Source organism: Acinetobacter sp. G11, from assembly GCF_049808495.1.
In the GTDB taxonomy this organism is placed as follows: domain Bacteria; phylum Pseudomonadota; class Gammaproteobacteria; order Pseudomonadales; family Moraxellaceae; genus Acinetobacter; species Acinetobacter kookii.
On the sequence record NZ_JBNCAT010000021.1, the window covers coordinates 1 to 49,554 of the forward strand.

The 49,554-nt window shown below is 42.0% G+C and carries 54 protein-coding genes; 22 read left to right on the top strand and 32 right to left on the bottom strand.

All coding sequences use genetic code 11. The features are described from left to right. Positions 1-419: 419 nt before the first annotated feature. The 4 genes from ACPUEY_RS09175 to ftsY all read right to left on the bottom strand — a co-directional run bounded on the left by ACPUEY_RS09175 (position 420) and on the right by ftsY (position 4,060). Positions 420-1,085 carry a DUF2057 family protein gene (locus ACPUEY_RS09175; RefSeq protein WP_425121878.1) on the bottom strand — a complete coding sequence of 222 codons (666 nt, stop codon included), beginning with the start codon at positions 1,083-1,085 and terminating at the stop codon, positions 420-422. A gap of 215 nt (positions 1,086-1,300) precedes the next feature. Then, on the bottom strand, positions 1,301-1,894 hold the full coding sequence (locus ACPUEY_RS09180; protein WP_425121879.1) for a nitroreductase family protein: 594 nt from the start codon (positions 1,892-1,894) through the stop codon (positions 1,301-1,303). Positions 1,895-2,083: 189 nt separating this feature from the next. Further along, on the bottom strand, positions 2,084-2,770 hold the full coding sequence (locus tag ACPUEY_RS09185; protein ID WP_092819493.1) for a nitroreductase family protein: 687 nt from the start codon (positions 2,768-2,770) through the stop codon (positions 2,084-2,086). Positions 2,771-2,944: 174 nt separating this feature from the next. Continuing rightward, a complete protein-coding gene (gene ftsY, locus ACPUEY_RS09190; protein WP_425121880.1) occupies positions 2,945-4,060 on the bottom strand; it encodes a signal recognition particle-docking protein FtsY in 1,116 nt (371 codons plus the stop codon). A gap of 237 nt (positions 4,061-4,297) precedes the next feature. Between ftsY and ACPUEY_RS09195 the strand changes: the two genes are divergently transcribed. Continuing rightward, a complete protein-coding gene (locus tag ACPUEY_RS09195; protein WP_425121881.1) occupies positions 4,298-5,626 on the top strand; it encodes a M16 family metallopeptidase in 1,329 nt (442 codons plus the stop codon). Positions 5,627-5,637: 11 nt separating this feature from the next. Continuing rightward, entirely contained in the window at positions 5,638-7,218 is a 1,581-nt protein-coding gene (locus ACPUEY_RS09200) for a M16 family metallopeptidase (protein ID WP_425121882.1), read from the top strand. On the opposite strand, the gene ACPUEY_RS09205 is transcribed toward ACPUEY_RS09200, so the two are convergent. Together ACPUEY_RS09205 and ACPUEY_RS09210 are read right to left on the bottom strand one after the other, a co-directional pair. Beyond that, on the bottom strand, positions 7,145-7,465 hold the full coding sequence (locus ACPUEY_RS09205) for a hypothetical protein (RefSeq protein WP_425121883.1): 321 nt from the start codon (positions 7,463-7,465) through the stop codon (positions 7,145-7,147). The two genes, ACPUEY_RS09200 and ACPUEY_RS09205, sit on opposite strands and share 74 nt — an antisense overlap. Positions 7,466-7,574: 109 nt before the next feature. Then, positions 7,575-7,934, bottom strand: a complete 360-nt coding sequence (locus ACPUEY_RS09210) for a hypothetical protein (RefSeq protein WP_092819489.1) — start codon at positions 7,932-7,934, stop codon at positions 7,575-7,577. Positions 7,935-8,159: 225 nt separating this feature from the next. Here ACPUEY_RS09210 and ACPUEY_RS09215 point away from each other — a divergent pair, with 225 nt between their 5' ends. The 3 genes from ACPUEY_RS09215 to ACPUEY_RS09225 all read left to right on the top strand — a co-directional run bounded on the left by ACPUEY_RS09215 (position 8,160) and on the right by ACPUEY_RS09225 (position 9,471). Continuing rightward, positions 8,160-8,393: a hypothetical protein gene (locus ACPUEY_RS09215; protein ID WP_086196293.1), complete on the top strand. Its 234-nt coding sequence runs from the start codon at positions 8,160-8,162 to the stop codon at positions 8,391-8,393. Between the two features lie 139 nt (positions 8,394-8,532). Next, the gene (locus tag ACPUEY_RS09220) at positions 8,533-8,907 is read left to right on the top strand and encodes a DUF2750 domain-containing protein (RefSeq protein ID WP_261181016.1); all 375 of its coding nucleotides are present in this window, start codon (positions 8,533-8,535) and stop codon (positions 8,905-8,907) included. Positions 8,908-9,039: 132 nt separating this feature from the next. Further along, entirely contained in the window at positions 9,040-9,471 is a 432-nt protein-coding gene (locus ACPUEY_RS09225) for a CBS domain-containing protein (protein WP_261181015.1), read from the top strand. Between the two features lie 96 nt (positions 9,472-9,567). On the opposite strand, the gene trpB is transcribed toward ACPUEY_RS09225, so the two are convergent. The 9 genes from trpB to ACPUEY_RS09270 form a co-directional block, all read right to left on the bottom strand. Continuing rightward, entirely contained in the window at positions 9,568-10,776 is a 1,209-nt protein-coding gene (gene trpB, locus ACPUEY_RS09230) for a tryptophan synthase subunit beta (RefSeq protein WP_425121884.1), read from the bottom strand. 57 nt (positions 10,777-10,833) lie between these two features. Further along, positions 10,834-12,021, bottom strand: coding sequence for a vWA domain-containing protein (locus ACPUEY_RS09235; RefSeq protein WP_425121885.1), 1,188 nt, complete (start codon positions 12,019-12,021; stop codon positions 10,834-10,836). Between the two features lie 13 nt (positions 12,022-12,034). Continuing rightward, positions 12,035-12,886: an AAA family ATPase gene (locus ACPUEY_RS09240; RefSeq protein WP_092819485.1), complete on the bottom strand. Its 852-nt coding sequence runs from the start codon at positions 12,884-12,886 to the stop codon at positions 12,035-12,037. A 21-nt stretch (positions 12,887-12,907) separates the two neighbouring features. Next, positions 12,908-13,291 (bottom strand): hypothetical protein, encoded by a 384-nt coding sequence (locus tag ACPUEY_RS09245; protein WP_092819484.1) that lies wholly within the window; start codon positions 13,289-13,291, stop codon positions 12,908-12,910. 22 nt (positions 13,292-13,313) lie between these two features. Beyond that, complete coding sequence (locus ACPUEY_RS09250) at positions 13,314-13,622, bottom strand: YcgL domain-containing protein (RefSeq protein ID WP_092819483.1); 309 nt, start codon at positions 13,620-13,622, stop codon at positions 13,314-13,316. A 129-nt stretch (positions 13,623-13,751) separates the two neighbouring features. Further along, a complete protein-coding gene (locus ACPUEY_RS09255) occupies positions 13,752-14,894 on the bottom strand; it encodes a ribonuclease D (protein WP_425121886.1) in 1,143 nt (380 codons plus the stop codon). Between the two features lie 226 nt (positions 14,895-15,120). Continuing rightward, positions 15,121-15,717: a recombination mediator RecR gene (recR, locus tag ACPUEY_RS09260; RefSeq protein ID WP_261181001.1), complete on the bottom strand. Its 597-nt coding sequence runs from the start codon at positions 15,715-15,717 to the stop codon at positions 15,121-15,123. Between the two features lie 12 nt (positions 15,718-15,729). After that, entirely contained in the window at positions 15,730-16,059 is a 330-nt protein-coding gene (locus tag ACPUEY_RS09265; RefSeq protein WP_425121887.1) for a YbaB/EbfC family nucleoid-associated protein, read from the bottom strand. A 40-nt stretch (positions 16,060-16,099) separates the two neighbouring features. Next, positions 16,100-17,287 (bottom strand): O-succinylhomoserine sulfhydrylase, encoded by a 1,188-nt coding sequence (locus tag ACPUEY_RS09270; RefSeq protein ID WP_300047063.1) that lies wholly within the window; start codon positions 17,285-17,287, stop codon positions 16,100-16,102. 135 nt (positions 17,288-17,422) lie between these two features. Between ACPUEY_RS09270 and ACPUEY_RS09275 the strand changes: the two genes are divergently transcribed. From ACPUEY_RS09275 to ACPUEY_RS09320, 10 genes are all read left to right on the top strand, one after another. Next, positions 17,423-18,514 (top strand): alpha/beta fold hydrolase, encoded by a 1,092-nt coding sequence (locus tag ACPUEY_RS09275; RefSeq protein WP_425121888.1) that lies wholly within the window; start codon positions 17,423-17,425, stop codon positions 18,512-18,514. 10 nt (positions 18,515-18,524) lie between these two features. Next, a complete protein-coding gene (locus ACPUEY_RS09280; RefSeq protein WP_092819478.1) occupies positions 18,525-19,397 on the top strand; it encodes an NAD(P)-dependent oxidoreductase in 873 nt (290 codons plus the stop codon). An 81-nt stretch (positions 19,398-19,478) separates the two neighbouring features. After that, on the top strand, positions 19,479-19,748 hold the full coding sequence (locus ACPUEY_RS09285; RefSeq protein WP_092819477.1) for a YARHG domain-containing protein: 270 nt from the start codon (positions 19,479-19,481) through the stop codon (positions 19,746-19,748). A 32-nt stretch (positions 19,749-19,780) separates the two neighbouring features. Beyond that, the gene (locus ACPUEY_RS09290) at positions 19,781-20,194 is read left to right on the top strand and encodes an HIT family protein (protein ID WP_425121889.1); all 414 of its coding nucleotides are present in this window, start codon (positions 19,781-19,783) and stop codon (positions 20,192-20,194) included. A 302-nt stretch (positions 20,195-20,496) separates the two neighbouring features. Further along, positions 20,497-21,615: a porin gene (locus ACPUEY_RS09295; protein ID WP_425121890.1), complete on the top strand. Its 1,119-nt coding sequence runs from the start codon at positions 20,497-20,499 to the stop codon at positions 21,613-21,615. Positions 21,616-22,075: 460 nt separating this feature from the next. Continuing rightward, on the top strand, positions 22,076-22,267 hold the full coding sequence (cydP, locus tag ACPUEY_RS09300) for a cytochrome oxidase putative small subunit CydP (protein WP_092819474.1): 192 nt from the start codon (positions 22,076-22,078) through the stop codon (positions 22,265-22,267). After that, positions 22,267-23,871, top strand: a complete 1,605-nt coding sequence (locus ACPUEY_RS09305; RefSeq protein WP_425121891.1) for a cytochrome ubiquinol oxidase subunit I — start codon at positions 22,267-22,269, stop codon at positions 23,869-23,871. The genes cydP and ACPUEY_RS09305 overlap by 1 nt, the downstream gene beginning before the upstream one ends. After that, on the top strand, positions 23,871-25,016 hold the full coding sequence (cydB, locus tag ACPUEY_RS09310; RefSeq protein ID WP_092819472.1) for a cytochrome d ubiquinol oxidase subunit II: 1,146 nt from the start codon (positions 23,871-23,873) through the stop codon (positions 25,014-25,016). The genes ACPUEY_RS09305 and cydB overlap by 1 nt, the downstream gene beginning before the upstream one ends. Before the next feature lie 24 nt (positions 25,017-25,040). Continuing rightward, positions 25,041-25,142: a cytochrome bd-I oxidase subunit CydX gene (gene cydX / locus ACPUEY_RS09315; RefSeq protein WP_002120988.1), complete on the top strand. Its 102-nt coding sequence runs from the start codon at positions 25,041-25,043 to the stop codon at positions 25,140-25,142. Positions 25,143-25,145: 3 nt separating this feature from the next. Beyond that, on the top strand, positions 25,146-25,442 hold the full coding sequence (locus ACPUEY_RS09320) for a cyd operon YbgE family protein (RefSeq protein WP_092819471.1): 297 nt from the start codon (positions 25,146-25,148) through the stop codon (positions 25,440-25,442). On the opposite strand, the gene ACPUEY_RS09325 is transcribed toward ACPUEY_RS09320, so the two are convergent. The 7 genes from ACPUEY_RS09325 to ACPUEY_RS09355 form a co-directional block, all read right to left on the bottom strand. Beyond that, entirely contained in the window at positions 25,435-26,145 is a 711-nt protein-coding gene (locus ACPUEY_RS09325; protein ID WP_425121892.1) for a DUF6988 family protein, read from the bottom strand. The genes ACPUEY_RS09320 and ACPUEY_RS09325 overlap by 8 nt on opposite strands. 61 nt (positions 26,146-26,206) lie before the next feature. Further along, on the bottom strand, positions 26,207-27,343 hold the full coding sequence (rodA, locus tag ACPUEY_RS09330) for a rod shape-determining protein RodA (protein ID WP_425121893.1): 1,137 nt from the start codon (positions 27,341-27,343) through the stop codon (positions 26,207-26,209). Positions 27,344-27,444: 101 nt separating this feature from the next. After that, positions 27,445-28,143: a 2-C-methyl-D-erythritol 4-phosphate cytidylyltransferase gene (ispD, locus tag ACPUEY_RS09335; RefSeq protein ID WP_425121894.1), complete on the bottom strand. Its 699-nt coding sequence runs from the start codon at positions 28,141-28,143 to the stop codon at positions 27,445-27,447. Continuing rightward, the gene (locus tag ACPUEY_RS09340; RefSeq protein ID WP_131273976.1) at positions 28,133-28,537 is read right to left on the bottom strand and encodes a septum formation initiator family protein; all 405 of its coding nucleotides are present in this window, start codon (positions 28,535-28,537) and stop codon (positions 28,133-28,135) included. Before ACPUEY_RS09340 ends, ispD begins: the two co-directional genes overlap by 11 nt. A 9-nt stretch (positions 28,538-28,546) precedes the next feature. Continuing rightward, on the bottom strand, positions 28,547-29,836 hold the full coding sequence (eno, locus tag ACPUEY_RS09345) for a phosphopyruvate hydratase (protein ID WP_261180988.1): 1,290 nt from the start codon (positions 29,834-29,836) through the stop codon (positions 28,547-28,549). A 60-nt stretch (positions 29,837-29,896) separates the two neighbouring features. Next, complete coding sequence (gene kdsA, locus ACPUEY_RS09350) at positions 29,897-30,754, bottom strand: 3-deoxy-8-phosphooctulonate synthase (protein ID WP_092819466.1); 858 nt, start codon at positions 30,752-30,754, stop codon at positions 29,897-29,899. Positions 30,755-30,786: 32 nt separating this feature from the next. Beyond that, a complete protein-coding gene (locus tag ACPUEY_RS09355) occupies positions 30,787-32,427 on the bottom strand; it encodes a CTP synthase (RefSeq protein ID WP_131273978.1) in 1,641 nt (546 codons plus the stop codon). Positions 32,428-32,653: 226 nt separating this feature from the next. Here ACPUEY_RS09355 and ACPUEY_RS09360 point away from each other — a divergent pair, with 226 nt between their 5' ends. The 3 genes from ACPUEY_RS09360 to ACPUEY_RS09370 all read left to right on the top strand — a co-directional run bounded on the left by ACPUEY_RS09360 (position 32,654) and on the right by ACPUEY_RS09370 (position 34,711). Next, positions 32,654-33,070, top strand: coding sequence for an internalin (locus ACPUEY_RS09360; RefSeq protein WP_425121895.1), 417 nt, complete (start codon positions 32,654-32,656; stop codon positions 33,068-33,070). A gap of 538 nt (positions 33,071-33,608) precedes the next feature. Continuing rightward, positions 33,609-34,085 carry a CinA family protein gene (locus tag ACPUEY_RS09365; protein WP_425121896.1) on the top strand — a complete coding sequence of 159 codons (477 nt, stop codon included), beginning with the start codon at positions 33,609-33,611 and terminating at the stop codon, positions 34,083-34,085. 2 nt (positions 34,086-34,087) lie between these two features. Beyond that, on the top strand, positions 34,088-34,711 hold the full coding sequence (locus tag ACPUEY_RS09370; protein ID WP_425121897.1) for an aminotransferase: 624 nt from the start codon (positions 34,088-34,090) through the stop codon (positions 34,709-34,711). Positions 34,712-34,744: 33 nt separating this feature from the next. Here the strand turns inward: ACPUEY_RS09370 and prpC are convergent, their stop codons facing one another. Both prpC and prpB read right to left on the bottom strand, forming a co-directional pair. Next, positions 34,745-35,881: a bifunctional 2-methylcitrate synthase/citrate synthase gene (gene prpC, locus ACPUEY_RS09375; protein WP_092819461.1), complete on the bottom strand. Its 1,137-nt coding sequence runs from the start codon at positions 35,879-35,881 to the stop codon at positions 34,745-34,747. A 37-nt stretch (positions 35,882-35,918) separates the two neighbouring features. Further along, a complete protein-coding gene (gene prpB / locus ACPUEY_RS09380; RefSeq protein WP_425121898.1) occupies positions 35,919-36,794 on the bottom strand; it encodes a methylisocitrate lyase in 876 nt (291 codons plus the stop codon). A 246-nt stretch (positions 36,795-37,040) separates the two neighbouring features. Between prpB and ACPUEY_RS09385 the strand changes: the two genes are divergently transcribed. The 3 genes from ACPUEY_RS09385 (at position 37,041) to ACPUEY_RS09395 (ending at position 39,294) form a co-directional block, all read left to right on the top strand. Then, on the top strand, positions 37,041-37,691 hold the full coding sequence (locus tag ACPUEY_RS09385) for a TetR/AcrR family transcriptional regulator (RefSeq protein WP_261180983.1): 651 nt from the start codon (positions 37,041-37,043) through the stop codon (positions 37,689-37,691). A 111-nt stretch (positions 37,692-37,802) separates the two neighbouring features. After that, positions 37,803-38,723 carry an ornithine carbamoyltransferase gene (gene argF / locus ACPUEY_RS09390; RefSeq protein WP_092819458.1) on the top strand — a complete coding sequence of 307 codons (921 nt, stop codon included), beginning with the start codon at positions 37,803-37,805 and terminating at the stop codon, positions 38,721-38,723. Between the two features lie 100 nt (positions 38,724-38,823). Beyond that, positions 38,824-39,294 carry a hypothetical protein gene (locus tag ACPUEY_RS09395; RefSeq protein WP_261180982.1) on the top strand — a complete coding sequence of 157 codons (471 nt, stop codon included), beginning with the start codon at positions 38,824-38,826 and terminating at the stop codon, positions 39,292-39,294. Positions 39,295-39,319: 25 nt separating this feature from the next. Here ACPUEY_RS09395 and ACPUEY_RS09400 read toward each other — a convergent pair whose 3' ends face one another. The 7 genes from ACPUEY_RS09400 to rpiA form a co-directional block, all read right to left on the bottom strand. After that, positions 39,320-39,673, bottom strand: coding sequence for a YnfA family protein (locus ACPUEY_RS09400; protein ID WP_425121899.1), 354 nt, complete (start codon positions 39,671-39,673; stop codon positions 39,320-39,322). 89 nt (positions 39,674-39,762) lie between these two features. After that, entirely contained in the window at positions 39,763-42,039 is a 2,277-nt protein-coding gene (gene clpA / locus ACPUEY_RS09405) for an ATP-dependent Clp protease ATP-binding subunit ClpA (protein WP_092819456.1), read from the bottom strand. A gap of 9 nt (positions 42,040-42,048) precedes the next feature. Beyond that, positions 42,049-42,471 (bottom strand): ATP-dependent Clp protease adapter ClpS, encoded by a 423-nt coding sequence (clpS, locus tag ACPUEY_RS09410; RefSeq protein WP_092819455.1) that lies wholly within the window; start codon positions 42,469-42,471, stop codon positions 42,049-42,051. A gap of 18 nt (positions 42,472-42,489) precedes the next feature. After that, positions 42,490-43,245, bottom strand: coding sequence for a DUF6776 family protein (locus ACPUEY_RS09415; protein ID WP_261180981.1), 756 nt, complete (start codon positions 43,243-43,245; stop codon positions 42,490-42,492). Positions 43,246-43,323: 78 nt separating this feature from the next. Beyond that, entirely contained in the window at positions 43,324-44,379 is a 1,056-nt protein-coding gene (gene argC / locus ACPUEY_RS09420) for an N-acetyl-gamma-glutamyl-phosphate reductase (RefSeq protein ID WP_425121900.1), read from the bottom strand. Between the two features lie 635 nt (positions 44,380-45,014). Continuing rightward, the gene (locus tag ACPUEY_RS09425) at positions 45,015-45,689 is read right to left on the bottom strand and encodes a M48 family metallopeptidase (protein WP_425121901.1); all 675 of its coding nucleotides are present in this window, start codon (positions 45,687-45,689) and stop codon (positions 45,015-45,017) included. A gap of 106 nt (positions 45,690-45,795) precedes the next feature. Then, positions 45,796-46,467 (bottom strand): ribose-5-phosphate isomerase RpiA, encoded by a 672-nt coding sequence (rpiA, locus tag ACPUEY_RS09430; protein ID WP_092819451.1) that lies wholly within the window; start codon positions 46,465-46,467, stop codon positions 45,796-45,798. A gap of 107 nt (positions 46,468-46,574) precedes the next feature. Between rpiA and ilvA the strand changes: the two genes are divergently transcribed. After that, positions 46,575-48,113, top strand: coding sequence for a threonine ammonia-lyase, biosynthetic (gene ilvA, locus ACPUEY_RS09435; RefSeq protein ID WP_092819450.1), 1,539 nt, complete (start codon positions 46,575-46,577; stop codon positions 48,111-48,113). Between the two features lie 38 nt (positions 48,114-48,151). Here the strand turns inward: ilvA and ACPUEY_RS09440 are convergent. Next, a protein-coding gene (locus ACPUEY_RS09440; RefSeq protein ID WP_425121902.1) for an IS3 family transposase occupies positions 48,152-49,362 on the bottom strand; the annotation gives its coding sequence in 2 pieces (ribosomal slippage) (positions 48,152-49,005 and positions 49,005-49,362; 1,212 coding nt in all). Between the last annotated feature and the right edge of the window lie 192 nt (positions 49,363-49,554).

A 49,554-nucleotide genomic window follows, 5' to 3' on the forward strand; every position in this document is an offset into this window, starting at 1 on the left:
TTGCTCAAATAAACTTCGAGTAATTTCTACCATCAATCAATGAAAATAATTTCGATCGATCAACCAGTAAAAATCCACACAAGTTGTTCTTCATAATCTCTTAATGATCTTACTTAAAACTTCGTCAGTTTTAAGTTTAACGCTCAACACAACGCTTCGTTTCGTGTGTCTCGTCGGGATGCAGCTTATTCTATAGAGTTTTTAAACCAACGCAACCCCCATTATAGAATTTTCTATAATTTCGCATTCGAGTGTTTGTTTTTTAACCCAAGAAGTTATTTTTAACATGTTTCAAGACTATTTTGCGTGTTTTTTACACATTGCAACATTCATTTTTTAGATCATTTTTCTCATTTTAATTTTGATTATTTTGCCTTAAGACAATAAAACCAGCTTTATGCTGGTTTTATTTGAATTTATTAATTAGCCTGCTCTGCCAGCCATGACATAAACTTCTGACGTTCTGCCTTATTTGCTTTTTGCCATAATTGAATCAGTTGCTGATCAGCAGTTACTCCTGAAGGTGACTCACTAGAAGGAACTGCCACCACTTTTGATTGCACTGCTGCTGGTGTATATACAGGTGCTGGCTGATTTTGCAAAGCTGTTTTCTTTTGAGTCAAATCTGTAGTTTTTGAGAATATGCCTTGTGCCAACCATGGTTTTGGCTCAGTGTTTGCACCCACCTGCTGCACCAACATCTCATTATTTTTATCAAACAATGCCACTATAGGTTGTTCAGCATATTTTTTGGCAGCTTCAAAATTTTCCGGTGCATTGACCAGCTCCAGTCGATATTCTCCACCATCTTGTAAAATGGGCGTGCGTATAGTTACTACAGATGATTTTACAATATCGTGTTCACCATTCAAATGCTCAAAATACTGAGTGTAACGCACACTAATATTGCTAGTACCTGCATCCACCTTGTATTGATTGTTCTTGGCACGGAATAATCCCGTATTAACTTCCTGATCATTCACCGCTAGAATTTTAATTTCTTCTGGTGCTGAAATCGTGACTGCTGAAAATGCAACACCACTTACCATCAATGCAGCTGCAGCAAAAGTTAATTTTAGACTCATTCCACCATCTCTTCTTTGAATATTAAAAATAAATTGCACTATGCAATTAACAAATGACAATTTTATGACAAAGCTATTTTTAATACAGCTGTATTTTCAAGACTTTGTTGAGATAAGCTTTGCAACTTAATTGATTTATTTATCTATCATTCACTTTATCAATAAAAAGAGTGCCATTTCAGCACTCTCTTAACCTCACTTAAATGAAACATACATCAGTCAAATCTTTTGAAACGAATATTATCATCAAGAAAGGTTTTTTCTCCCGCTGGGGCTTCAATTGAACCAAACACCAGTTCGGCACGTAATTTCCAGTTTTTAGGAATATCGAAGGTGGCTGCCACCTCATCATCAATAACAGGATTGTAATGCTGCAATGAGGCACCGATATGCTGCTCTGCCAATGATGACCATACTGCAAATTGGGCAATGCCGGTAGAATGCTCTGACCATGATGGAAAATGCTCAGCATATAAGGGAAATTGTTCTTGTAGCGATTTTACCACGTCTTGATCTTCAAAAAACAATACCGTGCCATAACCTGCTGCAAAACCATTAATCTTTGTATTGGTATTTTCAAATGCTTCTTCTGGCACGAGTTTACGTAATGTTTCACGTACAATATTCCAGAATTTCGCATGTGAATCACCATATAGAGTCACGACACGTGAAGTTTGTGAATTGAAAGCAGAGGGACTATTTCGTACCGCCTCTTTAATGACATTTTCTATTTGATCAGCAGTGATTGGAACGTTTTTACCAATTGCATAAATAGTACGGCGCTGTTTCATATGGGCTAAAAATGACATGATTTCACCTTTTTTAAATTTTATTAAGCATGATTGGAATAAATTGATCTTACTTTCATTTTAGGAGCATTACATGATTATAAAAGTGACATTGTGTTTTATTTATAGAACAGTTTGATAGCTGATTTTCAATAGATATAAAATAAAAAAAGCACCCCTCAAAGGTGCTTCATTGATACGATGACCTGATTAATTCAAAATTCTAAACCGTTCAGCGGTCTGAGATTCCTGTTTGATGTCTGCTTCTTGTTCAATGGAACCGAATACCAGTTGTGCCCGTAACAACCAGGATTCATCAATATGAAAATGTTCCGATACTGCCTTATCTATACTCGGATTATAATGCTGCAAACAGGCACCAATACCTGAATCCGCCAAGGCCGTCCACACTGCATATTGCGCCATACCCGACGTCTGTTCTGACCAAACGGGAAAATCATCCGCATTAAAAGGAATTTTCTTTTGCAATTTTTGAATAATGTTCTGATCTTCATAGAACAGTACCGTTCCATACCCTGCCACGCATTGATCAATTTTCATTGCTGCACCGGCAAATACATGTACAGCAACTAATTTACGTTGCACCTCTTTGACAATTTCCCAAAATTGCTGATGGGAATCCCCAAATAACACCACAATTCTTGAGCTCTGAGAATTTAATGCGGAGGGACAGCTTCGCACAGCTTCTTGAATCAATTCTGCCAAATAGGCTTGACTAAAAGGAACCTTTTTGCCGAGAACATAAATGCTGCGACGTTTTTTCAATTGATCGACAAATGTTAATTCATTTACCTCTTCAGCAGCTCTTTTTTTAAATTTTAGTTCTTTCGTAATATCTGCCGTAAGGACATGACCAATTTTCTCTAATAATGCCACAACAGTACTCCCCAATAAGAATGCTAAAGCTTTTAAGATTTTTTCATATTCTAGCGGTTTTATAAGGAGGTTCTTTAGATACGGGATTCTTGAATGTTGGTTTTTAAATCAAACAATTCTCACTAAAACAACAAACTCCGCATTTAGCGGAGTTTGTGTGAAATGCAATGCATTTTACTTTTCAGTTTCAAATAATGCTGCAACAAATGATTTTGCCGAAAATGGACGCAGATCATCAATTTTCTCGCCCACACCAATAAAGCGAATAGGCACATGGGTACGGCTAGCGATATTAAATAGCACCCCACCTTTGGCTGTTCCATCCAGCTTGGTAATGGTGAGTCCTGTCAAGCCCACGGCTTCATCAAACATTTCAACCTGATTAATTGCATTTTGACCAGTACCCGCATCTACCACCAGCATAATTTCATGCGGTGCTGTGGCATCAATTTTTTGCATCACGCGTTTTACTTTGGTCAACTCTTGCATTAAGTGACCTTTGTTATGCAAACGGCCTGCTGTATCTGCAATCAGGACATCCACGCCTTTGGCACGTGCACTTTCGAAGGCATCAAAAATAACGGATGCACTGTCTGCACCATGACCCTGGGCAACCACTGCAATATTGTTGCGTTCGCCCCAAATTTGTAACTGTTCTGTTGCTGCCGCACGGAAGGTATCGCCCGCAGCCAGCATGACTTTTTTGCCTTCGCCTTGCAAACGTTTTGCCAACTTGCCAATTGTGGTGGTTTTACCCACGCCATTGACACCGACCACCAAAATCACAAATGGTTTTTTATTGGGATCAATATGTAAAGGTTTAACACGCGGAGCCAGCAATGCGACCAATTCTTCTTGCAACGCTTTATACAGCGAATGTGAATAAATCAGATCACCACGTGCAGTACGTTCAGTTAAATTGGCAATAATGGTTTTGGTTGCATCGACACCAATATCTGCAACCAGTAATTGCTCTTCCACCTCTTCCAGCAATTCATCATCGATTTCTTTACCACCAATGAGAATGTTGACCATACCGTCGGCAAGGTTTTTACGGGTTTTGGTTAACCCTTCTTTCATGCGGCTAAAAAAGCCACCTTTAGGCGTATGGTCTTGCTCTATTTCTGTTTGCTCTGTTTCTGTGGCTACAGGCGCAGAAACAGCAACTTGTTCATTTTGAGTTTCAACAATAGGGATATTTACCGTGGGTAAATTCGGTAAAGTGACATCGTCATCCCCGATATCAGCATCAATCAAAAATTTATTTTGCCCATTAGATTGCTGTTGCATGCCGAATCCTTGAAAAGCATAGCGTTAAAAAACAGGGATTCTAGCATAGTTTTGTCCTGCGTTTTCCAATAGACACTGAACACACCAAAAACCAACAACTTAACCTTTGCTTTCAGGCAGCAGTTTCTGAAAAATGATCATAAATATAATTTATGACTGGGGGTAAATCTTGTGCTCAAAAGCAGCTACCCACTTTTTTTAAAACCGTCTTTTTTTAAAAATCATATTTTAACGCTCATGCTGGCTTTATTGATGCTTCAAAGTGGCTGGGTACATGCAGAAACTCGCAGTAAATTGGCACGCACGACCTTTGAAACTACGCTCAAAAACGGTCTAAAAGTGATTATTCGGGAAGATCACCGTTCTCCCATGGTCATGACGCAAATCTGGTACCGGGTGGGCAGTAGTGATGAATCGGGGAATTTATTAGGCATTTCACATGTACTGGAACATATGATGTTTAAGGGTACGCAAAAAGTTCCCAATGATGAATTTACCCGCTTAAGCCGTATGTATGGCGGACGCATCAATGCCTCAACTTTTACCAATTACACCAATTATTACCAGCTCTACCCTAAAACCTATTTGCCCATGGCTTTAGAACTTGAAGCAGACCGGATGAGTAACCTGCTGTTACGCCAGCAGGATTTTGATCCTGAAATTAAGGTGGTGATGGAAGAACGGCGCTTACGCACAGATGACAATCCCAGGGCCCTGGCTTTCGAACGATTCAAATGGATCACCTATCCAACCAGCCATTATCGCCAACCGGTGATCGGCCACATGAAAAATCTGCAAAACCTTCAGCTTGAAGATGTCAAAAAATGGTATCGCGACTGGTATAGCCCCAATAATGCCCTTCTGGTGATTGTCGGTGATGTCGATGCTGAACAGACCGTATTGCAAGTGCAAAAGTATTTTGCCGATATTCCTGCCAGAAAAACCCCGCCACGTAATGACGTATTAGAATTTGACCGTATTGGTTATCGCCATATGGAACTGAATTTTCCCGTGAAAGTACCCAACCTGTTTATGGCATGGAACGTACGCTCACTGGTCACAGCCAAAAATCCGCAAGATGCGTATGCCTTAACAATTATCAGGAACATACTGGACAGTGGAATTTCTTCACGGCTGCAAGATCGCCTGGTTCGGGACAAGAAAATATTGACCGCAGTGAGTGTGTCTTATGATCCTTATAGCCGTGGTGACAGCTTATTGAGCATTTCTGCCTTGCCTGTTGACGGCAAGAGTTTATCGGAAGCTGAACAGGCCATTCAGACCGAAATCGAGCTGCTCAAAACCGAATTGATTCAACCCGAAGAAGTCGCGCGGGTGACGGCTAAATATGTCTCCAATTTAATCTATAGCCAGGATGACATTGCCGGACAGGCACGGATAATCGGCAATCTGGAAATTAACGGCTTAAGTTTTCGCTTGATGGACGAACTGCCCAAACATTTTGAAACGGTTACCCCACAAGATATACAACGCGTGGCGAATGCTTATTTTAATCGTGACAATCTGAGCACCTTATATCTTTCTCCTGAAAATAAAGCCCCATAGTGGAATTTGTTATGTTCAAGCTGCATTCTTTTTTTATTTTTGCTTCTATGCTCTGGACCCAAGCCGCATTGGCGGACATTGACTTAAATAACCTACATGATGACAACCCGGCACAGCTCAAATCTATTCCCCTGTTACAAAGCTTGCAAATCACCCATGCACAGACTCAATTCAACGCTCCCTATGTACATGAGCTGAAAAACAGATATCAAGTTCGTACGCTGTTTGTCGAATCACAGGATTTACCCATGGTCGATATTCAACTGACCTTTAATGCAGGTTCGGCACGGGATGAAGAAATCGCGCCAGGTCTATATGGTATTGCCAATATGGCAGCAAAACTGATTGATGAAGGAACAGAAAAATATACGGCTAATGAAATTGCCAGTACTTTTGAACGTGTAGGCGCTCAATTTAGTGCCGGTGCTTATCGGGACATGTTTATCGTTAAATTACGGGTGTTGTCTGACCCCAATAAACTTGAACCTGCTTTAGGCATGCTGCTGGAAGTGCTAAACCATTCAACCTTTAAAAAATCCAGTATCGATCTGGTATTAAATAATACTCAAGTCGGCCAGAAACAGATCCAGGAAAGTCCTGGCCGCATGATGAATATCCTGTTTTACCGTGCTTTATATGGAAAACATGCCTATGCCGAACCCATTCCCGGGACTCAGCGCAGTATTAGCAAAATCACACCGGCACAACTGCAACAATTTAGTGATCAATTTTTGGTGGCACAAAACCTGAACATTGCCATTACCGGTCAACTCAGTCCCAAACAGGCGCAGCAACTTTCTGAACGTATCGCAGGCAACCTGAAACAGGGAAAAAAAGCCCAACCCTTGGCTCAACCCGTCGATAAATCAGGTTTCGATATTCGCCACATCAAGTTTAACTCCAGTCAGGCGCATGTCATGATGGGACAATTGGGTCCTACACGCTTTGATCCGGATCGGCTCGCTTTGGAAGTGGCTAACCAGATGTTTGGTGGAAGTGGTTTTAATTCTATTTTAATGAAAGAATTACGGGTTAAGCGCGGTTTTACCTATGGCGCTTATAGTTCATTTACATTTAGCCAGGCGCCAGGAACGTTCAGTTTTAGTTATTCGACCCGACAAGACCAGTTGCTCGACAGCATACAGGTTGCTCATCAGGCCTTGGTTAATTTTGTCAGCCAGCCCATTAACCAGAAACAGCTGGAAGAAACCAAGGCCGGCATGTTGCGCGCTTTTCCAAACAACTATAGTAGCAATGCCAATATCAATGCACAGTTAGGTTCTATAGGATTTTACAATCAACCTGCTGATCATTTAAGCAGTTATCCAAAATTATTAGAAAAAATTACTGTACTGGATGTTCAGAATGCCCTTCAAAAACATTTGCACCCTGAACGTCTGACCATCATTGTAGTCAATGACAAATTAGACAAACCCGCGTTGGAGGCAGTATTAAAACAAGATTTAAATCCACCCGCTCCCGCAAACACGCCTTCAATTAAACCAGCTCCCAAAACAATTATTGCTCCGCTTGTAAAGCAGGCAATTGATGAGCCTGGGTCATCTCCAGATGATGCGCCTGCATCAATTTAAAATATTGGGCATAAGGAATCTGGGGTTGCTGCATCAGCAGCAGAGCCATTTCCTGAGTCGCTGGATAATTGGCTTGAGCTGAAAGCTGTACGACATTTTCAAATTGTTTGACCGTAATGGGTCGGTGCAGCGCAATGAAAGCAAGAATCAAGATAATGGCAATGATGGTAACGACAAATCCGTTATAAATATCTTCCAGCTTTATTTTAGATTTTAAGTGAACAATTTTTTGTAAAGCAATATGCATAACCTACCTCGAATTCAAGGTAGTGTAGGATGCAGCATAAAGAAGCACAAGCAGATTTGCTCAATTTCACTGTATTTGTAACAGAAATTGAGCAAATCAAAATCGGCGATTAGACAATGACATTCCGGATTACTGCAAAGTAAAGCACAAATGCGATAATTCCCAATACCAATAGAATTGCGAAAGCTCCCACTCCTCTTTCAGCATGCACGGGATGCAGCTCATCATCGTCTGCTATGCGCAGTAACTCACCATTATAGACATTATAAAAATCCTCACGTTGCTGTATATCCAGCTGACGAGTAAAATCATATACTCTCTTACGCTGGGCTAAACAATAATTACCCAGGTGAATTTCTTGATGAAAAATAGCTTCGTCTAAATTTTTACGGTGCTGATGTGCAAGTTCAATGATTTGGTCTGTAGTGGGAGGCAAATCAAACGTAAAACCATCTAATGTTTTTGTCATGTTATTCTCCTTATATGTCAAGTTCCTCTATTAACATACTAAGCAAAAATCATTTTGTACATTGTTTAATCATGTAACCTTGATTTTAACAATACAGCCCATAGATATTGTTTGACAATTTAGGTTCGATGTAATATTACTTTAACAAAGCCTAGTTAAATTAGTATCAAGACAAACTTAATAGTCTATCTAGCTAGCAATCATAATTACAATAAGGAGTTTAATATGATTCAACAAATCTCTCATCAAGACCTAGAACATGCATATGCAGATGCAGTGAATACAATTCAGTCTCAAATGAATTTTGCAGATGCGGTTCAAAAACTGGAAGAAGTCGCTCGTGCCGGACATGGTAAAGCAGCCTTGTTTTTAGCTGAACTTTACTATCAAGGTTTCCGCGTAGAACGTGACTCACTCAAAGCCCAATACTGGCAGAAGCTGGCCACCATGCAAGCTTAATCAAACGTCACCAAGGTGGCGTTTTTTAATGCCTGCTCTTTTTAAATACATATTCATTTACATTATTTCTCAAAGCTTACACTGAACTTTCATGTTCCTTCCCTACAATAACTGCTGAATTCACTACATGTATTCTGGTATGAATCAAATTAATTCATTACAGCCTATTCCTAAAGATTTATTTTTTAAGATCACGATTTTAAAATCTATGATGTACTGTGGTGTACTTTGGGGTTTATATCATCAGCAGGGTTGGGCCATGATGTCCGACCATGAAGATTTTATTTTCCCATTCTGGTTAAACGGTATGCAGGCACAAAAATATGCTGAACGTCATTGGCCAAATTATACGCCACGTAAGATTACTTCAGCAGATTTTCAGGACTTGCTGTTACCAACACTCACTCGTTTAAATGTTACCCCCGCACTTTGCAATTCATCTAGCCAAAAATTTAAATTGACCACACAACAGATGCGGCATTTCTTTTTTGCCGAATCTTTACAATCTGCTTGAGGGTTTGCCACAGATATTAAAAGTGAAATATCGATAAATGTAAATTTTTATTAATGACCTGAAAAGTATTTGCATTTTTCTGATTTCGCGCTAAGTTTAATGTCAAATAAGGAACAAGAAGGACGATAATAAATGACCAATGTTGCACAAGTTATTCACGATAAAACTGATAAAACCATCTTTACGATTCGCCCAGACTCAACGGTACTTGAAGCAATTTCGCTTATGGCAGATAAAGGCATTGGTGCACTGGTAGTGACCGATCAAGAGAAAGTAGTCGGTATTCTTTCTGAACGTGATTACATGCGTAAAGTGACGTTGATGGAACGAACATCTAAAGAAACCACAGTCGGTGAAATCATGACTGCCAAAGTACTCACAGTTACTAAATCTAACAGTGTTGAAGACTGTTTAAGTTTAATGACTGATCGCCATTTACGTCATCTTCCCGTTGTTGAAAATGAAAAACTGGTGGGTTTGATCTCTATTGGCGATTTAGTTAAAGCCGTGATGGATGACCAGCGCAAACTCATTGATCAGTTACAACAATATATTGCCAGTTAAGACTGAAAATACATAAAAAAACCTCTCGATCTGAGAGGTTTTTTAATTTTTCCAACCAGAAATTAACCCTTATCTTAAAAAAATAGGGACATATTTTTAGTTCAAGCCTAATTTCTCTGCCACATAATCCGAGTCTTTATCGCCACGACCCGAAACATTCACGACAATTTTCACATCTTTCGCCATTTTGGGTGCTTCACGTAAAGCCCAGGCGACTGCATGTGAACTTTCCAGTGCAGGGACAATCCCCTCTACTCGTGAAAGTGTCATAAAGGCATCCAGACATTCCTGATCCGTTGCCGTGGTATATTCCACACGGCCCAAGTCTTTAAGCAGGCTATGCTGTGGACCTACACCCGGGTAATCCAGACCCGAAGCAATCGAGTGTACCGGTAAAGGCTCGCCTTGCTCATCTTCAAGGACATAACATGCCATCCCGTGAAGCTGGCTTGGTTTACCCAAAGTCAAGGTTGCCGAGTGCATCGTGGTATCTAAACCATGGCCCGCAGGTTCTACACCGACCAGCTTGACATCAGCATCATTCAAGAAGGCTGTGAAAGCGCCCATGGCATTTGAACCACCACCGACACAAGCTACGATGTAATCTGGATTTGAACCAAAACGCTCATTGGTCTGAACTTTGATTTCATCGCCAATAATCGCCTGAAAGTCACGCACCATTTTCGGGAAAGGATGTGGACCAACCACTGAACCAATGGCATAAATGAAGCTTTTCGGGTCTTTCAAGTATTCTTCAAATGCGCTGTCTACGGCATCTTTTAAAGTGGCTGTGCCGCGTGTGACAGAAATCAGGTTGGCACCCAGAATTTTCATTTTGACCACATTCGGATGTTCTTTTTCAATATCCACTTGACCCATGTGAATTTCACAGGGAATACCCACTAGAGCACATGCAGTTGCCAATGCCACCCCATGTTGCCCTGCGCCTGTTTCCGCGATTACTTTCTTTTTGCCCATATATTTGGCAAGTAAAGCTTCACCAAGACAGTGGTTAATTTTATGTGCACCGGTGTGATTTAAATCCTCTCGTTTCAGGTAAATTTGCGCTCCACCCAATTGGTCAGACAAACGCTTGGCATGAAACAGTGGACTTGGACGCCCCACATAATTGGCAAATAAATCTGCCAGTTCATTCTGGAATTCAGCAGTATGGCGAATTTGCTCATACGCCACATTAATTTCGTCCATCGCCTCTTTTAAATGAGGTGGAATAAACTGACCGCCATATGCGCCAAAGAAACCTTCTTCATTAGGTAATGGGATGCCATTAATTTGATGCGTCATATTGAATTCCTTCATTTAAAACAAGCTCTTCGCTTTATGATGCTGTGATCAAGCATTTTATCGAGCCAAATATTTCGTCATATCTTCCACGCCTTTCAAGGTCATGGGATACATATGATCTTCAAAAATCTGCTTAATTTGACCAATAGTGTGGGTGTAATGCCAATAACGGTCTTCTTCAGGGTTCAGCCAGGCCGTTTTTTCAAAATGTTGGCGCAGGCGCTGCAACCAGACAATACCGGATTCATCATTCATGTATTCAACCGAGCCGCCCACCGAGTTCAGCTCATAAGGTGCCATACTGGCATCTCCCACCACAATTACCCGATAGTCGCGCCCATAGGTATTGAATAGATCCCAGGTATTCATGCGGGTATTGGAACGGCGGATATTGTCTTTCCAGACATAATCATAAAGACAATTATGGAAATAAAAATATTCCAGGGTTTTGAATTCGGTCTTGGCTGCACTGAACAGTTTTTCACATTGCGCAATATACGAATCCATCGATCCACCGACATCAAACAGCATCAAGACTTTAATACGGTTGCGACGCTCCGGCACCAGCTGCACATCCAGAATGCCCTGCTTGGCGGTTTCACGAATCGTACCATTAATATCCAGCTCTTCAGCTGCACCCTGACGGGCAAACTTGCGTAAACGGCGGAGAGCCATCTGCATTTGCCGGGTACCCAAAATCTGTTCGTCATCGAGGTTTTGGTATTTGCGCTGTTCCCAGACTTTAACGGCGGAGCGTTTACGTCCCGGTCCACCAATCCGTACACCTTCAGGATGATCACCATAGGCACCAAAGGGCGATGTGCCACCGGTACCGATCATCTTGTTCCCGCCCTGATGCTTCTTGTGCTGCTCGCGAAGACGCTCTTCCAGCATCTTCATCAATTCTTCCAGTGAACCGGCTTTTTTCAGTTCTTCCCGCTGTTCAGGCGTGAGATGCTTTTCCAGAAGTTCCAGATCAAACCAGTCTTTTGGCAGTTTATGCACCTGATTGAGCAAATCATCCAGATCAAAAGTGGAAATGCCATCAAAGTAATCTTTCATGGCCCGGTCAAACTTGTCAAAGAAACGTTCATCTTTGACCATCACCGTTTTTGCCAGTTGATAGAACTCGTCCTGATTGGCAAACACCAGCCCTGAAGCCACGGCTTCATTCAAATCAATCAGTTCACGCGTGGATACCGGCACACCGTATTTGCGTAAGGTATAAAACAATCGCACAAACATGCGTGTTTCTCCCCTAGCGACGTGACATAAAGGCTAAACGTTCAAGCAGCTGTACATCTTGCTCGTTTTTAATCAGCGCACCGTACAAGGGTGGAATCGCTTTGGATTTGTCATGATTGCGCAGAATATCTTCCGGCATGTCATCAGCCATCAGTAGACTGAGCCAGTCAATCAGTTCAGAGGTTGATGGCGGTTTCTTTAAGCCCGGTACCTGGCGAAGCTTGAAGAATACCTGTAAGGCTTCGTTGACCAAAGCGGCAGACACTTGCGGAAAATGCACATCAATAATTTCGCGCATGGTCGCTTCATCCGGGAATTCAATATAATGGAAGAAACAGCGACGCAAGAACGCATCCGGCAATTCTTTTTCATTATTTGAAGTAATAATCACGATTGGACGTTGTGTCGCCGTGATGGTTTCCCCGGTTTCATAAACAAAAAACGACATTTTGTCGAGTTCATGCAATAAGTCATTCGGAAACTCAATGTCTGCCTTGTCAATTTCATCAATCAACAATACACAGCGTTGTTCACTGGTGAAGGCTTCCCACAATTTTCCAGGTTTGATGTAGTTTTTAATGTCATAAACACGATCGTCGCCTAGCTGGCTATCACGCAAACGTGATACAGCATCGTATTCATACAAGCCTTGCTGTGCTTTGGTGGTCGACTTGATGTGCCAGGTGAGCAGCTTAAGTCCCAGGCTTTCCGCAACTTGCTCGGCAAGTAGGGTTTTACCCGTTCCCGGCTCACCTTTAACCAAAAGCGGCTTTTGCAAGCTACGTGCTGCCTTGACGGCAAGTTTCAAACTATCAGTCGCAATGTACTGATCTGTACCTAGAAATTGTTGAGTATCCACAGACATGATCTAACCTTATTGTTTTACTTAAAGCGGTGAACTATTTTTGTTTGCGGCAAATCTTGCCTTGTTGGCCATATATTTTGACCATAATGCTCCAATCACCAAGCCCAGCCCGACCACAAAGAGAATCAGAGAGGCATTTGACCAGATCAAGGCTTTTTCTTTGGTTAAAATGCCAAATAGCAGTCCAAAAAAAGCTGGGGCAATAGAAGCATTATTTCCTTCAGAAACTGTAGGCGTCAGTAGAATGGCAAAGCCGATGAGCCATGTCATTCCACCTAGCGGCTTAGGCAAACGTCTGGCAATCAGGTACCAAGCCCAGAGAATAATCACACTTCCTACCAGATATACCGTGACAGCAATGCTATCTTCAGGAATTGAATCCAGTAGTGAAAGAAAACTATTCATCGTTACAACTCCCGATTAACCATTAAGCGCCGCGCAGCCCTTCAGGTGCCACAGCATTGGGATTGATTAATCCTTCCGGAGGAACTTGAATAAAGAAACCTTTCGTTTCAATAGAGTCAATCACATGCAATACATTTACACGCGCCAGTTTACGGCTTTCGGTTAACTCCAAATCCATGACAAAAGTTGCACGTCCAAATGCGACGCGCATCGCTTCCGGTAAAACTTCCAGCGGATTGACTGCCTCTGCTTCATTTTCAGTGGCTTCCGGACGGGCGATGTAAAGATACATTTCATCTTTTTTGCTAGATTTAAAAATTGAACAATGCATAGTTGAAACAGTACTCATAAAACTCAGGACAAAGCATACAGCAAAAAAAAGACTGAGACATTAATGATTATTAACGCATCAGTCGTGATTGTGTGTAAATGTTAATTCTTTGAACAAAATGGTTAAAAATTAATCTATCACTTTCATTTGCGTAGACAGATAACGTTCATCTGCATGTAACACATCAATCAGTGGCTTGGTCAGAACATCATAGCGCCAACCAAGCAGATAAGCGGGCAAATCCTGTTCATCATTATGAAATACCACATGCTGATATAGTGCATTGAGCCATTTTTTACGCATCAATACTTCTTTAGGTACCGTAGTTTCCTGCACCACGGCCTGAATGACATTCTCCACTCTTTCACCAATTTCTTTGGATGAGTGACGAATTGGACGTGCCATACGCAGTGGCCATTCTGCCTGTTCAGGCAAAAACTTAAGTAGGTCCAGAATGGTTTTACCATACTCACGCACAATATTTTGACGAATATCTTTAATACTAGACAACTGGAAATGATTACGCGGATTTTTTTCCACCAGATCAATCAGGGTGGAATTTTTCAGAATAAAGCTGCGAGGATAATTCAAGGCTTTGACCATCTGTTCGCGCCACACAGCCAGTTGTTGCAACTGCATCAATTGACGGCGTGAATGCCGGTAGTTTCCAATATCGTGATAAAGCAACTCTAGAGGTGTTTCCTGACCAATTTCATGGGTCAGATGACGGCAATCTTCCAGGGCAAAATCCAGTAAGTGCTTATCGCCTAATTCCTGCTGGATCTTATTCGATAGATTCATCAGATATAGTACGTCATTCGCCGCATAGGTGAGTTGCTCAGAGCTTAACGGACGCGCCAACCAGTCAGATCGGGTCTGGTCTTTATCAATGTCCACATCCAGCATGTGCTTTAACGCATTTTGATAGCTTACCTGTAGCCCATGACCTAAAAAAGACATGCCAATCTGGGTATCAAAAACATTGCTTAGGCTTTTTTGCTGTGAGTAATGATAAATTAAATCAATATCTTCACTGCAGGCATGGAAAATATTCTGCTGGGCCTGAAACAATTTTTTCCAGAATGCCGACAGGTCTAAACTTGTGCCATCAAGTAAAAAAACCCGATCCGCAACATTAATTTGAAATACACCGAGTTTAGGCCAAAGAGTATCCACCTTGATGAATTCGGTATCCAATCCATAAATGGATGTCTGCCCCATCAAGTGCAGAATATCTTCTAAATCTTTTTGTTGATGAATGAACTGAAACATATTACCGAGTCTAAAAGCAGATTCTCTTGAAAAGTATATTAACCGATATATAACATTTAGATATAACAAAATCTACATCTAGCGTATATATTCACCATATTTTAATATTTAAATAAAAAATCAACATTTTTTTATATTTTTTTTGTATAAGTTTAAGACTATTTTTCTCGTAAATGCCACCCAGTTCTTATTCTTGTCAAAAATAATGAAATAAGCACCTGGGTACTTATTTCATACGCATACGATTATGCACCGCCTGACTTAAAGTATGACTATCCACATATTCAAGTTCTCCCCCTTGAGGAACACCTTGAGCTATGCGGGTCATCTGAACAGGCAAATGCTTGGTTGCTTCCACCAGATAATGTGCTGTCGCCTGACCTTCTACCGTAGCATTGGTTGCCAATATGACTTCTGAAACCGTGCCCTGACTCAAGCGCTGAATCAGGTAGGGAATGCCAATTTCTTCCGGTCCAATTCCGTCCAGTGGCGATAAATGCCCACCCAGCACATGGTACTTGCCACGAAAGCTGCCGCTTTGTTCAATTGCCATCACATCTGCCGGTGATTCCACTACACAGAGCAGCTGATCATCACGTTCATGCGAAAGGCAGATATCGCAGACTTCATTTTCAGTCAGCGAATGGCAAATGCTGCATTCATGAATATAGGTGGCGGCTTCATTTAAAGCATGAGCCAGACCCACGGCACCTTCCCGGTTTTTCATGATCAGGTGTAATGCCATGCGCTGAGCCGATTTCGGCCCAACACTTGGCAAAATCCGTAAGGCTTGAACCAGTTGATCAAATCGATCACTAAACACTGGACGTATTCCTTAGAATAAACCGGAAAGGCCTGGTGGCAAGCCCATACCAGCATTAGCCGCCTTCATTTTTTCTTCGGAAATGGCTTCGGCCTGACGTGCAGCATCATTTATTGCAGCTGCGATTAGGTCTTCAATCATGTCGGCATCATCTTGCAGCAATTCAGGGCTGATTTCGATACGTTTTACCACGTTACGGCAAGTCATGGTGACTTTTACCAGACCGCCGCCTGCTTCAGCATGAACTTCAGTTTGCGCAAGCTGTTCTTTGGCCTTTTTAACATTTGCTTCCATATCTTTTTGCATGCGCTGTGCTTGCTGCATCAACATGTTAATGTTCATAAAATACTCCGAACACAAAACTTAAAAATAAGATAAAAATTTAAATTAAATCTAAACCACGACTAATGTCGCGAATAATATCATCAATATCTTCCAAACCAACAGATACACGGATTAATCCTTCACGAATCCCTGCAGCTTCTTTGGCTTCTGCTGAAAGCTTACCGTGAGTTGTAGTTGCTGGATGAGTAATAGTTGATTTCACATCGCCCAGGTTACCGGTAATGGAAATAAACTGGGTATTGTCGATAACTTTCCAAGCCCCTTCACGCCCACCTTTGACTTCAAAGGACACAATACCGCCGAAACCGCTTTGCTGTTTGGCTGCAAGCTCATGACCAATATGTGAAGGCAAACCAGCGTAATACACTTTTTCTACTTTGTCGTGCTGATTTAAGAATTCAGCCAGTTTTTGTGCATTTGCTGAATGTTCACGCATACGTAAACGCAGAGTTTCCAGACCTTTCAAAAAAACCCAGGCATTAAATGGACTCATTGACGGGCCAGTGGTGCGGACATAACCAAATACTTCTTCAAGCAGTTTGTGATTACCTACCACAGCACCACCCAAAGCGCGACCTTGACCATCCAGATATTTGGTTGCTGAATAGACAACCAGGTCAGCCCCTAATTTAATTGGCTGTTGCAATGCCGGCGTACAGAAGCTGTTGTCAATCGCCAGTAATGCACCATTGGCATGAGCCAGATCAGCCAAAGCCTGAATATCGGCAATTTCAGCCAGTGGATTGGATGGAGATTCAACAAACAGTAATTTGGTTTCAGGTTTGATGGCATTTTTCCACGCATCAAGATCGGTTAAATCAACAAAATCGACTGCTATACCAAATTTAGCCACGTATTTTTCAAAAAGCGAAACTGTTGAACCAAACACCGCACGTGAACAGATGACGTGATCGCCCAGTTTCAAATAAGACATAGCCACAGCCATGATGGCTGCCATGCCAGTACTGGTTGCAACAGCACGTTCCGCACCATCTAATGCGGCAAGGCGCTTTTCAAACATCGCAACTGTCGGGTTGGTAAAGCGCGAATAAATGTTGCCAGGTTCCTGACCAGAAAACTTAGCTGCGGCTTCTGCTGCATTTTCATAGACGAATGATGAAGTGAGAAAAATTGGCTCACCATGCTCGCCTTCAAAACTGCGTGTATGACCTGTACGAATGGCTAAGGTATCTAATTGGTATTCAATGTCGTCTTGTTGGCTCATTTGTATTACCCAGTCCTGGACTGTATTGCTAATAATTGCCAACATTTTGAGCGTCTATGGCATTTAAGGTCAAGGTATAATGCATAAATATCGCCTACACTTCGATCAATCCCCCATATGTCAGCATCCCCAGCAATGATTCAAGTTAAAAATAAAATTGCCAAACATAAAAGCAAACTCAAAAACCTGTCAAAGACTTTATTTAACTCAAAATCACTGGTTTTATCGCAAGCCACTCCCTATGAAGTCATTGCAGAGTACAAACAGACCCGAGTGCGCTATTACGCCTCAGCAGATAAGCAATATAAAGAACCCCTGGTTTTTGTTGCTCCCCTTGCAATCAACATGGCCATTTACGACCTGTATCCCTACCGTTCATTGGTCAAACACTTTCAACATAGTGGCTTTGATGTCTATTTAATCGAATGGGGTCGATATAGCTATCGAGATCGTTTCCTCAATTTCATGTCATTTATTGATGATGCGATTCCGCATTGTATAGACCAGATCCGAACTCACTCGCATAGTGATGAAATTTCATTGCATGGCTGGAGTATGGCCGGTGTATTTGTCATGTTGTATTGCGCATTGCAAAAACCAAACCATGTTAAAAATTTAATTGTATTGGGCAGTCCGGTGGACAGTCATGCATCAGGCCGTACCGGCAAACTTTTTCAAAAGGCCAATCAACTGATTGCCAAAAACAAGACTCTACAAAACAAGATTTACTCAGGAACGGTACCCAAGCATCTGATTCATAGCCCAGGCATACTAAATTCACTCGGTTTTAAAATGATTGATCCTGTGGGATGGATACAAAGCCAGAAACAGCTTTTAGCCAACCTCGATAACCCGCAAGCTTTGTACGAACATGCCACTATGGGCAATTTTCTGAACCAGATGATTGACTACCCTGGCGGTATCAATCAGGACATGATTTTCAATGTCTGGCTACAAAATCCGCTTAAAAGCGGTGTTATTACCTTACAAGATAAACATATCGAATTAAAAAATATAGAGTGCTCTTTACTGGTGGGTGCGGGTCGTAGCGATCAGATTGTTTCTGAAGATGCCGTTAAGCCTTTAATTAGATTGACAAATAGCAAGGATGTCACGTTTACTCTTATTCCCGGCGGTCATCTGGGACTTATGTCTAGCCAGTCCAGTGCCAACGAGTTCTGGCCTTTCATGACCACTTGGTTAAAACAGAGATCGAGCAAAATATAAAGGAAACATCATGATTCAGTCAGTTGCATTTATCGGCTTGGGCGCAATGGGTTACCGCATGGCAGCACATTTACCTCAACATTTTGATACGGTCTATGTATGGAACCGTAATTTCGAAAAAGCTAAGCAGCATGCAACTGAATATGGCACGCAAGCCGTAGAACTCGAGCAAGCCGTTCAGGCCGATATCATTTTTTCATGCCTGCCAACCAGCCAGGAAGTCGAAGACCTCATTGCAACGGTTCAGATTAAATCGGGCGCGGTATGGGTCGACTGCACCAGTGGTGTTCCTGAATCTGCGAAAAAGCTGAGCCAGCAGTTAAAAGCCTCAGAGGTTGATTTTCTTGATGCTCCGGTAAGCGGACAAACCATTGGTGCCGAAAATGGCACTTTGACCGTGATGATTGGTGGTGAAGCTGCTGCTTTTGAAAAAGCCCTGCCTGCAATTCAAGCCTTTGGGAAACTGATTAAACATGTCGGCGACTCAGGTGCAGGTTTCGCAGTCAAAGCTGTCAACAATATGCTGCTGGCCGTCAATCTCTGCTCAGTGGCTGAAGGTTTTACCACATTAAAAGCGCATGGGGTAAATCTGCATGAAGCTTTAGACTGCATTAATGCCTCCAGCGGTAAAAGTGGCGTGACTGAAACCGTGTTGCCGCAGCGGGTACTAAACCGCGAATTCCCGCTGACCTTTGCCCTACCGCTATTAGCCAAAGATACAGGGATTGCATTAGACCTGGTACGTGATGCTAAACTGTCAGCGCCAGTGATTGCCTTAACCCAAAGCCTGATTCAGGCAGCCAGCAATTTAGCAGAAAAAGACAGTGACTTTTCTAGTGCTGTGAAAATGTATGAGTCTTGGAGTAAAATTACACTTGAGTAATTACTCGCCATTGAATAATAATAAATAAACCTAATATTGTGTAGAAACGTTCTACACAATATTCTCACAGAGGAAACCCTCATGACCAAGCTTAGTGTTGCAGTTTTGGCTAGTTTTATCACTTTCTTTGGGGCGAATGCTTTTGCAGCGACAGCAGAGCAAGAGTGCCAACAATTAAAAAATGACCATGATGTCATTTATGCCTCTAAAGGTTTTTGCTTTAAAGACCCTGAAGCCAAGGCCAAGTTTGGCAATGACAATTGCTATACAACCAAGCCAAAATTTTCAGAAAAAGAGCAACAACGACTTGACGCCATAAAAGATCGTCAGAAAGAATTGAACTGTAAATAATTACAGTATCCAATTACTTTCAAGGACTCGACATGCTTTACGATGATCAAAATATTTTTGCACGAATTATCCGTAATGAACTGCCTGCAATAAAAGTGTACGAGGACGAACATGTTCTGGCTTTTATGGACATCATGCCCCAGGCAGAAGGTCATACATTGGTCGTCCCGAAAACACCTGCAATTACCTTGCTCGATCTGCCCCCTGACGCCGCTGCCTATACCATTCAAATTGTGCAAAAAATTGCACAGGCTATGAAAGTAGCACTTGATGTTCAAGGGATCGTACTGATGCAACTTTCAGGCGCATCTGCTGGTCAAACGGTTCCGCATGTACATTTTCACCTCATTCCAAGTTCGGTTCATGAGCTTGGAAAACACGCATTGAGTATGGGTGACCAGGAAAAAATTAAAGCCCTGGCTGAAAAAATTAAAGCTGAACTTTAAAATTCACTAGAATTTTAACTTGTCAAAAATGGAGCTTCTGCTCCATTTTTTATGTCAAGGAATGCATCGATCTATCTTACAAATTATAAATAAAAATTAAACCACTGAAAAACAATAAAAAATATTGTATTTATCAATATCTATCGTCATCAAACTGTCATATAGCTTTCACTTCTCTGTCATAAAGTTTGCAGATACTGCTTAGCAAGTTGGTGAGCTTTTGTAATTTTTTGTACACAAGCAAACTATAAAAAGAGTCAACAGGGCAACTGCCCCATAAAGTGTTTTTTGGAGAAATCTCGATGAAAAAATTGCTTCTCGCTGCTACAGTAGCAACCTTAAGCATCAGTGCAGCGCAAGCAGCACCAACTTTGTACGGTAAGCTGAATGTTTCTATAGACCAAGTTGATAACTTCGATTTCAAAGGTAACGATGTCTCTGAAGTAAGTTCACACGCTTCTCGTCTTGGGGTCAAAGGTGAAGAAAAATTAACAGACAACCTATCTGCGGTTTACCAAGCTGAATGGGCAGTTTCTACTGATGGCGAAGGTTCAGACACTGACTGGAGCGCGCGTAACCGTTTCCTGGGTTTGAAATGGGCGGGTATCGGTACACTAAAAGCTGGCCAATATGACTCTTACTTCAAAACTTCTGCAGGTAGTGCACAAGACATTTTCAACGACCATACTCGTCTTGATATGACTAAAGTGTTGCATGGTGAAGAGCGTCTTAAAAACGTAATCGGTTTTGAAACAGACAAGAAATTGCTTGGCGGCGTTCAATTCAGCATCATGGCACAACAAGGTGAAAACACGGCTTCTCAATATACAACAGAAAAACGTGATGGCTTTGGTGATGCGGTTTCAACATCTTTAAGCTATGACAATAAAGACCTTGGTCTTGCTCTAGCTGTTGCAGCTAACATGGGTGTACAAGGTGACTATAACGCTTATAGTCTAAAAGATGTTGAATCAGATGCGGTACGTGTAACTGGTTCTTATAACTTTAAAGCTGCTGGCCTACCAGGTTTAACTTTAGGTGCTTTATGGCAACAGGCTGAACTTTCTGACTCTCCGTCAGCTACAGTTCTAGCAGCTACAGTAGAAAAAGGCTCAAATCCAGCTAAGAACTTAAAACCTGAAGCAGCTTCTCTTGAAGAACAAGCAATGGGTATTACAGCAGCTTATAAGTTTGCTGATACTCCATGGACAGTTAAAGCTGAATACATTACTGCTGAAACAACAGCTACACGCGTAAAAGACCGTACCATCGACCAGTATGGTCTTGGTGTAGACTATCACTTCAACAAACAAGCACGCATGTATGGCGTAGTAGCATCACAAGAACGTGACTGGGAAACTGGTGTGGGTAAAGATGACACTATGACTGTATTCGGTCTAGGTATGGAATATAACTTCTAATCTAGATATCCATTAAGAGACCGCTATAACAGCGGTCTTTTTTGTATGTTTGGATTGCAAACAGGTCTATCTCAATATCTGGTCACAGCCACTTTATAATCATTCATTAATGATATTCGACTCGCAAATATAAATAAAAAAATTAATCTCATTTATTAATTCAAGTACATTAGATAAAAATATAACTTTTTAGGAATTTTAAAATTAAATATAAGTATTTTAGTCAGAATTAACAATTTAAATATAAGCATTTTAGTCAGGATTAAAAATAGAATACAAAGCAATTTACTCAACTTAAAAATCACAAAAATTTAGTTTATTTTTTAGCACTCAACCACAATAAATCATTGTTTTTAATATATTAAATAATATATTTTTATTTTAACTGTTCAATCTATTTATTTTTAGTTATTTTTTGTTTAATAATACATATTAAGTTTAAAAAAATAGGCTTATTTGTATGAGCTTAATACCCAAAGATTTCAACCAGCGTTTAGTCCGAGAGATTGCAATCATATTAATAATCAAGATTGTGCTCTTAATGATGATTAAACAAATCTGGTTCGACGCCCCGACTATCCCTCAAAATTTTGACAATCAAGTTGCCGAGCGTATTGCTGGCAGCCCTTCCCCAATCAAGGAGACACGTTGATGATTTCTGAAAGCGTGGTCGATCTTTCGCGGTTCCAATTTGCAATGACCGCGTTGTATCACTTTATATTTGTACCTCTTACTCTTGGTCTGGCTTTTATTCTTGCCATTATGGAAACCACCTATGTGATTTCTGGCAAAGAAATTTATAAGGACATGACCAAATTCTGGGGAAAACTTTTTGGTATTAACTTTGCCTTAGGTGTAACCACAGGCTTAACCATGGAGTTCCAGTTTGGTACAAACTGGGCGTACTATTCGCATTATGTCGGTGACATTTTTGGTGCGCCACTCGCTATTGAAGGATTAATGGCGTTTTTCTTGGAGTCGACTTTTATTGGTCTATTCTTCTTCGGCTGGGACCGGCTTTCTAAAGTTCAGCACTTAGGCGTGACCTGGCTGGTTGCACTTGGCTCCAACATGTCGGCACTCTGGATTTTAGTCGCCAATGGCTGGATGCAAAACCCAGTAGGTGCAGCGTTCAACTTTGAAACCATGCGTATGGAGCTGATTGACTTCGGTGCACTGATTTTCAACCCGGTGGCTCAGGTTAAATTTGTTCATACCGTATCTTCAGGTTATGTGACTGGCGCAGTGTTCGTTTTAGCCATTTCAAGCTACTACTTGCTCAAAAAACGTGATTTGCCTTTTGCACGCCGTTCTTTTGCAATTGCTGCAATCTTTGGTTTGGCCTCTACTTTATCAGTCATTTTACTGGGTGATGAATCGGGTTATGAACTGGGTGATGTACAAAAAACCAAATTGGCTGCAATTGAAGCAGAATGGGAAACTCACCCGGCCCCTGCTCCATTTACCTTGTTTGGTATTCCAAATCAGGAAGAACAACGTACTGACTATGCCATCAAAATTCCATATGTGATGGGTATTATTGCAACACGTTCTCTTGATAAAGAAGTAACAGGCCTGAAAGATCTTATGGTTCAACATGAGCTTCGTATCCGTAATGGTATGACTGCATATGCCGAACTTGAAAAACTTCGTGCAGGCGACCGCTCTCCAGAGCTTATGGCTTCATTCAAAGAAAACCAGAAAGACCTGGGTTATGGCTTGCTTCTTAAAAAATACACACCAAATGTCGTAGATGCTTCTGAAGAGCACATCAAAGCAGCAACCAAGGATACCATTCCTAACGTGACTGCCCTGTTCTTCTCGTTCCGTGCCATGGTGGCTTCTGGCTTCTTGATGCTGCTTCTGTTTATCCTTGCTACTTATGCAGTGGCTAAACGCAATGCAGAAAACAAGCCTTGGTTGCTTAAGTTTGCACTTTTCGGCCTGCCATTACCGTGGATTGCTACACAAACTGGCTGGTATGTGGCTGAAGGTGGCCGTCAACCGTGGACTATTGGTGAGGTTTTACCTACACACCTCTCTGCTTCAAGCTTGAGCACTGGTGATATTTGGGGTTCAATCCTGGCACTTGCAGCGTTCTATACAGTACTTCTGATTATCGAAATGTACTTAATGATTAAATTTGCTCGCTTAGGCCCAAGTTCTTTACATACTGGCAAATATCATTTTGAAAAATCAAATGCCGGACAAGACGACATTGTTCTTCCACAACGCGTATCTGGAGAGGCTCAATAATGATTGAATACGAACTCCTCAAAATAATCTGGTGGGTCTTGGTGGGCGTATTGCTCATTGGCTTTGCCCTCACCGATGGCTTCGATATGGGCTCTATGGCAATCATGCCATTCGTGGGCAAAAACGATGAAGAACGTCGTGCGGCAATCAATACCATTGCTCCGCACTGGGACGGCAACCAGGTCTGGTTCATTACGGCTGGTGGCGCACTGTTTGCTGCATGGCCAATGGTATATGCAACTGCATTCTCCGGCATGTACTGGGCACTCTTACTCGTACTGTTCGCCCTGTTCTTAAGACCGGTAGGTTTTGACTATCGCTCTAAACTTGAGAACAAAAAATGGCGTAACTCTTGGGACTGGGGTTTGGCTGTTGGTGGTGCAGTTCCTGCTTTAGTCTTCGGTGTTGCCTTCGGTAATATGTTCCTGGGTGTACCGTTTACCTTAGATGAAACCGTACGTTCAACTTATACGGGTAGCTTCTTTGCCCTACTTAACCCATTTGCCCTTGTTTGCGGTATCGTCAGCTTATCCATGCTGAGTGCGCATGGTGGTGCCTGGTTGATGCTTCGTACCGATGGCGACTTGCATGCGCGTTCTGCCAAAGCAACCCAATTGATGGGTGTGGTGTTCCTGGTCTGCTTCCTGGGCGCTGGTGCATGGTTATACTTCGGTAATATTGAAGGCTATACTTTAGCCCAACCATTTGACACTAACGCTGTAGCCAACCCTCTTGCCAAAGAAGTCATTACCAATGGCAACCATGGCTGGATGAATAACTACTCGACTTATCCAATCACCATGATTGCACCGATCATGGCAATCCTGGGTAGCCTGATTGTGATTGCAGCTGCTGCGAAAGCCAAAGCCGGTTTAAGCTTCCTGGGCACATCGCTCATGGTCATTGGGGCAATTTTAACTGCAGGTTTTGCGTTGTTCCCATTCCTTATGCCTTCAAGCATCAATCCTGTTGCCAGCTTAACCATGTGGGATGCGGTATCAAGTAAAAATACACTGACTGTAATGACTGTTGCGGCCTGTATTTTTGTTCCAATCATTTTGAGCTACACCACTTGGTGTTACTATAAGATGTGGGGCGTGATTACCAAGAAACATATTCAAGAGAATTCACACAGCCTGTACTAAGACTGTGTTTTAGGAGATAAAATTATGTGGTATTTCGCATGGATTCTCGGGATTTTAATGGCGTGCTTTGCAGGCGTATTAAGTGCCCTCTATATCGAACATCATCAAGATTTGGATGAGGAATAAACAATGACGGAAATCGCAATGACAGCAGAAGAAAGCAAGCCAAATAAATTTGTAATGGCCATTTCATTTTTGATGGCATTGCCACTTGCTACCGTGCTATTAATTCACCCTGCCCTCATGCTGGATGCCAATGGTCACTATAACCACAGTGCATTAATGATGATCATGATTGGCATTTCAGGTGGATTTATTTACGGCGTAGGATTTCTGCCAAAGTTCTGGCTGTGGAAATGGCTGTTTAGTCCATATATCGCATGGCCATTGATGATCTGGGGTTATTACACCTGGCTCCTCACCTAATGACCAAGAAATGATAAAAAACCCGCAATTGCGGGTTTTTTAAATCATGCCTTTTATACATTGCATCAATTCTCTGCTTCTCTTCTGGCCTAATGTCTTCTTCCATCTGAAAGCATTCCCGGTATTTAGCATGAAGCATATGAATCCATTTTTCCTTTCCTGCGTGCCGCAATAATATCTGTGCTGCCATCGAAATAAAGCCATTTGATTGTTTCATGACATCAGAAGATTGTTTTTGAGTCAAACCAACTGCGTTTCTTATAATCGAATGTTTCCCCGTATGAACGATAGAGTTGAGATGCTTTAATGAATAAAATTTAAACTCTTCAAATTGCAAAGCTATACTTTTTATTTCCTCTATATTTTTCAACTGTTCAATCATTTCGGAAACCATTGGCATTTTTTCATTTTTAAAAAGCTCACTCACATTTAAAGTCTGCATTTTCAAAATTTGCTCATTGGATGCCCTAAGTAATACCCAGTATGCCCGCACAACAGACTCAAATTGGATACGAAACAATGCAAGTGCTGATGTATAAAGTTTTTCTTTTAATAATGACTGAACAGCCACACCATGTTCCATTGAAATATAACAGCACTGATAGACCAGATCTAATCGAATAAGCCCATCTATTAATTCAGAATTTTCCAGTTCCCTATTTAGCTCATCCATCATCAACCAAGATTGTTCAAATAAATCCATTTATTTCCCCAAAAAACAAAAAAGCCAGATCACATCTAGCTTTTCAATATTAATATCAACATCAACGATGGGTATGGATCGACATCACTATCCCCATACTCGCCAGTAAGGAAATGACGGCTGAACCACCATAACTCATCAATGGCAATGGATCTCCAGTCACAGGTAAAATTCCGCTAGCCATCCCAGAGTTTAAAAACACGAAGAAAAAGAATGTCAGTCCTATCGCACCCGCATACAATCGCCCAAAATTATGGAAGCTGTTCAAGCCAATCATCAAGCAACGAATAATAATTGCAGCAAACAGGCTAAATAATAAAAACACCCCGATAAAGCCATATTCTTCAGCATAGGCCGACATAATGAAGTCGGTATGGTGTTCGGGTAAGTAGCCTAAATGCGACTGAGTGCCGGTCAAATATCCTTTCCCGGTTAAACCGCCGGAACCAATGGCAATTTTGGACTGGATGATGTTCCAGCCAGCGCCCAAGGCATCGGACTCAGGGTCAAACAAGGTCAAGATACGTTTCTTTTGATAGGTTTGCAGTACAAACATCCACAAAACCGGTGCCGCAACCGCCAAAGCCGTGAGTGCCCCCAAAATCAAACGCCAGGACATGCCACATAGGAACAAGGCAAAAACACCGGGAATGATCAAACCAATATTCAAGTCGGGTTGTAGTGCCACCAGTACAAACGGAATCATCATCAAAATGAGTCCAGTCACAATTTGCAGGAATGTAGGTGGAAATGCACGACGCGAGAAATACCATGCCATCATCAGCGGCATGGCAAATTTCATGATTTCACTGGGCTGCATACTGCCAATGCCCGGAACGGTCAACCAACGCTTTGCCCCTAAACGCGTATCGCCAATCACCAGAACCAATGCCAAGAGCACCATGCCCAACACATAGAAATATGGACTCACCGCCTGGTAAACTTTTGGCGGAACCTGGGCGCAAAGAAACATGATGATAAAGCCTACACCAAAACTGGTCGCCTGGCGGATTACCATACTGCTATCCTGCATGGTGGCACTATAAACCACCATCAATCCCAGCATTGAATTCAATAACAGAAATGCAAGCAGCCACGGATCCAGGTGCAGTTTGGCCCATCTGGATGAGTCATGTTTAATGCTTCTACCATCACGTAATGAGTGACGTAAAAAACGATACTGGGGGGATGGTATCATTTGAAATATTTGAACAAGCTAGAGACAGCGCAAATTATAAGTTTAAAGTGTTTAAATAACATCATTAAGTCTCATATTTCTGCATTTTTATCTTGTAGACTTTAAACTGCTTGCTGGGAAACCAAGATTAAACGTGCCAGTTCCAGATCATCGGCATAAGTAATTTTAATATTATCTGATCGGCCCTGTACCACTTTCACCTGCTCCCCCACGTATTCCAAAGCACTGGCTTCATCAGTAATGGTCATACCATCCTGCAAGGCTTTTTCAATCGCATGCTTTAAGATGCCTAATCTTGAAATTTGGGGGGTCTGAGCTTGCCATAAATGGTCGCGGCTGACTGTCTTCACAATCGCATTGTCCTGTGCCACATATTTTAAAGTGTCACGCACGGGAATTGCCAAAATCGCACTGCAATTGTCCTGAATGGCCGTATTCACCAAACGCTGCAAACAGTCTTGGGTCACACAAGGACGTGCCGCATCATGGACAAACACCCAATCCTCTTGAGCTGCAAAGACTTCAAGATAGCTTAAGGCATTCAGAACCGAATTCACCCGCTCTGCGCCACCCGGACAAAAATGAGCCTTTTCAGGATGGGAGAATGTTAAGGTTTTTGCCACATCGTCCTGTGCCCCAATAGCAAGAACATAACCTGCCAGCGGCAACTGGTTCAGACGTGCAACGGTATGTTCAAGGACGGTTCGACCTTGAATCTGCTGATATTGTTTAAGTTCAGTTTTAGAAAAACGGCTTCCGGAACCAGCGGCAGGAATCACTGCCCAAATTTTATGGTGCACTTTCTACGGGTGCTCCAGTGTCATTTTCATTGGTTCTTAAATCAACTTTGGCATTGGGGTCAATATAAATCGGTTTATAGTGAGTGCCAATGGTACTCATTTGCACAAAAGTTTCATGTGGCTTAATCAAGCCCAGGTCTAAACGCGCATGCTCTTCAATGGCTTCAATCCCATTTTTCAAGTCATAGACTTCAGCAGCCAGAACTCGGTTACGTTCTTTGAGTTCTGTATTTAATTCTGTTTGTTGTTGAATTTTTTGGGCTAGTTTTTGATGATCATGGTAACCACCTTCACCAAACCAGAATAAGTACTGAAACCCTGCGATCAAAATGATCGCAAGGCCCAATAATGCTTTACTCACTTTGGAGTCAAATACATTGAATAGAGATAGCATGATATGTGCTTAGTTCAAACCTTTGAACTCAGCTTTACCGCGATATGCAGCATTCGTCAATTCTTCAATACGAAGTAATTGGTTATATTTTGCTACACGGTCAGAACGGCAAAGTGAACCTGTCTTGATTTGACCTGCTGCTGTACCTACTGCAAGATCAGCAATAGTCGAATCTTCAGTTTCGCCTGAACGGTGAGAAATTACTGTAGAGTAACCATTTGCCTTAGCAAGGTAGATGGCATCTAGAGTTTCAGTCAAGGTACCGATCTGGTTGTATTTGATCAGGATTGAGTTAGCAACCTTCTCGTTGATACCGCGTTGCAGAATCTTAGGATTAGTTACGAACAGGTCATCACCTACCAACTGGATTTTGTCGCCAAGGATAGAAGTCAGATAAGACCAGCCTTCCCAGTCAGATTCGTCCAGACCATCTTCAATCGAGATGATTGGGTATTGGTTTACAAGACCAGCCAGGTAGTCAGAGAACTGGTTGCTTGTGAATGCTTTGTTGCCTTCACCAGCAAGAATGTATTGACCATTTTTGTAGAATTCTGAAGATGCACAGTCAAGCGCAAGCATGATGTCAGAACCCGCTTTGTAGCCAGTTTTTTCAATTGCTTCAAGAATAACCGTGATGGCTTCTTCGTTTGAGCGAAGGTTTGGCGCGAAACCACCTTCATCACCTACTGCAGTATTCAAACCTTGTTTTTTAAGGACTGATTTAAGTGAGTGGAAAATTTCTGCACCCGCGCGAAGCGCTTCAGAGAATGAAGTAAAGCCCACTGGCTCAATCATAAACTCTTGAATGTCGACGTTGTTATCCGCGTGTGAACCACCGTTCAGGATGTTCATCATTGGAACAGGCATGGTTAAAATGCTGTTGTTACGAAGGTCTGCGATATATTGGAAAAGAGGAATTTTCTTTTCGTCAGCAGCAGCACGTGCAGCAGCCAAAGATACAGCTAGAGTTGCGTTAGCACCTAGCTTTTCTTTGTTTTCCGTACCGTCAAGCGCGATCATGGTGTTATCAATATCTTTTTGTTCAAAGACTGATTTACCCAATAATGCATCACGAATTACTGTGTTAACGTTATTAACAGCAGTTTTAACGCCTTTACCCAAGTAACGTGATTTATCACCGTCACGAAGTTCTAAAGCTTCACGAGAACCAGTTGAAGCACCCGATGGTGCACATGCACGGCCAACTACGCCAGATGCCAAGATTACGTCTGCTTCGATGGTTGGGTTACCACGAGAGTCCAAAATTTCACGTGCACGAATGTCAACGATTTGACTCATGAACAATTCCTCAGTTGATGAATAACGCGATGCTTTAGAAGGCATCAAGGTGTATATAATTTAGTGTGTATCCAGCTTTTTGAAACCTTTGACCAAGGTATCCAATTCTTTCAGCTGCGCCAGGAATGGCTCAAGTTGCGACATACGAAGTGCGCAAGGGCCATCACATTTGGCATGTTCAGGATCTGGATGAGCTTCCAGGAATAAACCGGCAAGACCAGTAGCCATACCCGCACGAGCCAGAGTGGTAATTTGCGCACGGCGACCGCCCGCAGAATCCGCACGACCGCCCGGCGTTTGCAACGCATGGGTCACATCGAAGAATACCGGCACATTCATTTCTTTCATGATGTCGAAGCCCAGCATGTCTACAACCAGGTTGTTATAGCCAAATGCCGAACCGCGTTCACAAAGAATCAGCTTGTCATTTCCGGCTTCCAGACACTTATGCAGAATATGACGCATTTCGTGTGGCGCCAGGAACTGGGCTTTTTTAATGTTGATAATGGCTTGAGTTTTTGCCATGGCTTCAACCAGGTCAGTCTGACGGCTCAAGAATGCCGGAAGCTGGATAATGTCCGCCACTTCAGCAACAGGCGCAGCCTGGTAAGGTTCATGTACATCGGTAATGATGGGTACATTGAAGTGTTTTTTAATGTCCGCTAACCACTCGATCCCTTTTTCCAAGCCTGGGCCGCGGAAAGAGTTCAAGCTTGAACGGTTGGCTTTATCAAAACTTGCCTTAAACACGTAAGGAATTTCCAGACGCTTGCAGATATCCACATAAGTTTCTGCAATTTCAAAAGCAAGGTCTTTTGACTCAAGTACATTCATTCCGCCGAATAATACAAATGGCAAGTGATTTGCCATTTGTATATCGCCTAAACGTACAATTTCTTGTGGTTTTAATTGCGACATTTAAACTTTCCTAGTTTAGTCTTGCCCAGCCATTATTTGGTTTTTTGGTACTGTTTTTTCGCAGCATCAATAAAGCTGGCAAATAACGGATGCCCATCACGTGGTGAACTTGTAAATTCCGGGTGGAATTGTACAGCAATAAACCAAGGATGTTGAGGAATTTCAACTGTTTCTACCAAATGTTGTACTGGTGAATAACCTGAAATCTTCATGCCTTTCTCTTCTAGAGCAGGAATGAAACGGTTGTTCATTTCGTAACGGTGACGGTGACGTTCGATAATTTCATTCGAACCATACACTTCTGCAGTTTTTGTACCTGCAACCAGTTCAGATTTTTGTGCACCTAGACGCATGGTTCCGCCAAGATCAGAATCGACAGAACGCTGTTGAACTTCACCACGCTCATCCAGCCATTCAGTGATCAGACCAATCAACGGTGATTTGGTTGAACGGTTGAATTCTGTTGAAGATGCATCAGTGATACCCGCTACGTTACGCGCATATTCGATTACTGCCAACTGCATACCTAAACAGATACCCAGGAATGGTACACCGTTTTCACGTGCATATTTGATTGCCCGCATTTTGCCTTCAGTGCCACGCTCACCAAAACCGCCTGGAACCAGAATGGCATCTGCTTCTTTAAGCGCTTCATTTACATCTTGGCTTTCAAGATCTTCAGCATTGACATAGTCAATTTGGACTTTGACGCGGTTTTTAATGCCCGCATGAAGCAGCGCTTCGTTTACAGATTTATATGCATCTGGAAGCTCAACATATTTACCAACCATTGCAACACGAACTGTGTATTCAGGGTTTAATAAAGCTTCTACAACATTGTCCCAGTCTGAAAGATCCGCTTCAGGCAGGTCGTTATAACCAAAACGTTCACAAATTAAATCGTCAACATCCTGTTCATAAAAAGTACGCGGGATTTGATAAATAGTACGTGCATCTTTACAGACCACAACCGCACGCGCTTCCACGTTAGTGAATAGTGCAATTTTACGGGTTGTATCTGCATCTACATCATGCTCGGTACGGCAGATCAAGATGTCAGGTTGAATACCAATAGACAACAGCTCTTTCACAGAGTGCTGAGTCGGTTTGGTTTTGAGTTCTGCTGCTGACTTGATGTATGGAAGCAAAGTTAAGTGCATCAACATGGTGCGTTTATGACCCAGCTCTACCATTAACTGACGTACAGATTCCATGAATGGGAGAGATTCGATGTCACCTACTGTTCCGCCAATTTCCACAATTGCAACGTCATAGCCTTCACCAGCGCGAAGAACACGTTCTTTAATATTATCGGTAATATGTGGAATAACCTGAACTGTACCACCCAGATAGTCACCACGACGTTCTTTATTTAAAACGTCCTGATAAACTCGACCTGATGTGAAGTTGTTGAGTTTGGTCATTTTCGCACGACGTAAGAAACGTTCGTAATAACCCAAGTCTAAGTCAGTTTCAGCACCATCCTCTGTGACAAAAACTTCACCGTGTTGGAACGGACTCATCGTCCCTGGATCGACATTAATGTATGGATCCATTTTGACCATGGTCACTTTTAAACCACGGGCTTCTAAAAGCGCAGCCACAGATGCAGCTGAAATACCTTTACCTAGTGATGATACAACACCACCAGTAACGAAAATAAAATGGGTCATTAAGTTTCTCGTACAATGGAGCCTAAATTGGCCTACAATGTTGTGCGATTTTACTTTACTCTGTACCAATAAAGCAAAGTCATTCCGCATCAATTCATAGAACAATAAACAATTGGTTATTCTATCAGCATTTCCGATAAAAAATTAGAGCAAGCTGATAGGATTTTTAAATTCGTATTTGCTGTTATAATGGCGACATCCAATTAATGCTTTATTTTGTGCGATTATGAATAACAAACTTTTACTTTGTGGTGCTATTGCAGCAAGTTTACTTTTAACAGCGTGTGTAAAAAAAGAAACTCCAGAAGATGAGCAAGAACAGGTTGAAACAACCGAGCAAACCGAGCAAGTGAATCAGCCTGCACAAGCTGTCCCTTTGGAAGCTGTTGAAGATAATGACACCCAAGTTCCAGCACAAGTAGAAGTTGAACGTGAAGAAACGCCAAATACGACGACAACCATTCGTCGTGAAGTGCGTGAAGCCCCTCAACCAACTGCGGCTGAAACAGCTAAACCTGAAGCACCAAAAGCTGAACCAAAACCTGCTTCAGAAGCCCCAGCCAAATCAAATAATGAAGCTCAGACTGAAGATGATGCTGTTGCTGCGGCAATTGCTGCGGCAACACCTGCACTGGATCAATAATCCAGTCAGTTTCAACAACCCGTCTTTATGGCGGGTTTTTTATTGTGGTGTATGAGAGATCAATAATAATTTATAGATTCTAAATAAATTTTTTATTTAAAAACAATCGAGATAAAGTAAACTTCTTTCATAAATCATTTTAGAAACTAATAATTGTTGGTAAAGCTGAAATTAAATTAGATTTTAGTCGATATCAGCTTCATGAGTGTGGCATGGATGCCACACGTTTCCCATCACGACAAGGATGTCGTGTATGGGAAACAAAAGGTTTTTGTCTACTTTTGACCTTTCAAAAGTAGAGAGATTGCCTACGAGAAGGTAAAAGAATTAAATCAGTTAAATGAGACCGTGCTGATTTAAAATATCTTATATTGAACATTTTTTGATTTATGAAAAACATCTAGTGAAGCACAAAGAATACTGATTTAAAAACAAACCCAAAAATGAAAAATTGGTTTCTGTCTTTAATCCTATGTAAGTGAAGTATCCCAAAGATAAAAAAGCAGAACAAATAGCATTTATGTTGAGAGATAAACCCATGATAAAACAATGTTGTGATTTACTCGAAACACATCAGTTAAAAATTGCTTTTATCGAAAGTGCCAGCTCGGGCTATCTTTCCAGTCAGTTTTCTATTTGCAAAAACAGTGGCGCCGAGATTTTACTGGGTGGACTGGTCAGTTATGACCCATCAATCAAGATTGATATCCTGCATATTGATGCTGAACTGATAGAAAAATACACCGCCGAGTCTGCTGAAGTCACAGAAGCAATGGCAAGGCAAGGAAAAAATCTGTTTACCCAAGCCGATATTATTGTGGCTTGTACGGGTTTACTCAAACCTGGCGGTAGTGCAACACAAAGTAAACCGGAAGGCACATTTTTCACCTCAATTTTGTATTTAAATAAAATACACAATTTTCAATATTTTATTGAGGGTACGCCTTTCAAACGCCTTGAGGTTTTAACTCAATATATTGCAGATGAAGTCACCCAACTCATTCAGGGAATTTAAGCATGTTTAACAGTAAAACTTTCGCATTGAGTCTGATACTGCTGCCCTGCACCTGTTTTGCAACCGTAGGCGGACCTCAAAATATTCAAGTACTGGGCTATGAAAGCAAAGAGCAAAAAGTCTATCTGCTTAAACATTATCTGGATGGTCGTGGTCGCCTGCCGCAGCTTTATTATTATCAGTTTAAAAACACCAAATACCCGGAAAAGCTGATTCAGGTGAATTCGCTGTATATCAATCCTAAAACCAGGAAAATTGATTATGACCAAGACAGTCGGCAGTTCGATAAGGAAATAGCAAAAATCAAAAAACGGCTTAACCCTCTTGCACCACTCCCTCAATCGGGCATCAAAATTCAGGTGTTAAAGAAAATCACATCTAAAGAGAAATCCTGGTATGACCCGAAACAATATATTCCGAAATATACTTATAGCTACCAGCTCAGCAGTCAAAACTTGAAAAGCCAGATCCATCAGGCAATCATTTATCGCTACGGATTAAGCATATCCCAAGCCTACAAGATTCCCCAACAACAGAAGATTCTAGCGGTAGTTAAATACCTGGGCATTCCTTTTGAAACAGGTTACACCATTGAAGATCCGGTTTTACTGACTGCAAAAAAATAAAGCCTCTTACGAGGCTTTATTCATGCTTTTATCTTAAGCTGCAGTACGCTCTGCAATTGGAACCACTTTACGCAGTTCAGGACCAGTATAATCCGCGCTTGGACGGATAATACGGTTGTCTGCACGCTGTTCCATTACATGTGCTGCCCAGCCTGTTACACGACTCATCACAAAGATTGGCGTGAACAGTTTGGTTGCAATCCCCATGAAGTGGTAAGCAGATGCATGGAAGAAGTCCGCATTACAGAACAGTTTCTTCTCGCGCCACATCACTTCTTCACAGCGTACTGATACCGGATAAAGTACGGTATCACCTACATCTTTAGCCAGACGCTCAGACCAGATCTTGATGATGCCATTACGTGGATCATTGTCTTTATAGATGGCATGACCAAAGCCCATGATCTTTTCTTTACGCTCCAGCTTGCCCAGCATTTCGCGTTCGGCTTCTTCCGGAGAAGTCCAGTTTTCAATCATTTCCATCGCTGCTTCATTGGCACCGCCGTGTAATGGACCACGCAGTGAACCAATGGCACCGGTAATACATGAGTGCATATCAGACAAGGTCGATGCACACACGCGCGCAGTAAATGTAGATGCGTTGAATTCATGCTCCGCATAAAGAATCAACGATACATTCATCACCTGCTCATGCAGTTCATTTGGTTTTTCACCACGAAGTAAGTGCAGGAATTGAGCACCGATTGAATCATCATCAGTATTTTCTTCAATGCGCACGCCATCGTGACTATAACGATACCAATAGCAGATGATTGCAGGTAAAGTCGCCAAAATACGGTCGGCAACATCTTGCTGCTCATCAAAAGATTTTTCAGTTTCCAGATTGCCTAGCATGGACACACCGGTACGCATCACATCCATCGGATGCGAATCTGCCGGAATGCGCTCCAATACTTCTTTCAATGCTTGTGGAAGCTGACGTAAAGATTTCAATTTGGCCTTATAAGCCGCAAGCTGTTCAGTCGTTGGCAATTCACCAAAGAAGATAAGATAAGCCACCTCTTCAAATTGGCAATTTTCCGCCAGATCCTGCACATCATAACCACGATAGGTTAAGCCTGCGCCACTCTTACCAACAGTAGAAAGTGCGGTTTTACCTGCAACCTGTCCACGTAATCCTGCACCTGTCAGTACTTTTCCTTCAGCCATTTTTAATTCTCCATTTTGAATTATTTATTTAAAAAACTTATTTAAACAGTTTATCTAAAGTGTTCTCAAACGTATGATAATCAAGAAACTCGTAAAGCTCTTTACGTTGTTGCATCTTGTCCAGCACATTCACTTGCGTACCGTTTTCACGAATAGAACGCATCACTTCCAGTGCCGCTTTCTGCATAGCACGTGTCGCAGAAAGTGGATACAGCACCATACGAATGCCTTGTTCACCCAACTCGTCTACAGTGTAATAAGGCGTATCACCAAATTCGGTAATATTTGCCAATACCGGCACGCCTACTGCATCGCAGACAGTTTTATACATGGTAATGTCGGTCATTGCCTCAGCAAAAATCGCATCTGCACCCGCTTCCACACATGCACATGCACGGTCAATTACCGCTTGCAAACCTTCTTTTTGCAAGGCATCGGTACGCGCCATCACGACAAAGTTCGAATCGGTTTTGGCATCCACTGCCGCCTTAATGCGGTCGACCATTTCCTGCTGTGACACGATTTCCTTGTTTGGACGGTGACCACAACGCTTTTGTGCAACCTGATCTTCAATATGCACTGCTGCAGCACCTGCAGAGATCATTTGTTTAATGGTACGGGCAATGTTAAATGCACCACCCCAGCCGGTATCGATATCCACAAGAAGCGGTGTGTCTACACGTTCGGTAATACGACGTACATCTTCAAGAACATTGTCTAAACTGGTCATACCCAGGTCAGGCAGGCCATAAGAATAGTTGGCAACGCCTGCTCCCGATACATAAATGGCTTTATAACCTACTTCTTTTGCCATCATGGCTGCATAGGCATTTACTGTGCCGATAATTTGTAATGGCTTTTCCACTTCCAGTGCTTGTCTAAATCTTAAGCCTGCAGACATTTGTTGTGTCATCTTCCTTTCCACAGTTTCACTTTATTTATCGAAGTTTGAGTATATCCATAAACCCCTGTGTGACCATGACTATTTAGAATCTTTACTCTATAACTTTAGTCAAATATTCAGCAAAACTATAGTAATATTTCGTTTCTTCATAATTGTTTCAAAATAAGACAACGCCTTTATTTCAAGAAATGTGTGCATATTTTTGCTATAATTGCAATTGATTTCATTTTTTAATTATTGAAGCCAATACGCCATATGCAAGAACTCGCTCAATTAGAACCACTCGCTCGTGATACACCACAAACAAAACGTGGTCATGAACGATGTCTGGCGCTTTTACTCAGTGCCAATGAGCTGTTTTTGAAACATGGTTATGATGCTGTGTCTCTGGATGACATTGTCAATCATGCAGGCGGTTCCAAAGCGTCAATCTACAAATTTTTCGGCAATAAAGAAGGCCTATTCACCGCGATTTGCGATTATCGTCGGGAACAGTTTTTTAAAGACATTTGCATCCCGTTTGAACACGGCAAAGATGATCTTCGTGCCTATTTAATTCAAACCCTGATGAATGTTAAACAGCACTTGATGCTTCCAGAGAATGCTGCCTTCCTTCGCTTAATCATTGAACAGACACAGCGCAGCCCACAACTCGCCCTCTACATTCACGAACAGGGTCCAAAGCATATTCAAATTGCTATAGCCAATGCGCTAACCAAAGCGGATGAAATCGGGATGATTCAATGTAAACAACCGATTTATTCTGCTCAACTGTATTTTGGCATTATCCGTAATATTGAATGGTGCGTGCTCATGGGTGTTCCAATCGGTGAAAATGATCAAGAAACCATCAATTACATCACTTATTGTGTAGATCGCTTCCTGGAAGGTCATCAACCTCATTAGATTTTTTGCAATTTGTCTCGCATATAGTATATTAGCCGATTCCGTATTTTTTCTTAACCAACCAGCAACTAATTGCTGATGATTTTTTCAGCGGTTATTGTGGAGTAAATGATGGCTCTCCGTCACTTTCTGACTTTACGTGATTTATCGACTTTAGAACTTAACCAGATTTTGCAACGCGGGATTGAACTCAAGCGTAAGCAGCATAACAATGAAGTTTTCCAACCTTTCGTTGGTAAAGTCATGGGTATGATTTTTGAAAAATCCAGTACTCGTACACGTGTTTCGTTTGAAGCTGGCATGAGTCAATTCGGTGGTAGCGCAATTTTCCTTTCTTCACGCGACTCCCAACTTGGTCGCGGTGAGCCAGTTGAAGATTCGGCGCGCGTGATATCGAGCATGCTGGATATCGTGATGATCCGTACTTTTGGCCATGACATCGTTGAGCGTTTTGCTTCTTATTCAAAAGTACCTGTAATCAATGCATTAACAGATGATCACCATCCTTGCCAATTATTGGCTGACATGCAAACTTACCTCGAACATCGTGGTTCAATTGAAGGTAAAACCGTTGCCTGGATTGGTGATGGCAATAACATGTGCAACTCTTATATTGAAGCAGCGCACATGTGGGGCTTTAAACTTAAAATTGCAGCGCCTAAAGGCTATGAGCCGCAAGAAAAATTCCTGACCGAATTTGCGCATTGTGTCGAACTTGTCGATTCGGCTGAAGATGCAGCGGTAAATGCCGACCTGATCGTGACTGATGTCTGGGCGAGCATGGGCCAGGAAGAAGAGCAAAAAATCCGTGAAAAAGCCTTTGCTGATTATCAGGTCAATGAGCGTTTAATGGATCTTGCACACCCGGATTGCCTGTTCATGCACTGCTTACCCGCTCACCGCGGCGAAGAAATTTCAGAAAACATGCTCGACCACAAAAATGCCGTGGTTTGGGATGAAGCTGAAAACCGCCTGCATGCACAAAAAGCGCTGGTTGAATTCTTGTTAAACGAGAATTTAAAACAAGATTAAATTTTCGACCTAAAGTTTTCTAAAAAAGTACCTTCGGGTGCTTTTTTTATGCTTATAAATTGTTTAATTTAGACCATAAACATTTTAAGTGATGATGATCATGCCATTTAAAACAATATTTTTTTGTTTCAGCACTTTTCTCATATTCAATACCGCACATGCAAAAGCCACCGAACTTGATCAATATTTTGTTAAAAAGCAAATTCTGGATTCATCTTATAAAATCAAAGACCGCAAAGCCCTAAATGAAATTTTAGATGTGATCAGCGATGAAGATTCGCGCACCCTGCCTTTCCAGATCGATCAAAACATGCTGATGGAAAAGTACCAAATGAGCGCGAATGAAGTAAAGATTGAAGGCATTATTACCACGCCTGATTTTGCCCAGTTTGCTCAGGATGTAGGAGATAAGGAAGTCAAAAAGCTGCTTAGAAAAAATATCCTGCAAAACTGCAGCTTATTGTTTGAAAATGAATTTCAGCGTGTCAATCCCTATCATGTTGAATTAAAGTTGTCATCAGAAAGTAAAAACTATGACTTTAAAATTAAAAATAGTGAATGTTCTTTTTAAGAGAGTATCTTGATACGTTAGTTGACTAACGTATCAAACCTTGCGGCTGTAAAATAATAAGCATCGCACCCAGTATGACCACCAATCCTCCTAGCATATCCCAACGTGTCAGAGTGACATGATCAACAAAACGTAGCCACATTAAAGCGGTAAAAATATAAATGCCGCCATAGGCTGCATAAATTCGCCCCGAGGCAGCAGGATGCAAAGTCAGCAACCAGACAAATACCGCCAAGGCCAAAGCCGTAGGCAACCATAACCAATGGGATTTTCCTTGATTCAGAATCAGATAAGGGAAGTAACAGCCTAAAATCTCCATCACAGCAGTGACTAAAAATAATAGACATGTAGTAATAACCTTATGCAGTTGAATATCCATAATTTTAAATTTTCAGGAAAGGATCAGAATGCGAGCAAGTAAAATAAAATAACCCGTGCGAACACGGGTTATTTTATTAATGGTTTTGATTAAGCAGGTTCCGCTGTTTGATCTTCAAACACTTCCAGTTTAAGACCGACCGCTTTACCATTTTCTTTCTTCACAGAAACCGCAACATTACCGCCATGTTCTGCCAATTCACCAAAGAGGATCATTTCAGCAAGCGGTTTTTTCAGGTGTTCCTGAATCAGGCGTTGCATTGGACGAGCACCCATCAAACGATCATAGCCATTTTCAGCCATCCATTCACGTGCACTCTTATCCACTTCAAGAATTACTTTTTTATCATCCAGCTGTGCCTGAAGTTCAGTCAGGAATTTATCCACGACATTTTCAATAATTGTGGTTGGCAATGCCTTGAATTGGATCACCCCATCCAGACGGTTACGGAATTCTGGAGAGAATGCGCGTTTCATCGCTTCCTGATTGTCATTGCTGTTGTCTTGCTCTCTAAAACCGATGCTGACACGTGAAATGCTCTCCGCACCGATATTAGTGGTGAGTACCAGAATCACATTACGGAAATCTGACTTGCGACCATTATTATCTGTTAACGAGCCATGATCCATAATTTGCAACAATAAGTTAAATACATCCGGATGCGCTTTTTCAATTTCATCCAGCAGCAATACACAATGTGGACTCTTATGAATCGCATCGGTCAGCAAACCACCCTGATCGAAACCCACATATCCCGGAGGCGCACCAATTAAACGTGAAACTGCATGACGCTCCATATATTCCGACATATCGAAACGGACCAGCTCTACGCCCAACAATTTTGCCAATTGCTTGGTTACTTCAGTTTTACCTACCCCGGTTGGACCTGCAAAAACAAAGCTACCGACAGGTTTATCCGGTGATTTCAGGCCGGCACGTGATAATTTAATCGCTGAGGACAATGCTTCAATCGCTTCATCCTGACCAAACACCACACGTTTAAGATCACGCTCAAGGTTGGAAAGCACCGTTTTATCATCTTTGGATACGGTTTTCGGTGGAATACGCGCAATCTTGGAGATGATATCTTCAATGTTTTCAACCGTAATCAACGTATCATCTTGCTCAGCTTTCAAACGGCGTTGAGCCCCTGCCTCGTCAATCACATCAATTGCTTTGTCTGGCAAGAAACGGTCATTAATAAACTTGGCTGATAACTCCACTGCAGAAACCAAAGCTTTATCTTCATACTGTACGTGATGAAAATCTTCAAACTTGGATTTTAAGCCTCGCAAGATATCAATGGTTTCTGGAATAGAAGGTTCATTGACATCAATTTTCTGGAAACGGCGAGACAGTGCATGATCTTTTTCAAACACCTGACGGTATTCCTGAAAAGTGGTTGAACCTATGCAACGCAAAGTTCCATTCGATAATGCCGGCTTGATTAAATTTGATGCATCCATGGTGCTGCCCATACTTGAGCCAGCGCCAATAATCATGTGAATTTCATCAATAAAGAGCACCGCTTCCGGTTTCTTTTTTAACGCATTCAGCAATTGTTTCAGGCGCTTTTCAAAGTCACCGCGATATTTGGTTCCTGCAACCAAGGCACCAATATCCAGACTATATACTTCTGCATTTGCAAGTGGCTTAGGTGCTTTACCGTTAACGATCAACCAAGCCAAGCCTTCTGCAATTGAGGTCTTACCTACACCCGGATCACCGACCAGCAAGGGATTGTTTTTACGGCGACGGCATAAAATTTGTGCCGTACGTTCGATTTCTTTTTCGCGCCCGATCAAAGGATCTGTTTTGCCTTTTTGCGCTTCCACATTCAAATTGGTGGTGTATAAATCCAGTGGACCTGCATTTGACGAACTTGATGTTTCTCCATCCAGCTCTTCCACTTCCTCTTCAGCCTGTACGTCTTCTTTACGTGTACCGTGAGATAAATATTGAGTTAATGTTAAACGGTTAATTTGATGGCGTTTAAGCAAGTAAACCGCAAAAGAATCACGTTCAGAATACATTGCAACAAGAATGTCTGCACCTTCAACCGTACGATCACCACCGCTGGATTGCACATGGAAAATTGCACGTTGCAGAATACGGTCAAAACTTTCAGTCGGATGTGGCGCCTGATCGCTATGTTCGCCTAATTTAGGGGTGTGTTGCTCAACATATTCTTCCAGTTCTTTACGAAGAACGATAATGTCTGCTCCACATGCTTTCAGCGCATTTACCGCAGAGTCATTATCCAGTAAAGCCAACAATAAATGTTCAACCGTGAGAAACTCATGTCTCTTTTGACGAGCCATGCTGACAGCCAAACGTAAGGATACTTCTAATTGACGACTGAGCATGTAATCCCCTTAATCTTTTGGCTCAATCTGGCAAAGTAATGGATGACCTTGAGACCGAGCATAATTATTGACTTGGTTCGCTTTCGTTTCCGCAATGTCTCGTGGATAAACGCCTGCAACACCTTTCCCTTCATAATGTACAGTTAGCATTACTTGGGTCGCTTGGTCAAGATTCAAAGCAAAGTATTGTTGTAAAATTTCAATTACAAAGTCCATAGGGGTGTAATCGTCATTCATTAAGACGACAGCATACAAGGGTGGACGTTTTAATTCAGGGGGAGCGGTTTGTACCGCAATATCCCCGTCAGTCCCTTCTGAATCATCCTGCGAGTCATTACTTAAGCGTGGACTAATATGCCAGTCGACATATCCCGATTGATGAAAAGAATTCTTGAGGGTGTTTAAACAATGATGACGCTTATTCATTCGCATAGGATTTTTAATTCACATTTATTGTGCATTTGCTTCTGCTTGAGGAATTTCAGAAATAAATGCCGATTGACTCTCTATCGGTTTGCCACGACCCCAACTAAAACGTTTAATCACTGGTGTACTTGTTGCACCGCTTAAACGCACTTCAATGAATTGTGGCGTAAAGCCTTTAGGCATGGTCCAGCGTCCGGTTAAGCGTTCATAATCTTCAAAGTTAAAGTTTTTGTCTTCCATAGGAACCACTAAAACTTCAGTGCCTTGAATCAAGCGTAACTCTACAGTTCCGGAAATCCCCCGTCGATTCGGACTGACTTGAACCAGATCCAGCTCGTATTCATAAGCATTTTCCGGCAAGGGCTTAATGCCGATATTTTGTATGGTCAGGCTTAAACCGCCACGCTGGCGTAACACTTCCCGGTAGATTACGGCCAAACCTTCAGACTGGGCCTTATCTTCACGAGCCTGATTCAAAGCAACAAACAAATCATTTGAATTGCTGACTGCAACATCACGTTCCTGTACAGCCAGATTCAAATTCTTGTTCAGTGTTTGCAAACTGCTCTTTTGCTTTTGTACCACTTCGACCAGCTGTTCTGCATCTGCTTCATAGCCCACTGCAGTCAAACCTTGCCGATGCCCAACCGAATAACCCAATAAACCACTGCCTGCTACCAAAATGGCAGCACCAATTGCCAACGGCAAATTCCCTTTTAAAAAAGGTTTTTTACTCAGAAAAGGTAGCTGTGACGGAGTATTTGATTCTGTATTCGGCATCGTCATCTCTAATTTTGATTCATTCAAAGCACACATTTAAATCCAAATCCAAATGTGTGTGAAGTCGAAAAACGTTTTTTATGGTAATAAACCAATTCCAGCAAGACCTGCATTTTCAGCAAAGCCAAACATCAGGTTCATATTTTGTACCGCCTGTCCTGCCGCACCTTTCACCAGATTGTCCTGTACAGATAACACAATCAGTTTTTTCGGTTGCGGTTTATACAAGGCAATTCGGAGCTGGTTCGCACCACGCACCGAACGTGTTTCTGGCGAGCTGTTGGCAGGCATTACATCTACAAACTGTTCATTGGCATAAAACTGTTCATACAGGCTTTGCAAGTCCGCAGCATCCCCTGCATCTGTCAAATCAATATAGATCGTGCTGAGCATGCCACGGATCATCGGCACCAAATGCGGTACAAAAACGATGTGATCGAACACGCCCTTTTGACCGGAAATATTTTCCAGTGCTTCCACAATTTCAGGATGATGACGGTGACCTGCAACGCCATAGGCCTTAAAGTTATCGGCATTTTCAGAATAAATCATGCCGAGGCTGGCTTTACGACCTGCACCAGATACCCCGGATTTTGCATCAATAATAATGCTTTCCGGTTTCACCAATGCTTCAGTTTGTTTAAATAATGGTGCAAGACCAAGTTGCACAGTCGTTGGATAGCAACCCGGATTACCAATCACCTTGGCATTTTTAATTTTGTCACGGTTCAGTTCTGACAGACCGTAAACGGAATCTTTTAAAATATCTGGGCAGGAATGCTCAAGACCATACCATTTTTCAAATTGTGCCAAGTCCTGTAAGCGGAAATCTGCCGCCAAGTCGATGACTTTAGTATTCGCTGCCACCAGTTCTGCCGCATGTTTCATGGCTACACCATGTGGGGTTGCAAAGAAAACCACATCGCATTTTTTCAGCTCATCAATGTTCAAATCTGAATATTGAAGGTCGGTATGACCACGCAAGCTTGGGAACATGTCATCGACACGGCGACCATTTTCGGTACGTGATGTCAGTACATTTACCTGTACATTTGGGTGTCGTAGTAAAAGACGCAACAATTCAACGCCTGTATAACCTGTACCACCGACAATACCAACAGTAATCACGATCACTACCTCAAATCAAAAGTTTCCATTTCGTAACTGCGTAGTATGACAGGAAGTTCACGTTTTCTAAACCATTTCTCAAAGGTTTGATGTTTTTTTATAAATTTTAGACCTGTTTCTCAGCCCTATTTTCAGTTCATGAATTAGCTGTTTCCAGCTTCGGCAACCCAGATAGACAGCAGAAAAAATCCCGCTAAAGCCAATAATATAATCGCATCACTACTAGTCGATAACCTAATCACAGCAAGTACTGTCCCCAAGGTTGTTAGAATTTGGGAACAGATTTTTCCATACTCTAAAACAGTGCAATAACAAATAGAAGAACAATGCTGGAGTACACATCAAAAAACCAGCTGACTTAACGCCACTCTATTCCACTTTATTTTAAGCAAAATTCTAATTTTTATGGTTTATTTTAACTGAAACTACAGTTATGGAATATTTGATTTGCTTAGGCTATTTACTGCGTAAAATAATAAAAAATACTCAACTGCAGTTTTTATCCAAACGTTGATAAATTCTTAAAGACTCTATATTCGCCATTCAGAACAGTTTAGGAATGCAAAATCATCTATTTATATCAGGCTGACAAATATGACCCGAGTAATTTTTAAGTGATGCTGGATATCCGCCGAATTCTTTTAAGTGCACCACCAATACGGCATTGGAGTACTTTTTAAAATTTTGCGATGTTGCTGATAATTTGCATCATGTTTCCCCACCTCTGCCCAAAACCTTGGACTATGGTCAAAATGCCGGGTATGTGCCAGCTCATGCACACAGACATAACGGATCACCTGTTCAGGAAACAACACCAACCCACCATTCAACATAATGTCATGTTTGGCCGAGCAACTCCCCCAGCGCGTTTTCGGTTGTCGGATTGAACATTTTCCAAAATTCAGCTGACATTCCTGGCTGGTTTGCTCTAAGTAAATGGGCAAATGCTGCTTGGCATAAGCAATTACGAAAGCTTTTAAATATTGTTCAGGCTGACGGTCACTAATGAATAGCTGTAAATTCTGATCATCGAAAATAAATGAGTGTTTTTGAACTTGATAAATAATCTGTAAAGGTTGCTCTAAATTAAAAAGCTTTAGTTCATTCGGCAATATCTGCTGCTGTATATGCTGTGCTTGCTGTTGCCAGGTTTTCAGCAACCATTCTTCAGCCTGATCCAGAAAGTTTTGAATTTTTCGCTTGCTGCACAGTAGCGGCACAGTTAAACGAATTTGGGCCGAGTCAACACGCAAGCGCAAACGTTTCGCTCGCGCATGACGGATAATCTGGATTTCAGGTAGATTGTTTAGGGTCATTTGTTTTTTTAATCTCCCCCAACCCCTCTTTTTCAAAGAGGGGCTTTTAAAAGTCCCCCTTTAGCAAAGGGGGATTTAGGGGGATTCTATCTATTGAATTAATGGATTAAACCGCAGTACGCTCTTCAATGCCGTTGTCTGTTGCAACTACAGCAATATCGGCTTTATTCAACGCAAAAATACCGTTACACACCACACCTGGAATGTTGTTAATGGTTTTTTCAAGTTCAAGCGCATTCAAGATATTCAGGTTGTGCACATCTAGAATCACATTGCCGTTATCTGTCACTACACCTTCACGGTAAACCGGGTCACCGCCGAGTGAAACAATTTTACGGGCTACCGCAGAACGCGCCATTGGAATGACCTCTACAGGAAGCGGGAAATCACGGCCCAATTGCTCAACCCATTTTGAATCATCCACGATACAGACAAATTTCTTTGCAATCGATGCCACGATTTTTTCACGGGTCAGTGCAGCGCCGCCGCCTTTAATCATATGCATGTGACGGTCAATTTCGTCAGCGCCATCTACATAGGCATCCAGACCACCTACAGAGTTCATGTCGACCACTTCAATGCCCAATTTTTTCAGACGCTCGGCAGTCGCTTCAGAACTTGCAACCGCAGCTTCCAGTTGCAATTCTGGCAATAATTCAATGAGGAAGTTCACTGTACTTCCTGTACCTACCCCCAAAATCCCGCCTTTAGGCAAGTGTTTTAAAGCGGCTTTTGCAGCAGCTTGTTTCTTTTCATCTTGGGTAGCATACAGACTCATAACTTGGCTCAACTATTTTTTGACATTTGTTGCTGATTTAACAGCCCAAATGTACAGGGGTTTGTTACAATAAAGGCCTATTTTAAACTGTTAGATGGAAAATTAACATGCTGTCTCGTTTGGTTCGACAAATATTACAAGCAACGGTGTATGACGTTGCAATCGAAACTCCACTCGAAGCAGCGCCACGAATTAGTGAAAAGCTAAACAACAACATTCGCTTTAAACGCGAAGATTTGCAACCTGTCTTTTCCTTTAAACTACGCGGTGCCTACAACCGTATTAGTCAATTACCGAAATCTCAGTTGGAACGTGGCGTTATTACGGCTTCAGCAGGTAACCATGCACAAGGTGTGGCCCTATCTGGTAAAAAACTGGGAATTCGCGCCATTATTGTCATGCCAAAAACCACGCCTGACATTAAAGTTCAGGCAGTAAAACGTTTGGGTGGTGAAGTGGTCTTGCACGGCGATTCTTTCGATGTTGCCAACAGATATGCGATTCAACGCGCTACCGAAGATGGCATGACCTTTATTCCCCCTTATGACGATGAACTGGTGATGGCCGGTCAAGGCACCATTGCCAATGAAATTTTGCGTCAATGGCGTGATGTGGAATATGTATTTGTTGCCGTTGGAGGTGGCGGTTTGATTGCCGGTGTTGCAGCTTACCTGGGCGATGTTGCGCCACACGTGAAAGTCATTCCGGTGGAATATGATGAATCGGCATGTTTAAAAGCCGCTTTTGAAGCCAATGAACGTGTGATTTTACCTTCGGTAGGTTTATTTGCTGATGGTACGGCGGTCGCTCAAATTGGTGAAAAACCGTTTGATGTGATTCGTATGCAAAAATCAGACAACTCGGGTCCAATTGTTGAGCCGGATGTGGTACTGGTGAACACAGACGAAATCTGTGCTGCAATTAAAGATACCTATGACGAATGCCGCAGCATTGTAGAACCTTCAGGTGCCATGGCACTGGCGGGAATCAAGAAATATGTGGCTGAACATAAACTTGAAGGCAAAAACATGGTGTCGATCGTTTGCGGTGCCAACATGAACTTCGACCGCTTGCGCTATATTGCCGAACGTACGGAGCTCGGTGAACGTAAAGAAGCCATTTTTGCCGTGACCATTCCAGAAGAAAAAGGTTCATTCCTGAATTTCTGCCGTGCCCTGCAAGGCCGTAATATCACGGAATTCAACTATCGCGCCAGTGATGCCAGTGCTGCACAGGTTTTTGTCGGCATCAGCCTGAAAGGTGGTGAAAAAGAACGTCACGACATTTATGAAACCTTGAAAGTTCAATACGATGTAGATGACCTGTCTGATGATGAAGTGGCAAAACTGCATATCCGCTATCTGGTCGGTGGTCATGCAGACATTGAAAATGAACGTCTGTTCCGTGTCGAATTTCCGGAACGTCCAGGTGCCTTACTCACCTTCCTGGAACGCTTAGGACCTACCCATAACATTACCCTGTTCCACTACCGTAACCACGGTGCAGCCGAAGGTCGTGTACTTGTAGGCCTCGAAGCTGAAGATGCCCAACAGAATCCAGATGGTTTAATCGAAACCTTGGAAAGTATCACCTATCCGTATGCAGAAATCACCAACAACCTGGGTTATCAGCGTTTCTTGAAATAAGCCCACTGTCTAGTCCTAAAATAGGTTGACACTTATTTTCAATAAAACGCTCGATGTACTTCATCGGGCGTTTTATAATTTAAGGCTTGATGTGGCCTATAATGATTGTAGATATGAATCGAATCTGCCACCCACTTTTTTGCTTCATGCAAATCCTTAGGCCTACGAAGTAAATACTCATTTTTGAGTATGCCATTGACTCGTTCAGCTAATGCATTTTGATAACAGTCATAACCATCTGTCATCGAACAGGTGATGCCATATTTTGCATGCACTGCTTGATAGAGTTTGGAGCAGTACTGTATTCCTCGATCAGAATGATGAATGAGATCACCTACATTATGTCGTCTCTTCAATGCCTGCTTATAGGCTTGCGACACAGATAAAGCTGTTAAATCAGTATGCACATGATAACCAACAATCTTTCTCGAATAGACATCTGTGACTAAACTGAGATACGCTTCACCCTGTTGAAGGGGGAGATAAGTGATATCAGAGACCCAAAGTTGTTCAATACGCTCCGCTTTCAATTGCCCGTTCTTCACCAAATTAGGGTGACAATAAAAGTGGTGATGGCTCTGTGTTGTCTTGTGATATGAACGTTTCGGTTGTATCAATAGTCGATGTTCTTTCAACAACTTAAACAGATGATCACGACCAACCTGTATGTGGGCCTGATGTTGCAATAAGTAATGTAATTTACGTGTGCCAATACATGGATGTAAGGCACGTTGTAAATGTACATGTCGAAGAATCAAACGGTCTTGATCTGCTTGTAAAGTCGCGTGTTTACACTGCTTATAGAAAGCCTGTCGACTAAAGCCAGCATATCGACAACACTGTGAAACACTTAAGCCTACTTCTTTTTGCTTTTGGCAGATGATATGCCTCTTGACTTTTTTACGAGTTTTACTCCGTATTCTTTCTCAAGCACCTCAATGACTGCTTCAAAGAATTCGGCTTTTCTTTGTGTATCAAGCAATTCCTTTTCTAATTGCTTGATCCGTTGTTCAGGTGTTAAAGAACGTGGGGCAGACATGGGCTGTCCTCTATTTGAAAAAGGTGAACCTTTACGCCAATCTAACCGACCATGCTTCCGAAGCCAAACTAAAACTGTGGAACATCCTTGGATACCATATCGATCCTGTGCTTGTTTATAAGTCATTTCACCATTTTCAACTTGGTCAACAACCGAAAATTTAAAAGCGAGACTATAATCTCGTTGAGTTCTTTTGATGATTGTTTTCATTACACTCTCCAAATTGAGGTTTAGAAAGTGTCAACTTTATTCAGGACGGGACACACTCATTGAAAAAAGAGCCATTCATTGCACTGCTGTCCCACAAATATCACAAGAAGAACCTCAATTGAGGTTCTTCTTGTTTTCGCCATTTTTTATCAGGCACAAAGAGTGACCTTAAAAGTTTCCTTTCAAATAAAT

What these genes read in the sequence shown, in the direction of transcription:
- ACPUEY_RS09175 (WP_425121878.1), bottom strand. Translation starts at nt 1,085, where the DNA reads ATGAGTCTAAAATTAACTTTTGCTGCAGCTGCATTGATGGTAAGTGGT.
- ACPUEY_RS09180 (WP_425121879.1), bottom strand. Translation starts at nt 1,894, where the DNA reads ATGTCATTTTTAGCCCATATGAAACAGCGCCGTACTATTTATGCAATT.
- ftsY (WP_425121880.1), bottom strand. Translation starts at nt 4,060, where the DNA reads ATGCAACAGCAATCTAATGGGCAAAATAAATTTTTGATTGATGCTGAT.
- ACPUEY_RS09195 (WP_425121881.1), top strand. Translation starts at nt 4,298, where the DNA reads ATGCTGGCTTTATTGATGCTTCAAAGTGGCTGGGTACATGCAGAAACT.
- ACPUEY_RS09200 (WP_425121882.1), top strand. Translation starts at nt 5,638, where the DNA reads ATGTTCAAGCTGCATTCTTTTTTTATTTTTGCTTCTATGCTCTGGACC.
- ACPUEY_RS09205 (WP_425121883.1), bottom strand. Translation starts at nt 7,465, where the DNA reads ATGCATATTGCTTTACAAAAAATTGTTCACTTAAAATCTAAAATAAAG.
- ACPUEY_RS09210 (WP_092819489.1), bottom strand. Translation starts at nt 7,934, where the DNA reads ATGACAAAAACATTAGATGGTTTTACGTTTGATTTGCCTCCCACTACA.
- ACPUEY_RS09215 (WP_086196293.1), top strand. Translation starts at nt 8,160, where the DNA reads ATGATTCAACAAATCTCTCATCAAGACCTAGAACATGCATATGCAGAT.
- ACPUEY_RS09220 (WP_261181016.1), top strand. Translation starts at nt 8,533, where the DNA reads ATGAATCAAATTAATTCATTACAGCCTATTCCTAAAGATTTATTTTTT.
- ACPUEY_RS09225 (WP_261181015.1), top strand. Translation starts at nt 9,040, where the DNA reads ATGACCAATGTTGCACAAGTTATTCACGATAAAACTGATAAAACCATC.
- trpB (WP_425121884.1), bottom strand. Translation starts at nt 10,776, where the DNA reads ATGACGCATCAAATTAATGGCATCCCATTACCTAATGAAGAAGGTTTC.
- ACPUEY_RS09235 (WP_425121885.1), bottom strand. Translation starts at nt 12,021, where the DNA reads ATGTTTGTGCGATTGTTTTATACCTTACGCAAATACGGTGTGCCGGTA.
- ACPUEY_RS09240 (WP_092819485.1), bottom strand. Translation starts at nt 12,886, where the DNA reads ATGTCTGTGGATACTCAACAATTTCTAGGTACAGATCAGTACATTGCG.
- ACPUEY_RS09245 (WP_092819484.1), bottom strand. Translation starts at nt 13,291, where the DNA reads ATGAATAGTTTTCTTTCACTACTGGATTCAATTCCTGAAGATAGCATT.
- ACPUEY_RS09250 (WP_092819483.1), bottom strand. Translation starts at nt 13,622, where the DNA reads ATGCATTGTTCAATTTTTAAATCTAGCAAAAAAGATGAAATGTATCTT.
- ACPUEY_RS09255 (WP_425121886.1), bottom strand. Translation starts at nt 14,894, where the DNA reads ATGTTTCAGTTCATTCATCAACAAAAAGATTTAGAAGATATTCTGCAC.
- ACPUEY_RS09265 (WP_425121887.1), bottom strand. Translation starts at nt 16,059, where the DNA reads ATGAACATTAACATGTTGATGCAGCAAGCACAGCGCATGCAAAAAGAT.
- ACPUEY_RS09270 (WP_300047063.1), bottom strand. Translation starts at nt 17,287, where the DNA reads ATGAGCCAACAAGACGACATTGAATACCAATTAGATACCTTAGCCATT.
- ACPUEY_RS09275 (WP_425121888.1), top strand. Translation starts at nt 17,423, where the DNA reads ATGATTCAAGTTAAAAATAAAATTGCCAAACATAAAAGCAAACTCAAA.
- ACPUEY_RS09280 (WP_092819478.1), top strand. Translation starts at nt 18,525, where the DNA reads ATGATTCAGTCAGTTGCATTTATCGGCTTGGGCGCAATGGGTTACCGC.
- ACPUEY_RS09285 (WP_092819477.1), top strand. Translation starts at nt 19,479, where the DNA reads ATGACCAAGCTTAGTGTTGCAGTTTTGGCTAGTTTTATCACTTTCTTT.
- ACPUEY_RS09290 (WP_425121889.1), top strand. Translation starts at nt 19,781, where the DNA reads ATGCTTTACGATGATCAAAATATTTTTGCACGAATTATCCGTAATGAA.
- ACPUEY_RS09295 (WP_425121890.1), top strand. Translation starts at nt 20,497, where the DNA reads ATGAAAAAATTGCTTCTCGCTGCTACAGTAGCAACCTTAAGCATCAGT.
- cydP (WP_092819474.1), top strand. Translation starts at nt 22,076, where the DNA reads ATGAGCTTAATACCCAAAGATTTCAACCAGCGTTTAGTCCGAGAGATT.
- ACPUEY_RS09305 (WP_425121891.1), top strand. Translation starts at nt 22,267, where the DNA reads ATGATTTCTGAAAGCGTGGTCGATCTTTCGCGGTTCCAATTTGCAATG.
- cydB (WP_092819472.1), top strand. Translation starts at nt 23,871, where the DNA reads ATGATTGAATACGAACTCCTCAAAATAATCTGGTGGGTCTTGGTGGGC.
- cydX (WP_002120988.1), top strand. Translation starts at nt 25,041, where the DNA reads ATGTGGTATTTCGCATGGATTCTCGGGATTTTAATGGCGTGCTTTGCA.
- ACPUEY_RS09320 (WP_092819471.1), top strand. Translation starts at nt 25,146, where the DNA reads ATGACGGAAATCGCAATGACAGCAGAAGAAAGCAAGCCAAATAAATTT.
- ACPUEY_RS09325 (WP_425121892.1), bottom strand. Translation starts at nt 26,145, where the DNA reads ATGGATTTATTTGAACAATCTTGGTTGATGATGGATGAGCTAAATAGG.
- rodA (WP_425121893.1), bottom strand. Translation starts at nt 27,343, where the DNA reads ATGATACCATCCCCCCAGTATCGTTTTTTACGTCACTCATTACGTGAT.
- ACPUEY_RS09340 (WP_131273976.1), bottom strand. Translation starts at nt 28,537, where the DNA reads ATGCTATCTCTATTCAATGTATTTGACTCCAAAGTGAGTAAAGCATTA.
- eno (WP_261180988.1), bottom strand. Translation starts at nt 29,836, where the DNA reads ATGAGTCAAATCGTTGACATTCGTGCACGTGAAATTTTGGACTCTCGT.
- kdsA (WP_092819466.1), bottom strand. Translation starts at nt 30,754, where the DNA reads ATGTCGCAATTAAAACCACAAGAAATTGTACGTTTAGGCGATATACAA.
- ACPUEY_RS09355 (WP_131273978.1), bottom strand. Translation starts at nt 32,427, where the DNA reads ATGACCCATTTTATTTTCGTTACTGGTGGTGTTGTATCATCACTAGGT.
- ACPUEY_RS09360 (WP_425121895.1), top strand. Translation starts at nt 32,654, where the DNA reads ATGAATAACAAACTTTTACTTTGTGGTGCTATTGCAGCAAGTTTACTT.
- ACPUEY_RS09365 (WP_425121896.1), top strand. Translation starts at nt 33,609, where the DNA reads ATGATAAAACAATGTTGTGATTTACTCGAAACACATCAGTTAAAAATT.
- ACPUEY_RS09370 (WP_425121897.1), top strand. Translation starts at nt 34,088, where the DNA reads ATGTTTAACAGTAAAACTTTCGCATTGAGTCTGATACTGCTGCCCTGC.
- prpC (WP_092819461.1), bottom strand. Translation starts at nt 35,881, where the DNA reads ATGGCTGAAGGAAAAGTACTGACAGGTGCAGGATTACGTGGACAGGTT.
- prpB (WP_425121898.1), bottom strand. Translation starts at nt 36,794, where the DNA reads ATGACACAACAAATGTCTGCAGGCTTAAGATTTAGACAAGCACTGGAA.
- ACPUEY_RS09385 (WP_261180983.1), top strand. Translation starts at nt 37,041, where the DNA reads ATGCAAGAACTCGCTCAATTAGAACCACTCGCTCGTGATACACCACAA.
- argF (WP_092819458.1), top strand. Translation starts at nt 37,803, where the DNA reads ATGGCTCTCCGTCACTTTCTGACTTTACGTGATTTATCGACTTTAGAA.
- ACPUEY_RS09395 (WP_261180982.1), top strand. Translation starts at nt 38,824, where the DNA reads ATGCCATTTAAAACAATATTTTTTTGTTTCAGCACTTTTCTCATATTC.
- ACPUEY_RS09400 (WP_425121899.1), bottom strand. Translation starts at nt 39,673, where the DNA reads ATGGATATTCAACTGCATAAGGTTATTACTACATGTCTATTATTTTTA.
- clpA (WP_092819456.1), bottom strand. Translation starts at nt 42,039, where the DNA reads ATGCTCAGTCGTCAATTAGAAGTATCCTTACGTTTGGCTGTCAGCATG.
- clpS (WP_092819455.1), bottom strand. Translation starts at nt 42,471, where the DNA reads ATGCGAATGAATAAGCGTCATCATTGTTTAAACACCCTCAAGAATTCT.
- ACPUEY_RS09415 (WP_261180981.1), bottom strand. Translation starts at nt 43,245, where the DNA reads ATGCCGAATACAGAATCAAATACTCCGTCACAGCTACCTTTTCTGAGT.
- ACPUEY_RS09425 (WP_425121901.1), bottom strand. Translation starts at nt 45,689, where the DNA reads ATGACCCTAAACAATCTACCTGAAATCCAGATTATCCGTCATGCGCGA.
- rpiA (WP_092819451.1), bottom strand. Translation starts at nt 46,467, where the DNA reads ATGAGTCTGTATGCTACCCAAGATGAAAAGAAACAAGCTGCTGCAAAA.
- ilvA (WP_092819450.1), top strand. Translation starts at nt 46,575, where the DNA reads ATGCTGTCTCGTTTGGTTCGACAAATATTACAAGCAACGGTGTATGAC.